General features: G+C 71.4%; 53 protein-coding genes (1 of these 53 running past the window's edge). 27 read left to right on the top strand and 26 right to left on the bottom strand.

Annotated features, from left to right (window positions below; genetic code table 11):
- The 3 genes from ACZ7CH_RS27050 to ACZ7CH_RS27040 form a co-directional block, all read left to right on the top strand.
- On the top strand, window positions 1–1393 hold the 3' portion of the coding sequence (locus ACZ7CH_RS27050) for a SpoIIE family protein phosphatase (RefSeq protein WP_470375224.1). 920 nt of this gene lie to the left of the window's left edge; only the last 1393 of its 2313 coding nucleotides appear in the window; its start codon lies off the left edge, out of view; it ends in the stop codon at window positions 1391–1393.
- Window positions 1377–1823 carry an ATP-binding protein gene (locus ACZ7CH_RS27045; protein ID WP_470375223.1) on the top strand — a complete coding sequence of 149 codons (447 nt, stop codon included), beginning with the start codon at window positions 1377–1379 and terminating at the stop codon, window positions 1821–1823. Before ACZ7CH_RS27050 ends, ACZ7CH_RS27045 begins: the two co-directional genes overlap by 17 nt.
- 71 nt (window positions 1824–1894) lie before the next feature.
- Complete coding sequence (locus ACZ7CH_RS27040) at window positions 1895–2299, top strand: ATP-binding protein (RefSeq protein WP_458432880.1); 405 nt, start codon at window positions 1895–1897, stop codon at window positions 2297–2299.
- On the opposite strand, the gene ACZ7CH_RS27035 is transcribed toward ACZ7CH_RS27040, so the two are convergent.
- Window positions 2300–3622, bottom strand: a complete 1323-nt coding sequence (locus ACZ7CH_RS27035; RefSeq protein WP_470375222.1) for a hypothetical protein — start codon at window positions 3620–3622, stop codon at window positions 2300–2302.
- Between the two features lie 153 nt (window positions 3623–3775).
- On the bottom strand, window positions 3776–4345 hold the full coding sequence (locus ACZ7CH_RS27030) for a TetR/AcrR family transcriptional regulator (RefSeq protein ID WP_458432888.1): 570 nt from the start codon (window positions 4343–4345) through the stop codon (window positions 3776–3778).
- A 127-nt stretch (window positions 4346–4472) separates the two neighbouring features.
- Here ACZ7CH_RS27030 and ACZ7CH_RS27025 point away from each other — a divergent pair, with 127 nt between their 5' ends.
- Window positions 4473–4613 carry a hypothetical protein gene (locus tag ACZ7CH_RS27025; protein WP_470375221.1) on the top strand — a complete coding sequence of 47 codons (141 nt, stop codon included), beginning with the start codon at window positions 4473–4475 and terminating at the stop codon, window positions 4611–4613.
- A gap of 8 nt (window positions 4614–4621) precedes the next feature.
- Here ACZ7CH_RS27025 and ACZ7CH_RS27020 read toward each other — a convergent pair whose 3' ends face one another.
- The 5 genes from ACZ7CH_RS27020 to ACZ7CH_RS27000 form a co-directional block, all read right to left on the bottom strand.
- Window positions 4622–5305 carry a hypothetical protein gene (locus ACZ7CH_RS27020; protein WP_360400443.1) on the bottom strand — a complete coding sequence of 228 codons (684 nt, stop codon included), beginning with the start codon at window positions 5303–5305 and terminating at the stop codon, window positions 4622–4624.
- A 17-nt stretch (window positions 5306–5322) separates the two neighbouring features.
- Entirely contained in the window at window positions 5323–6618 is a 1296-nt protein-coding gene (locus ACZ7CH_RS27015; RefSeq protein WP_470375220.1) for a GAF domain-containing protein, read from the bottom strand.
- A gap of 111 nt (window positions 6619–6729) precedes the next feature.
- Window positions 6730–7971, bottom strand: a complete 1242-nt coding sequence (locus ACZ7CH_RS27010) for a PP2C family protein-serine/threonine phosphatase (RefSeq protein ID WP_470375219.1) — start codon at window positions 7969–7971, stop codon at window positions 6730–6732.
- Window positions 7968–8477: an ATP-binding protein gene (locus ACZ7CH_RS27005; protein ID WP_458432894.1), complete on the bottom strand. Its 510-nt coding sequence runs from the start codon at window positions 8475–8477 to the stop codon at window positions 7968–7970. The genes ACZ7CH_RS27010 and ACZ7CH_RS27005 overlap by 4 nt, the downstream gene beginning before the upstream one ends.
- A 111-nt stretch (window positions 8478–8588) precedes the next feature.
- Window positions 8589–9083 (bottom strand): MarR family winged helix-turn-helix transcriptional regulator, encoded by a 495-nt coding sequence (locus tag ACZ7CH_RS27000; protein ID WP_458432896.1) that lies wholly within the window; start codon window positions 9081–9083, stop codon window positions 8589–8591.
- A gap of 107 nt (window positions 9084–9190) precedes the next feature.
- Here ACZ7CH_RS27000 and ACZ7CH_RS26995 point away from each other — a divergent pair, with 107 nt between their 5' ends.
- The 5 genes from ACZ7CH_RS26995 to ACZ7CH_RS26975 all read left to right on the top strand — a co-directional run bounded on the left by ACZ7CH_RS26995 (window position 9191) and on the right by ACZ7CH_RS26975 (window position 13221).
- The gene (locus ACZ7CH_RS26995) at window positions 9191–10357 is read left to right on the top strand and encodes a PP2C family protein-serine/threonine phosphatase (protein WP_470375218.1); all 1167 of its coding nucleotides are present in this window, start codon (window positions 9191–9193) and stop codon (window positions 10355–10357) included.
- 98 nt (window positions 10358–10455) lie between these two features.
- Window positions 10456–10890 (top strand): ATP-binding protein, encoded by a 435-nt coding sequence (locus tag ACZ7CH_RS26990; RefSeq protein ID WP_360400461.1) that lies wholly within the window; start codon window positions 10456–10458, stop codon window positions 10888–10890.
- A gap of 46 nt (window positions 10891–10936) precedes the next feature.
- A complete protein-coding gene (locus tag ACZ7CH_RS26985; protein ID WP_360400464.1) occupies window positions 10937–11323 on the top strand; it encodes a MerR family transcriptional regulator in 387 nt (128 codons plus the stop codon).
- A complete protein-coding gene (trxA, locus tag ACZ7CH_RS26980) occupies window positions 11314–11622 on the top strand; it encodes a thioredoxin (protein WP_470375217.1) in 309 nt (102 codons plus the stop codon). Before ACZ7CH_RS26985 ends, trxA begins: the two co-directional genes overlap by 10 nt.
- Before the next feature lie 18 nt (window positions 11623–11640).
- Complete coding sequence (locus ACZ7CH_RS26975) at window positions 11641–13221, top strand: Na+/H+ antiporter (protein ID WP_470375216.1); 1581 nt, start codon at window positions 11641–11643, stop codon at window positions 13219–13221.
- A gap of 37 nt (window positions 13222–13258) precedes the next feature.
- On the opposite strand, the gene ACZ7CH_RS26970 is transcribed toward ACZ7CH_RS26975, so the two are convergent.
- Complete coding sequence (locus ACZ7CH_RS26970) at window positions 13259–14551, bottom strand: hypothetical protein (protein WP_470375215.1); 1293 nt, start codon at window positions 14549–14551, stop codon at window positions 13259–13261.
- Between the two features lie 226 nt (window positions 14552–14777).
- Here ACZ7CH_RS26970 and ACZ7CH_RS26965 point away from each other — a divergent pair, with 226 nt between their 5' ends.
- A complete protein-coding gene (locus tag ACZ7CH_RS26965) occupies window positions 14778–15680 on the top strand; it encodes a DUF1996 domain-containing protein (RefSeq protein WP_470375214.1) in 903 nt (300 codons plus the stop codon).
- Between the two features lie 123 nt (window positions 15681–15803).
- Here the strand turns inward: ACZ7CH_RS26965 and ACZ7CH_RS26960 are convergent, their stop codons facing one another.
- The 5 genes from ACZ7CH_RS26960 to ACZ7CH_RS26940 form a co-directional block, all read right to left on the bottom strand.
- Window positions 15804–17996, bottom strand: coding sequence for a discoidin domain-containing protein (locus ACZ7CH_RS26960; RefSeq protein ID WP_470375213.1), 2193 nt, complete (start codon window positions 17994–17996; stop codon window positions 15804–15806).
- A 102-nt stretch (window positions 17997–18098) separates the two neighbouring features.
- Complete coding sequence (locus tag ACZ7CH_RS26955; protein WP_360400482.1) at window positions 18099–19112, bottom strand: LacI family DNA-binding transcriptional regulator; 1014 nt, start codon at window positions 19110–19112, stop codon at window positions 18099–18101.
- Window positions 19113–19152: 40 nt separating this feature from the next.
- Window positions 19153–22245 carry a PA14 domain-containing protein gene (locus ACZ7CH_RS26950; protein WP_470375212.1) on the bottom strand — a complete coding sequence of 1031 codons (3093 nt, stop codon included), beginning with the start codon at window positions 22243–22245 and terminating at the stop codon, window positions 19153–19155.
- Between the two features lie 157 nt (window positions 22246–22402).
- Window positions 22403–23227 carry a class I SAM-dependent methyltransferase gene (locus tag ACZ7CH_RS26945; RefSeq protein WP_470372414.1) on the bottom strand — a complete coding sequence of 275 codons (825 nt, stop codon included), beginning with the start codon at window positions 23225–23227 and terminating at the stop codon, window positions 22403–22405.
- Between the two features lie 91 nt (window positions 23228–23318).
- Window positions 23319–23888, bottom strand: coding sequence for a helix-turn-helix domain-containing protein (locus ACZ7CH_RS26940; protein ID WP_360400491.1), 570 nt, complete (start codon window positions 23886–23888; stop codon window positions 23319–23321).
- 48 nt (window positions 23889–23936) lie between these two features.
- Here ACZ7CH_RS26940 and ACZ7CH_RS26935 point away from each other — a divergent pair, with 48 nt between their 5' ends.
- Complete coding sequence (locus ACZ7CH_RS26935; protein WP_470375211.1) at window positions 23937–24839, top strand: NAD(P)/FAD-dependent oxidoreductase; 903 nt, start codon at window positions 23937–23939, stop codon at window positions 24837–24839.
- A 2-nt stretch (window positions 24840–24841) separates the two neighbouring features.
- Here ACZ7CH_RS26935 and ACZ7CH_RS26930 read toward each other — a convergent pair whose 3' ends face one another.
- A complete protein-coding gene (locus ACZ7CH_RS26930) occupies window positions 24842–26059 on the bottom strand; it encodes a GDSL-type esterase/lipase family protein (protein ID WP_470375210.1) in 1218 nt (405 codons plus the stop codon).
- Between the two features lie 58 nt (window positions 26060–26117).
- Window positions 26118–26978: an NYN domain-containing protein gene (locus tag ACZ7CH_RS26925; RefSeq protein ID WP_470375209.1), complete on the bottom strand. Its 861-nt coding sequence runs from the start codon at window positions 26976–26978 to the stop codon at window positions 26118–26120.
- Window positions 26979–27091: 113 nt separating this feature from the next.
- Here ACZ7CH_RS26925 and ACZ7CH_RS26920 point away from each other — a divergent pair, with 113 nt between their 5' ends.
- Window positions 27092–27682, top strand: coding sequence for a bifunctional 4-hydroxy-2-oxoglutarate aldolase/2-dehydro-3-deoxy-phosphogluconate aldolase (locus tag ACZ7CH_RS26920; protein WP_360400503.1), 591 nt, complete (start codon window positions 27092–27094; stop codon window positions 27680–27682).
- 13 nt (window positions 27683–27695) lie between these two features.
- On the opposite strand, the gene ACZ7CH_RS26915 is transcribed toward ACZ7CH_RS26920, so the two are convergent.
- Window positions 27696–28643, bottom strand: a complete 948-nt coding sequence (locus ACZ7CH_RS26915; RefSeq protein WP_470375208.1) for an NAD(P)-dependent alcohol dehydrogenase — start codon at window positions 28641–28643, stop codon at window positions 27696–27698.
- Window positions 28644–28701: 58 nt separating this feature from the next.
- On the opposite strand from ACZ7CH_RS26915, the gene ACZ7CH_RS26910 reads away from it, so the two are divergent.
- Window positions 28702–29325 (top strand): TetR/AcrR family transcriptional regulator, encoded by a 624-nt coding sequence (locus tag ACZ7CH_RS26910; protein ID WP_470375207.1) that lies wholly within the window; start codon window positions 28702–28704, stop codon window positions 29323–29325.
- 4 nt (window positions 29326–29329) lie between these two features.
- Here the strand turns inward: ACZ7CH_RS26910 and ACZ7CH_RS26905 are convergent, their stop codons facing one another.
- Window positions 29330–29791: a hypothetical protein gene (locus ACZ7CH_RS26905; RefSeq protein WP_470375206.1), complete on the bottom strand. Its 462-nt coding sequence runs from the start codon at window positions 29789–29791 to the stop codon at window positions 29330–29332.
- A gap of 113 nt (window positions 29792–29904) precedes the next feature.
- Here ACZ7CH_RS26905 and sph point away from each other — a divergent pair, with 113 nt between their 5' ends.
- Window positions 29905–30837, top strand: coding sequence for a sphingomyelin phosphodiesterase (sph, locus tag ACZ7CH_RS26900; RefSeq protein WP_470375205.1), 933 nt, complete (start codon window positions 29905–29907; stop codon window positions 30835–30837).
- Between the two features lie 131 nt (window positions 30838–30968).
- Here sph and lysA read toward each other — a convergent pair whose 3' ends face one another.
- The 4 genes from lysA to ACZ7CH_RS26880 all read right to left on the bottom strand — a co-directional run bounded on the left by lysA (window position 30969) and on the right by ACZ7CH_RS26880 (window position 37098).
- Window positions 30969–32282 carry a diaminopimelate decarboxylase gene (gene lysA / locus ACZ7CH_RS26895; protein WP_470375204.1) on the bottom strand — a complete coding sequence of 438 codons (1314 nt, stop codon included), beginning with the start codon at window positions 32280–32282 and terminating at the stop codon, window positions 30969–30971.
- A 179-nt stretch (window positions 32283–32461) separates the two neighbouring features.
- Window positions 32462–32917: a hypothetical protein gene (locus ACZ7CH_RS26890; RefSeq protein WP_470372406.1), complete on the bottom strand. Its 456-nt coding sequence runs from the start codon at window positions 32915–32917 to the stop codon at window positions 32462–32464.
- Window positions 32918–33174: 257 nt separating this feature from the next.
- Window positions 33175–34617, bottom strand: coding sequence for a flavin monoamine oxidase family protein (locus ACZ7CH_RS26885; RefSeq protein WP_470372405.1), 1443 nt, complete (start codon window positions 34615–34617; stop codon window positions 33175–33177).
- Between the two features lie 231 nt (window positions 34618–34848).
- Window positions 34849–37098, bottom strand: coding sequence for a collagenase (locus tag ACZ7CH_RS26880; RefSeq protein ID WP_470375203.1), 2250 nt, complete (start codon window positions 37096–37098; stop codon window positions 34849–34851).
- 1283 nt (window positions 37099–38381) lie between these two features.
- Between ACZ7CH_RS26880 and ACZ7CH_RS26875 the strand changes: the two genes are divergently transcribed.
- Window positions 38382–39470 (top strand): P-loop NTPase family protein, encoded by a 1089-nt coding sequence (locus ACZ7CH_RS26875; RefSeq protein ID WP_470375202.1) that lies wholly within the window; start codon window positions 38382–38384, stop codon window positions 39468–39470.
- Here the strand turns inward: ACZ7CH_RS26875 and ACZ7CH_RS26870 are convergent.
- On the bottom strand, window positions 39432–40670 hold the full coding sequence (locus ACZ7CH_RS26870) for a glycosyltransferase family 2 protein (protein ID WP_360400533.1): 1239 nt from the start codon (window positions 40668–40670) through the stop codon (window positions 39432–39434). The two genes, ACZ7CH_RS26875 and ACZ7CH_RS26870, sit on opposite strands and share 39 nt — an antisense overlap.
- Before the next feature lie 478 nt (window positions 40671–41148).
- On the opposite strand from ACZ7CH_RS26870, the gene ACZ7CH_RS26865 reads away from it, so the two are divergent.
- The 6 genes from ACZ7CH_RS26865 to ACZ7CH_RS26840 all read left to right on the top strand — a co-directional run bounded on the left by ACZ7CH_RS26865 (window position 41149) and on the right by ACZ7CH_RS26840 (window position 48081).
- Window positions 41149–42684, top strand: a complete 1536-nt coding sequence (locus ACZ7CH_RS26865) for an RICIN domain-containing protein (RefSeq protein WP_470372402.1) — start codon at window positions 41149–41151, stop codon at window positions 42682–42684.
- Window positions 42685–42903: 219 nt separating this feature from the next.
- On the top strand, window positions 42904–44424 hold the full coding sequence (locus tag ACZ7CH_RS26860) for an RICIN domain-containing protein (RefSeq protein ID WP_470375201.1): 1521 nt from the start codon (window positions 42904–42906) through the stop codon (window positions 44422–44424).
- A gap of 1 nt (window position 44425) precedes the next feature.
- Entirely contained in the window at window positions 44426–45622 is a 1197-nt protein-coding gene (locus tag ACZ7CH_RS26855) for an RICIN domain-containing protein (RefSeq protein ID WP_470375200.1), read from the top strand.
- 115 nt (window positions 45623–45737) lie between these two features.
- Complete coding sequence (locus tag ACZ7CH_RS26850; protein ID WP_360400545.1) at window positions 45738–46298, top strand: EF-hand domain-containing protein; 561 nt, start codon at window positions 45738–45740, stop codon at window positions 46296–46298.
- Window positions 46299–46447: 149 nt separating this feature from the next.
- The gene (locus ACZ7CH_RS26845) at window positions 46448–46843 is read left to right on the top strand and encodes a YciI family protein (RefSeq protein ID WP_360400548.1); all 396 of its coding nucleotides are present in this window, start codon (window positions 46448–46450) and stop codon (window positions 46841–46843) included.
- Window positions 46840–48081, top strand: coding sequence for an RNA polymerase sigma factor (locus ACZ7CH_RS26840; RefSeq protein ID WP_458432923.1), 1242 nt, complete (start codon window positions 46840–46842; stop codon window positions 48079–48081). Before ACZ7CH_RS26845 ends, ACZ7CH_RS26840 begins: the two co-directional genes overlap by 4 nt.
- 51 nt (window positions 48082–48132) lie before the next feature.
- Here ACZ7CH_RS26840 and ACZ7CH_RS26835 read toward each other — a convergent pair whose 3' ends face one another.
- Complete coding sequence (locus tag ACZ7CH_RS26835) at window positions 48133–48699, bottom strand: TetR/AcrR family transcriptional regulator (RefSeq protein ID WP_470372398.1); 567 nt, start codon at window positions 48697–48699, stop codon at window positions 48133–48135.
- An 88-nt stretch (window positions 48700–48787) separates the two neighbouring features.
- Here ACZ7CH_RS26835 and ACZ7CH_RS26830 point away from each other — a divergent pair, with 88 nt between their 5' ends.
- From ACZ7CH_RS26830 to ACZ7CH_RS26815, 4 genes are all read left to right on the top strand, one after another.
- A complete protein-coding gene (locus tag ACZ7CH_RS26830; protein ID WP_470375199.1) occupies window positions 48788–49732 on the top strand; it encodes a ketopantoate reductase family protein in 945 nt (314 codons plus the stop codon).
- 149 nt (window positions 49733–49881) lie between these two features.
- Window positions 49882–50178 carry a DUF3040 domain-containing protein gene (locus tag ACZ7CH_RS26825; RefSeq protein ID WP_360400560.1) on the top strand — a complete coding sequence of 99 codons (297 nt, stop codon included), beginning with the start codon at window positions 49882–49884 and terminating at the stop codon, window positions 50176–50178.
- A 57-nt stretch (window positions 50179–50235) separates the two neighbouring features.
- On the top strand, window positions 50236–51051 hold the full coding sequence (locus ACZ7CH_RS26820) for a VOC family protein (protein WP_360400563.1): 816 nt from the start codon (window positions 50236–50238) through the stop codon (window positions 51049–51051).
- A 222-nt stretch (window positions 51052–51273) separates the two neighbouring features.
- Entirely contained in the window at window positions 51274–51966 is a 693-nt protein-coding gene (locus ACZ7CH_RS26815) for a response regulator transcription factor (protein WP_360400585.1), read from the top strand.
- Here ACZ7CH_RS26815 and ACZ7CH_RS26810 read toward each other — a convergent pair.
- The 3 genes from ACZ7CH_RS26810 to ACZ7CH_RS26800 are packed head-to-tail and all read right to left on the bottom strand — an operon-like array spanning window position 51932 to window position 55113.
- On the bottom strand, window positions 51932–53332 hold the full coding sequence (locus ACZ7CH_RS26810) for a pyridoxal phosphate-dependent decarboxylase family protein (RefSeq protein ID WP_470375198.1): 1401 nt from the start codon (window positions 53330–53332) through the stop codon (window positions 51932–51934). The genes ACZ7CH_RS26815 and ACZ7CH_RS26810 overlap by 35 nt on opposite strands.
- Window positions 53325–54572: an ATP-grasp domain-containing protein gene (locus ACZ7CH_RS26805; RefSeq protein WP_470375197.1), complete on the bottom strand. Its 1248-nt coding sequence runs from the start codon at window positions 54570–54572 to the stop codon at window positions 53325–53327. The genes ACZ7CH_RS26810 and ACZ7CH_RS26805 overlap by 8 nt, the downstream gene beginning before the upstream one ends.
- Window positions 54573–54597: 25 nt before the next feature.
- Window positions 54598–55113, bottom strand: a complete 516-nt coding sequence (locus tag ACZ7CH_RS26800) for a hypothetical protein (RefSeq protein WP_470375196.1) — start codon at window positions 55111–55113, stop codon at window positions 54598–54600.
- Between the two features lie 127 nt (window positions 55114–55240).
- Here ACZ7CH_RS26800 and ACZ7CH_RS26795 point away from each other — a divergent pair, with 127 nt between their 5' ends.
- Entirely contained in the window at window positions 55241–55774 is a 534-nt protein-coding gene (locus tag ACZ7CH_RS26795; RefSeq protein ID WP_360400579.1) for a hypothetical protein, read from the top strand.
- Complete coding sequence (locus tag ACZ7CH_RS26790; RefSeq protein ID WP_458432933.1) at window positions 55771–56547, top strand: hypothetical protein; 777 nt, start codon at window positions 55771–55773, stop codon at window positions 56545–56547. Before ACZ7CH_RS26795 ends, ACZ7CH_RS26790 begins: the two co-directional genes overlap by 4 nt.
- The last annotated feature ends 326 nt before the right edge of the window (window positions 56548–56873 follow it).

The following is a 56873-nucleotide window of genomic DNA, read 5'->3' as shown; positions in this document are numbered from 1 at the left end:
GTTCGTGGACCTCGCCGGACGGCCGCGGGCCGCGGTGGCGGGCCGGTCGTTGCTGGAGGCCTACCCGCTGGCCGCGACCGAGGGCGGCCTGTTCGACAAGGTCGAGCACGTGCACGCCACCGGTGAGCCGTTCCGCGCAGAGCACATGAACCTCGCCGCGCTGATCGACGAGGTGCCGCTGACGGTGACCGCCGGGGTGAGCATCACCCGGCACGGGGTGCTGGTGCTGGTCGTGTGGCGGGTGCAGGACGAGACGACCCGCCTGGCGAACCTGCTGCAGCACGCCCAGCGCCTCGGCCGGGTCGGCGGCTTCGAGGAGGACCGGCTCACCGGCGCGATCGTGTGGAACAGCCAGCTGCACTCGCTCTACGGACACGCCCCCGGCGCCGATCCCGTGCCGCTGGCGCAGATCGCGGCGCACGCCCACCCGGACGACGTGCCGGCGCTCAACGGGTTCGTGCAGACCGTGCTGCACGACCACCGGCAAGCGTCCGCGGCGTTCCGCCTGCAGCGCACCGGCGGTGTCACCCGACACGTCCGCGTGATCGCCGAGCCCGTGCTCGACCCGCACGGCACGCTGCTCGCCGTCCGCGGCGCCTACCAGGACGTGTCCTCCCAGCACTGGACCGAGGTGGCGCTGTCGGCCACGCAGGACCAGCTGGCGATCACCGCGCAGGAGGCCGCGGAGCGCAACAGGCTGACGCTGCAGCTCCAGCAGGTGATCATGCCGCCGACGCACCCCACGCTGGAGGCGTTCGGACTGCGGGTCGCGGTGCGTTACCGGCCCGCCGCGCAGGAAGAGCTGGTCGGCGGCGACTGGTACGACGCCGTCGTGCTGCCGTCCAAGCAGATCCTGGTGTCGGTCGGCGACATCACCGGTCACGGCATCAAGGGCGCGACCGGGATGGTGGTGCTGCGCAACGCGTTGCGCGGGCTGGCCGCCACCGGCGCGGGACCGGGCCAGCTGCTCACCTGGCTGAACCTCGTGGCCCACCACCTCGCCGACAACATCTTCGCCACCGCGATCTGCGGCGTGTACGACCCGTTGACCCGCGTGCTGCGCTGGGCCCGCGCCGGTCACCTGCCGCCGGTGCTGATCAGGGACGGGGAGGGCGAGCTGCTGCCGATGCTGCCCGGCACGATGCTCGGTGCCCTGTCCGAGGCGACCTACGTGGAGGGCGAGGTCGTGCTCGAACCCCGTGACACGCTGCTGCTCTACACCGACGGCCTGGTCGAGCGCAGGGACCTGCCGCTGGACGAGTGCCTGGAGCAGCTGTGCGCCGCCGTGCGGGAACCGCGGGCCGACCTGGACGACCTGCTGGACCACCTGCTGACCCAGAGCCGGTCCGACACCGACGACGACACGTGCGTCGTCGGTGTCCAGCTGCCGTGACGAGGAGGTGCCGACCGTGTCGCTCAGCCACCCCGGCCACCAGGCCTTCTTCCGCAGCTTCGACCTGGAGGACTACCACGACGACGTCGCCGGAATCCGGGCCCGGGCGCGGCTCGCGCTCACCGGGTTCGGCGGCGACGACGTCGGGGACGTGCTGCTCGTGCTCAGCGAGCTGGTGTGCAACGCCTTCGACCACGGCCGGGGCCCGCGCCGGTTGCGCCTGCACGTGGCGCCGGACCCGTGCGTGGTGCGCTGCGAGGTCGACGACACCGCGCCTGAGCTGCCCGTTCTCGGCCGGTCGCGGCTCGGCGGCTGCCGCGGCCGCGGGATCGTGATGGTCGACCGGCTGGCCACGTCCTGGGGCACGAGCCCCGGTGACGGCTGCAAGACGGTGTGGGCGGAGCTGCGGTGTGAGCTGGGTCCGTCCTGACGGTGCCGGGTTTCGCCGCCCCCGGCCGAGGTACTCCAGTCGTGCAATGCCAACAAGGAGGAGGCCACGAAGTGGCTGCCGAGAGCTCTGTTGACGGATGGCACACGCTGGAGCTCGTCAGCGCCGTACCGGACACGGCGAAGATCCGCAGGTGGACCAGGTCGATCCTGGGCGACCTGGGCGAGGACGACCTCCTCGACGTGCTGATGGTGATCACCGAGCTTGCCGCCAACGTCTTCGACCACGCACGTCTGCCCGCCCGCCTGCGGTTGCGGCGGTCGGACGAGCCGTGCGTCGTCAACGTCGTGGCTGAGGACGCCTCGCCTGACTCGCCTCTGCTGCGGCCGTCCACGCCCGACTCGGTGCGCGGCCGCGGCATGGTGATCGTGAACCGGCTGGCCGAGCGCTGGGGCGTGGTGCACCGCACCGTCGGCAAGGCCGTGTGGGCGGTCATCCCCTGCGCGCCGGCGCGGTGATCAGCTGACCAACCGCAGGTCGCGCTGGTCCAGCAGCCGTTCCAGCGCACGCCGGCTGCGGCTCACCGGTTCGTCGATCAGCAGGCGTTCCGCACCGTAGGCGCGCACCAGCGGGTGCAGCTCGTAGAGCCCGTACCCCTTCTGCTCCACCAGGTGCGCCTCGATCAACGCGTCGAGCAGGCCGCGCGTCGGCCGCCCGCTCAGGTCCGCCAGCGCCGCCACCGCGTGCACGTCGAAGGTCGTGCAGGGGTGCAACGTCAGCAGGCGCAGCAACCGGCGCGCGTCCGGGGGCAACGCGCGGTCGGAGAGCGCCAGCGTCGCCCGCAGGCCGCCTTCGAGGGCCAGCGCGGTGAGCGGTTCCAGGTAGTCGGTCAGCGTCCAGCCGGGGTGCTCGTGCAGGTGGCGGCCGATGACCGACACGGCGAGCGGGTGGCAGCCGAGGAGCTCGACGATCGAGCCGACCGGGCCGGCGTCCGCGGTGCGCGGCGCTGCGCTGAGGCGCAGCAGTTCCAGCGCCTCCCCGGCGGTGAGCGGGGGCAGCGTGGTGGAGCCGAGGCCGGGTAGAGCGGTGCGGCTCGTGATGAGCGCGTGGCAGCCGGGTGGGGGCAGCAGCGGCCGCACCTGGGCCGCGTCGGCCGCGTTGTCGAGCACGACGAGCGCGGAGGTCTCCGCGACCTTGGTGCGGTACAACCGGATCCGGTCGTCGAGGCCGGGTGGGATCAGATCGCCCGGTACGCCGAGCACCCGCAGGAACGACTCCAGTGCGGCGGCGACGGCCACGGGCGGGCGCACGGGGTCAAGCCCGCACAGGTCCAGGAACAGCACCGGGCCGCGGACCAGACCGCGGCGAGCCCACGAGTGTCCCAGGTGGACGGCCAGCGCCGTCTTCCCGATGCCCGGCATCCCGGCGAGCGCCACGACACCGCCGGAGGCGAACCGCTGGAGCAGGTCCCGCCTGCCGACGAACGCGGGAAGGTCCTCCGGCAGCTCGGTGCGCACGCGGGCACAGCCGGTCGCGTCGGTCTCCCCCAGCACCCGGCGCAGCGCCTGCCGCCACTGCCCCAGCAGCGCGACGTCGCCGTCGACGAGCACCTCCACGACGGCAAGAACCAGGTCGACGTTCGGCCGCCGCCGCCCGGTCTGGAAGCAGTTGCCGACGGTCGAGCGGGCGGGCCACTCGCTGCGCGGGCGACCGGCCCTGTGCCACGACGCGTGGATGCGCCGGGTGATCTCGGTGATCGACGGACTGCCCGCGTCGACCTTCAACCCGCGCAGCTGCACGACGTACTCGTCGAGCGTGCGCGGTCTGCTCGGAGTGAACACCGAACGCCCCCTCAGCGAACTTGGAACACTCGTTTCAAGATAGTCGGGCTGTCAAGCACCTCCCGTGCACCGCACTCGGGAGCCAAGGGCTGGACCTTGGAGGGATCAGGGAGCTCCTGGACGACATCAAGGAGGTCGCCGTCCAGCAGGGGTTCACACGAGAGCGCTGAGCGCGGCCTTCACGGTCGCGTTCAGCGCTTTCCGGTCGGCACCGGCACGAGAACGCAGGTTCACCCCGTAGGCGAGCATGGCGAGCATGTCCGCCGCCTGCGCGGGAGCGAGCCGCAGCCCCGGCTCCCGTTCGAGCGCCGCGCGCAGCGCCTTGCTGAGCTGGTCGTGGTGCTCGTGCAGCACCGCACTGATCTCCGGGTCGTCGTTCTCGCCGTTGGCGTGCGCGTTCGCCACCATGCACCCCCACCGGGCGTGCGGACCCGTGCACCGGACCTGGACGAGCCGGGCGAAGAACACCTCGACCGCCGCGAGCCCTGCCTCCTCGCCGGCCAGCTGGTCGAAGACCGGCTGGGACCGCTCGCGGACGTACCGGCGCAGCGCCGCCAGGTAGAGGTCGTGCTTGCCGCCGAACGTCGAGTACAGGCTCGACCGGTTCAGGCCGGTGGCGGTCACGATGTCCTGGATGCCGGTCGACGCGGCACCTCGCTTCCAGAACAACGCCATGACCTCGTCGAGCACGGCGTCCGGGTCGAAGTGCTTCACGTCGGGCATCGTTGCCACCTCAGGACTAACTTGAACCAACCGTTCCAAGTTAGTCCTGCCGGCGGGCCCGCGCAACCGCCGTCCAGAGTCGTCCACGAACCCCGGCGCGCGACCGGTCCCGGCAGAGCATCGAACCATGATTCCTCAGCTCTGGACCTCGGCCTACGGTCGCCGAGGCAACGCCCTGACCAGGTTCGCCGCGCGGCTCGCGGTGCGCACGACCGAGTTGCTGCGCGCTCTGGCCCGCTACGACCGCGACACGTTCATGTCGCTGTAGGAGGCCGGTCAGCGTCCGAGGGGCTTGCGGAGCTCGGTCGCCTTCGCGGGCCCGTACATCGCGACCAGCGTCTGGTCGAGCAACTGCTCCGGGGTCAGGTTCCGCTGCTTCGCCACCTCGGCCAGCCCGGTGTCGGCCAGGTCCAGCAACGGGCGCAGGTCGATCTTCCAAGCCCCGTCCTCGCGCGCGAACTCGAACCGGTACGGCGCCTGCTGCCCGCGGGCGATCACCTCGGTCGACGCCTTGTCGCCGTCGACCTCGACCTCGCCGACGGCGAGGTTGGACACGCCCTGCTCCCCGACCAGCCCCCGGTCGACCGCCGCCTTCACCACGTCCTTCGACGACGCGGTACGCAGGACCGCGGGGTCCAGCGCGCCCCGCATCACGTAGACCGCGAGGCGCACGCTGAGCAGCGAGGTGGCGAGCTGCTGCTCGGTGGCGGTGAGCGCCAGCGTCCGGTAGTTCTCGTAGACGTCGAAGATCGGGCCGGCCAGCACCGACACCGCCGCGGCGCCGTCCTTGGCGAGCACGGCCTTCTGGTAGGTCTCGAAGGCGGCGCGGACCGCCGCCGACTCGTCGGCGGAGGGCCGGGTGCTGGTCGAGCCGGACGCCGCGGTGGGGGCAGTGGCCGGTGCTGGGGTGCCGCAGGCGGCCACGAGCAGGCACAGCGCGGCCAGCAGGAAACGCTTCACCCGAAGAGCCTAGTCGGTCAGCGGTGCACGTAGGCCGCCAGCCCGCCGAGCTCCTCGCTCGCGATGAACACCGACCGCACGTTGATCAGCGCCTCCTCGACGTGCGCGGCGCAGCCCCAGGCCGCGTCGCCCCACGAGTCGGCGACCTTGATCTCGGCCGGCGCGCCGCACCCGGCGGTGCCGCCGAGCTGGCACTGCTCCGGGCGCGGCGTGCGGGCCTGGTTCTCGGCGGCGGCGCGCATCCTGGCGTTCAGCTCCGCGGCGGCAGCGGCCCGCCGTTCGGCGTCGGCACGCAGCTCGCGTTCCGCCTCGACGGCCTTCGCCAGGTCCTCCAGTGCCGCTTCCGCGCGGGCCTCTGCGGCGCGTTTGGCCTGGTCGTCGTGGTGGCGTTCGATGGCGAGGGCCGCGGTGCCGGTGAAGACCTGGATGAGGGCGAGGTCGGTGTCCTGCGGCACCCTGGGCGTGCGGTGGTACAGGGCGAAGGTGCCCAGCAGGCCGCCGTCGCGGGCCAGGATCGGCGTCGACCAGCAGGCCCCCAGCCCGGCGCGCTCGGCCAGGTGGCGGAAGTCGTCCCAGAACGGGTCGGTGGCGATGTCGGCGACCACGACCGGTTCCCGCCGGTGGGCCGCGGTGCCGCAGGAACCGACGCCCTCACCGGTGGCGATGCCGTCGATGGCCTCGTTGTAGAAGCCGGGCAGGCTGGGCGCGGCACCGTGCCGCAGGTGCAGGCCGTCGGGATCGGCCAGCAGGACGGACACGAACAGCTCCTGCGGCACCAGCTCCTCGATGGAGCGGGCCATCCCGTCGAGCACCTCGGTCAGCGGCGCCTGCCGGGCGATCTGCTCCAGCAGGGCGCGGTGCTCGGCCATCAACCGCTGGGCGTGCTTGACCTGCGTGGTCTCCACCCCGATGACCCGCACGCCGACCACCTCGCCGGACCGGTCGCGGCGCGCCTCGCAGGTGACGTCGAAGAACGCCTCCCGCGCGTCCGGGCCGTCACCCAGCACGACCCGCACGTCACGACCGGTGCGCGCCTCGCCGGTGCGGTGGACCTCGTCCAGCAGCGCGCGCAGCCCCTGCTCGGCCGGCTCGGGCAGCACGTCCGCCAGCGGCTGCCCCGGACGGGCCCTGCCCTGGCCGATGGACGCCGTGAACGCGGGGTTCGCCGTCCCCAGCACGTGCTCCGGTCCCGAGAACGACGCGAAGATCGCCGTCGACTGCCCGAACAACGCGCGCAGGTCTTCCTCCGCGCCACCGCCACCCGCCGTCACCCGCGACACCTCGACCTGGTCCCGACCGTCCAAAGCGCTCACGCCCGCATTCCCACCCTCATGCGTCGCAGGCACGCTGCTGGACCTCGGACGCTGTTCCACTGTTACCGCACTCCTGTGAGCGGTGCGATCGTACGCACCGCCGGTGTCCCCTCAGGTCATCGCACCTCGGAACCGGACACCGAGGAGCACGGTGTCGTCGGTGTACAGGACGATGTCGTGCATGTCCGCCACGATCGTGGACAACGCCAGGTCGAGCGGCTGGTCCGCGTACGCCTTGGCGGCGGAGGAGAGCCGGAGCTCGCCCTCGTCCACGTCGCCGCGGCTCTCGACCAGCCCGTCGGTGTAGAGCAGCAGCAGGTCCCCCGGCGCCAGCACCGTCGTGTTGATGCCGGTGCTGCCGGGCACGGGGAACCCGACACCGCGGCCCTTCGCGGGCAGGTAGGCCGTGTCGCCGGCGCCGGGCACCAGCAACGCGGGCGGGTGGCCGCCGCCGGCCAGGCGCAGCGCGCCCGTGCGCGGGTCGAGCCGGGCGACCAGCAGGGTGGCCATCAGACCCTCGTTGATCTCGGCGGCCCGCCGGACCAGGTCTTCGAGCGGGTAGCCGTCGAGGGTCAGGGTGCGGATGGTGTGGGTGACGTTGAGGGCGTTGCGGGTGCAGGTGACGCCGTGGCCGACGGCGTCGACGACGGTGATCTGCAGGGTGCCGTCGGCGAGCACGAACCAGTCGTAGAGGTCGCCGCCGGTGGGGGCGTCGCGGTCGGCCGGCCGGTAGTGCACCCCGAGCTCGACGCCGGGCACGACCGGGGGCGGTGGGCGCAGGGCGTCCTCCAGCTCGCGGAAGATCACCGCGTGGGCCCTGCGGAGCTGTTCGTCCCGCTCCTCCAGCTCCACGTACATCGCCACGACGCCGCTGTTGGTCTCCGCCAGCTCGTGCTTGAGCTGCAGGTGCTCGCGCTCCAGCGAGTCGGTGCGGGCCAGGAGGGCGCGCAGTTCGAGGTCGGTCGCGGCCTGGTCGTCCGCCGGGTCCGCCCGCACGGCGACCTGCGGTTCCACCTGTGCGGGCAGGTGCCACACGGCGGCGGGCGCGTCGACCGGTTCGGGGAGCAGGGGCAGGTTCAGCGGCCGGGTGCGGTCGAGCGGCTCGACCAGCGGCAGGGTCACGACCAGGGTGGCCGTGCCGCCCGGCTCGGCCCTGAGCTGCCCGTCGACGGCGGCGCGGTCGGCGGGGTCGGCGGCCAGGTGGTGCTCGCGCGCCAGGATCGTCGCGCTCTGCACCAGGCGGGCGCGCAGCTCGATGGACACGCCGTGCTCGTCGCACAGCGAGCGGAGCCGCGCGCGCAACGCGAGGACGCCGTCGGTCGTGGCGGAGGTGACGGGCTGTTCTGCGGTCACGACGCCCATCCCACCACGGTCACGGTGGTGCCCTCGCCCACGGCGGTGTCGAGGGTGAACTCGTCGACGAGCAGGCGGATGCCACCGAGCCCGTGGCCGAGTCCCGCGGACGTGCTGAAGCCGTCGGCCAGCGCAGCCGTGACGTCGCTGATGCCGGGCCCGTGGTCGCGGACCTGCAACCGGAGCCCGCGCCGGCCGTCGAGACCGACGAGCCGGGTGATGGTCATCGCCCCACCACCGCCGTGGACGTAGGCGTTGCGCACGAGCTCACTCGCTGCCGTCACGACCTTCGTCTGACTGACGAGGTCGAACCCCGCCGCGAGGGCCGCGGCACGCACGGCGTGCCGGGCGGCGAGCAGGTCCGACTCGGAACGGATGGGGTGGACGGTCTCGCCGGTCGGCGCAGACCGGTCCCCGGCTGGGAGGTCGACGTGCACCTCACCTGGCCGCACGGGGCCGGTTCCGGTGCGGTCGCGCAACCTCGCCAGTCGCCACTGCAGCCCCAACCGCCGGATGTTCCCGTCACTAAACTATTGTCGCACGACAAAAGTTAGCAGAAGACGCCGACACGTGGGCGCGGTTGTGGCACGGGAGCACCGATGGGGGGACGACGGTGGTCAGGCGGTCTGCGTTCCCGGCTGGTCGTCGCCGTCGTCGACGCCTTGGACGGACGTGGCCGCGTCCCGCAGCTGCCGCAACCCGCTGACGAGCGTGGACCGGGCGGACGGCGGCAGCGTGTCCACGACGTCGCGCAGGTGCTCACGCCGCCGTTCACGCAGGTCGTGCAGGTACGCGCGGCCGCGGTCGCTCAGCGAGAGCTCGACCTCGCGGCGGCTGGTGGCGCTCAGGCCGCGTTCCAGGAAACCGACCGCCTCCAGCCGGTCGCACAGGCGGCTGACCGAAGACGGTGCGGCGTCCAGCGCCTCGCCGAGCGCGCGCAGGTTGGCGCCCTCGGACTTCTCGAGCACGAACATCACGCGCAGCTGGGACACCGACAGCGGAGCGGGCGACACGTCCTTGCTCCGTTCCCACATCACCTCGATCTGCTCGACCACCTGGGTGAGAACCCGGAGCACGTCGTCGACGGAGGCGTGTGGCCGAATCCGGTTCACGTCCCCCACTGTCGCATCCTTAGTGTTCCCGTGTCATGTCCGGCCGCGCCCGCGACACGGGATCGACACCCGGCGCAGAAGGCAGGCACCCCGTGACCGCACAAGCGGTGAACAGATACCTCGTCGTCGAGCAGGCCCTCCGGGCCGCGGCACCGCACGAGCTGCTCGACGTCACGCGCACCCAGCTGAGACAGCTGTACCAGGCCGAGGCGGTGCAGCTGCTGCTGGCCGACTACGCGCTGCTCATGCTGCAACCGGTCGCGGAGCTGCCGTACACGAGCAGCCCGATCCCGGTGAACGGCAGCACGCCCGGTCAGGCGTTCGGCGCCCAGCAGCCGTTCGTCGAGCACCGCGAGGGCACCGCCGTGACCACCTACCTGCCGGTCACCGTCCGCGGCGACCGGCTCGGCGTGCTCGCGGTCGACCTGGCGGACGTGCCCGGCCAGGACGACGTGGCGGAGCTGGGCCGGATCGCGCAGACGCTGGGCCACGAGATCGTGGTCGCCGAACGCGACACCGACCTGTACCTGCAGGCGCGGCGGGCGGCGCGGCTGACCCTCGCCGCGGAGATGCAGTGGCAGCTGTTGCCGGGCCGGTCCTGCCGCCGGTCCGAGTACGACCTCGGCGGCCAGCTGGAACCCGCCTACGCCATCTACGGCGACAACTTCGACTGGTCGACCAACGCCGAGCACCTCACGCTGACGGTCACCAACGGCATGGGCGAGGGCATCGACGCCGCCCTGCTGACCAACCTCGCGATCAACGCCCTGCGCAACGCCCGCCGCGCCGGCGTCTCCCTCGCCGACCAGGCGGCGCTGGCCGACCAGGCGATCTACGGCCAGCACGGCGGCCGGGTGCACGTCTCGGTCCTGCTGCTGCAGTTCGAGCTGAAGACCGGCAGGGTCGAGGTGATCGACGCGGGCTCGCCCAGCATGTGGCGCCTGCGCGGCAACACCGCCGAGCGCGTCACGTTCGAGGACCAGCTGCCGCTGGGCATGTTCGAGGACACCCAGTTCTCCCCGCAGGAGTTCCACGTGCGCCCCGGCGACCGGCTGATCTTCGCCAGCGACGGCGTCTACGACGTGGCCTCCCCCGCCGGCGAGCGCTACGGCGAACGCGCGCTGGCCCGCGCGATCAACCTGACCCGTCTGCTGCCCGCCGCGCAGGTCCCCAGGGAGGTCCTCCAGCAGCTCGCCGGGCACCGCAGCGGCCTGACCGTCGACGACGACGCGATGGTGCTGTGCCTGGACTGGCACGGCGCCGACCGTTCCTGACCGAAGGTCCCGCGCCGACGAGGACCTTGGCCTCCTGCCAAGATCGCGAACGGGCCCTAGCGTGATCAGGAGACCTGTCACCGGCACGAGGACCGAACTTGAGCGACGCCACGCCGGACGTCACCGCACCCGGTGGCCAGTGGGCCACCATGCGGCTGATCCACCCCGCCCCCAGCCTCGCGCAGGTGCGCTGGTGGGTGCGCCGCGCCCTCGCCGACGAGACGACCTCCAGCTCCGAGGCCGTCGTGCAGGTCGTCAACTCGCTGGTGAGCAACGCCTACCGGCACACCTCCGCGCCGCGCGCCACCACCCTGATCCGCCACCGCACCAGCCCGTACGTCCGCATCGAGGTGGAGGACGGTGAGCGCACGGCTGCCCTGGTGCCGACCGCCCCCGTCCGGTTCCACCTCGGGCTGCGGCTGGTCGCGGGGCTGAGCACCGCCTGGGGCGTGCGGGCCCGGCACAACGGCAAGGTCGTCTGGGCCGACGTGACCAGGACCGGACCGGTGCGCATCCCGGTGCAGCGCGGCTGACGCGGCCTTGCCTTGACGTGGGCGTCAAGGTTTAGCGTCTGCGGTCATGAGGATCGGCGAACTGGCCAGGCGAGCCGGCACCACGACGCGGGCGCTGCGGTTCTACGAGTCGCAGGGACTCCTGGAGGCGGACCGCAGCGCCAACGGCTACCGCGAGTACGACGAGCACGACCTCCGGCTGGTCGCGGAGATCCAGTCGCTGCAGTCGATCGGGCTGTCGCTGGAGGACACCCGGCCGTTCGTGGCGTGCCTGCGCGCCGGGCACTCCTCCGGCGACTCGTGCCCCGACTCGCGGGAGGTCTACCGGCGCAAGCTCGCCGAGCTGGACGCGTGCCTGGAGCGGCTGGGCGCGGTGCGCGCGTTCCTCGTGGACAAGATCGAGGCCTTCGACCCGTGCCGGGTGGACGAACCCAGGGAGTTCAAGTGCAGCTGACCGACGCCACGTTCGGCGAGAGCGTGCGGACGGGGACCGTGCTGGTCGAGTTCTGGGCGCAGTGGTGCGGACCGTGCCACATGCTGTCGCCGGTGCTCGACGAGATCGACCGGGAACGCGACGACGTGACCGTTCTGCGCATCAACGCCGACGAGAACACGGCGACCGCCCGCGACTACCAGGTGATGTCGCTGCCGACGATGCTGCTGTTCCGCGACGGGGTGCCGATCCGGTCGATCGTGGGAGCGCGACCCAAGTCGCGGCTGCTCGCGGAGCTGGATGCCGCTCTGACCGCTTGAGCGTCCTAGATTGGGCACATGCTCGGTCTGGAACTCGTGGTGGTGCTGGGCGTGTGCGTGCTCGTGAGCAGCGTCGCGTCCGGGCGGTTGCGCGTCGCCGCACCGGCCCTGCTGGTCGTGTGCGGCGCGGTGCTCGGGTTCGTGCCGGCCCTGGAGTCGGTGACCCTGCCGCCGGAGGCGATGCTGCTGATCTTCCTCCCCGCGCTGCTGTACTGGGAGAGCCTCACCACCTCGTTGCGCGAGGTCAGGTCGAACCTGCGGGTCATCGTGCTCACCAGCACCGTGCTGGTGATCGCCACGGCCGCGGCGATCGCGTGGGTGGGGCACGCGCTGGGGCTGCCCTGGGGACCCGCGTGGGTGCTCGGCGCGGCGCTGGCCCCGACCGACGCGACGGCGGTGGCGGCGATCGCACGTGGGCTGCCGCGGCGCACCACCACGATCATCAAGGCCGAGTCGCTGATCAACGACGGCACCGCGCTCGTCATCTACGGCATCGCGGTCGCCGTCACCGTCGGCGAGGCGCAGTACAGCGCAGGGCTGGTCGGGTGGCGGTTCCTGCTGTCCTACGCCGGTGGCGCGGCGGCGGGTCTGCTGTGCGCGTGGCTGGTGGTGCTGGTCCGGCGGCGGCTCGACAACCCGGTGCAGGAGAGCGTGGTCAGCGTGCTGACGCCGTTCGCGGCGTTCCTGGCGGCCGAGGTCGTGCACGGCTCCGGCGTGATCGCCGTGGTGGTCGCGGGGCTGACGCTGAGCCAGATCGGGCCGCGGCTGGTGCGGGCCGACGCGCGGCAGCAGTCCGAGGCGTTCTGGCGGTTGTCGACGTTCCTGTTGAACGGGTCGTTGTTCGTCCTGATCGGACTGCAGGCCCACGGTGCCGTGCGCGCGTTGGACGGCCCGGAGGTGTTGGCGGCGTTCGGCACCATCGGTCTGGTGGCGCTCACGGTCGTGGGCTCGCGGGTGGTGTGGAGCTACACCACGCCGTACATCATCCGTGCGCTCGACCGGCGCCCTCAGCAACGCGCGCGACGCGTCGGCGCACGGCAGCGCATGGTCACCACGGCAGCCGGTTTCCGCGGTGCCGTGTCGCTGGCGGCGGCGCTCGCGGTGCCGGAGACGACCGCGTCCGGCGCGCCCTTCCCGTTCCGCGGGGAGATCGTCCTCATCACGTCCGGTGTCGTCGTGCTGACGCTGGTCGTGCAGTCGCTGCTGCTGCCCGTGATCGTGCGGGCGTCGCACCTGCCCGAGGACACCGCGCTGGACGAGGAGCTCCGGCTCGCGCAGTCCACGGCGTCCGAGGAGGCCTACGAGGCGTTGCCCCGGCTCGCGGACGAGGTCGGCGTCAGCGACGTCGTCTACAAGCGGGTGCTCGCCGAGTACGACCACCACCTGGAGGTCATCCGATCCGCCGCGAACGGTGACGAGGAGGCCACCCAGGCCGAGGCCGAGTACGCGGCGCTGCGGCTGGAGCTGATCGCGCACAAGCGGGCCACCGTGGTGCGGCTGCGCGACGAACGGGCGATCGACGACATCGTGCTGCGCACGGTGCAGGCGCGGCTGGACGTCGAGGAGGTCCGGTTGTCCCGCCGCGAGGTCGAGGACTGACCAAAAACCCCCTGCTCTTCCGGCATCTGCAAGGGGGTTAGTTGAACAGGGTGCGGGACAAAGTGCGCACGGACGCCATGAGTGAGCGGTCCGGTGGGGACGGGGGTGGTGGCGGCAGCATCGCCAGCGCCTCCTCGTCGGTGGCGGAACGGGCGGCGAGCGCGGCCGTGCGCAGGACCTCGCGGTCAACGCCGGGACCGCCCCTGACCTCGAACTCACGGCCGCCCTCGGTGCGCACGTAGGTCTGGCCATCGGCGAAGCGCTCGTAGCGCAACGCCGGCGACTCGGTCTCGCACACCTGCGCGCCGAAGGTGCACTCGCCGAAGCCCGCGCCCAGCCGGGGTCCGACCGAGACGTACCGGGCGCCGGGCAGCAGTGAGCGGTCATCGGGGGTGAAGTGGGTGCCCTGCGGCGAAGCGGACCCGGCCGAGTAACCGGGCACCACGGCGGTCGCCACGCCGTCGGTGACCCGTGCGGTGAGCACCGCCTCGCGCAGTACGGCCCGGTCGAACGACGGCGGCGCGGTCAGCAGCAGGCGCGTGGTGCCGACGCGGTGGGCGTAGCCGATGCGGACCGGCGTGCCGTCCAGGAAGAACAGGCCGGGGCGCTCGACCTCGCAGCGGTCCGTGAACGGGTAACGGGAGTCGTGCGGCTCGAACCGGCAGTCCGGGCCGTCCGGCAGCGCGTGCAGGGAGACGTCGGGCGACGGCGCGTTCGGGTCGAGGTCGTCGGGCACGAGGTGCCACACCCCCTGGGCCGGCACCAGGTGGTAGCCGGGCACCGCGGTCACCATCATCGACGTGCGCGGCACCTGGCTCGCGGCCAGGCGTTGCTCCACATCGGACGGCAACGCGCCCGCGAGTGCGCGCAGCATCAGCAGCGCCACCGCGACGAGCACCGCGAACGAGGTGAGCGCCAGGTACCAGCGGCGCAGCAACACCCCCGCCACCAGCGCGAACAGCAGGGCCGTGGCGGGCCACCACAGCCACGGGGACTCGCTGAGGCCCAGGCGTGCCTCGTCGGACACGCTCCAGGCGAGCAGCCACGCACCGGTTCCGGCGCCGCCGACGAGCAGCGCCCAGCACACCCGCCCGCCGACGTTCCCGGTGAGCCACGACTCCCCCGGCGCCACGGACGCCGCGGCGGTCAGCGCGGCGACGAGCACCACGACCAGGACCCCGCCGACGACGACGGCCACCACCGGGCCGCCGAACAGCGACACGACCACGGGCCCGATCCCGCACGAGACGACCAGCGCGCCGGCCACCCCCGCCAGACTCACCTGGGCCAACGCCGGGCCCACTCCGTGCCGTTCCCCCATGTGCACCACGCGGTCACCCTGTCAGCTCCCCGGCGCGACGGGAACCGCAGAACTACTCAACCGGTGGAACCTGAGGCCGTGTCGGGGAGAGCGCTCTCACAGCCTTCCTGTCGCACGGTACGACGAGACGTCCGCGCTGTCAAAGAACCGGTCTTGACACCTCGCGGACCGGAGCGGGAACCTGAGTGGGAGAGCGCTCTCCAAGCCGGTACCCACCATCGGCAGGAGGACACAGTTGTCCAGAAAGCTCAGCGCACTGGCGGCAGCGGCCGCCCTCGTGGCGGCAGTTGTCGTCGTGCAGCAAGCCCAGGCCGACGACCTGGTCACGCACCACGAGTTCCAGGCGAACTGCTCGGTCACGCACCACCTCCCGGACGACCCGATCGTCTTCCCGGGGCTGGCGGGGGCGTCGCACCTCCACACGTTCCTCGGCAACCCGTCCACCAACGCCCGCACCACCACCGACTCGCTGCGGGCCGCCCAGACCAACTGCAGGACGCCCGACGACAGGTCCGCGTACTGGTTCCCGTCGGTCTACAACGGCGACCAGGTGGTGCCGCCGAACTTCCCGCAGGTCATCTACTACAAGTCCGGCATCCTGAGGTACCAGGACGTGGTGCCGTTCCCGCCGGGCATCCGGTTCGTGGTCGGCAGTCCCGGTGCCACCCAGGAGCAGTTCCGCACCGCGCCCGGCGCCGTGGAGGGCTGGGAGTGCGGTGACAGCTCCCACAACTGGGACATCCCGGCCTACTGCCCGCCCGGCACCCAGCTCAACATCCGCTACCAGGCACCGAGCTGCTGGAACGGCCGCGACCTCGACTCGGCTGACCACAGGTCGCACATGGCGTACCCGGACCGCGCGACGCTCGTCTGCCCGTCGTCGCACCCGGCGGCGGTGCCGATGATCGAGTTCAAGATGGCGTTCCCGGTGTCCGGTGACATGTCGCGCGTCCGGCTCTCCAGCGGCCGCGGCTACACCTGGCACTACGACTTCATGAACGCCTGGGACGCGCCCACCCAGGCCGCGCTGGTCCGCCACTGCATCAACGGTGGTCTCCAGTGCGACCCGCGTGGATATGACCTGTACAAGCCGCAGAGGGGTGCCGCCCTCGGCCCGGACTACCGGTTGCCGAGGTAGCGTTCTCCCCTTCCCCGCACCCCGGGGCGGCGCGTGCCCTGGGGTGCTCCCCTTCCACCGCGGAGCAGGACGGGCGCCGCGACCGGGGGTGGCCGCGGCGCCCGTCAGGCGCTCATCCCGCTGTCAGGGGTAGCTCACGACGTAGCGGACCTGGTTCGCGAGGTCCGCCTGCCCGCCGGTGCCGTTGATGACGTTGGCGATCGTGCCCACACCGCCCAGCGACACCGCGACCAGGTGCGTGAACCGCACACCCGTCCGGTTCGGCGCCTCGAACGCGTTGTCCGTGACCACGCTCGGGTTGGCCTGGTTGAAGCAGTACACGCCGACGCCGAACGCCTGGTGCGTGGTCACCGAGTCGGCGACCTTGTAGCCGGCCCAGCCGCGCTTGGAGCCGTTCATCCACGCCGCCTGGTTCGGCGGGTCGTACGGCAGCTCGTTCTGGTAGAGGTACACCCGGCCGCCGTTGCCGTTCCAGATCAGGTTGTGCTGCTGGTAGTGCTCGACGAACAGGCCGTAGGCGATGACGTTGTCGCCGTTGACGACCACGCCGTTCTGGCCGGGGTTGGCGGTCCAGCTGACGCCCTCGCCGTGGTCGGCGCGCCAGACCCAGGTGTGGTCGATGATCGTGTTGCGGCTGTTGACCCGCATGCTGACCGTCGCCTTGCCCGCCTGGGAACCGCCGACGCGCAGGTACACGTCGTGCAGCGAGGTCGGGTTCGCCGAGTGGTCCGCGGTGCCGGCGTCACCGATCTCCAGCAGCACCGGGGAGTTCTGCACGCCGGCGTCGACCAGGAAGCCGGCCAGCCGTACACCGTCCACATCGGACGTGGTGAGCGCGGCCTTCCCGGTGGTCGGCGTCAGCGTGGCGAGGCCCAGGCCGAGCACGACGGTGTTCGGGCGGGTGATGCGGATCGTGTCGTCGACCTGGTGCACACCGGGCGTGAGCAGGAGGTGCTTGCCCTGGGCCAGTGCGGCGTTGGTGGTCGCGACCGGGGTGCCGGGCTTGACGATGAAGAAGTCCGCCAGCGACACCGACGTGCCGGGGTTGCCGTTCTCCCAGCTGGTGCCGCGGGAGTTGGTGCGCAGCGCGGGCAGGAAGACCCGGTACTCACCGGAGCCGTCGAGGTACAGGTACGGCTTCTCGCGCGTCACCGGAGAGGTGTCCACGGTCGTGTGCGACGGGTTCGGGAAGTGGTCGGCGGGGGCGCCCTGCGTACCGGCGAACACCATGTTCCACACCGAGCCGGACCAGCCGCCCGCGAGGTTGCTGTTGCGGGTCAGGAACTGCTGCTGCGAACCGGAGACGACCACGCCGTCGATCTTGCTGTCGACGATCAGGCCACCGCTGGCCCAGCCGTCGTAGCCGTTCCACAGGTGCGCCTGGCCACGCAGGTGCATCCGCCGGTACGCCGTGGCCTGCGACACCGCCCAGCGTTCGATCTGGTTGGCCGGCAGCGTCACCGACAGGTTCTCCGCGCCACGCCAGAAGTTCTGCGTCGCGTTGCCGAGGTTGTTCGGGTCGTCGCCCTGCTGCAACCAGTCGGCCTCGACGCGGATGTGGCCGTTGATGTTCACGTCGTCCGGGTTCAGCCCCAGACCCGCGACCTGCGTGTAGAACCGCAGGTTCACATCGGCGTTGTAGCTGCCCGGCTTGAACAACACGGCGTAGCGCTGCGGCCCGAACTGGTTGGTCTTCATCTGCGCGGAGATCGCGTCCAGCCGCGACTGCATCTCCGACTGCGACGACCCCGGCCCGTACACGAACACGTTCGGCCCGAAGTCCGGGTTCCGCGGGTCCGTCGGCGGCACCCCGGTGGAGTCGGTCACCGCGTTGACGCTCAGCTCCCACAACGAGTAGCCGTACCCGGTGCCGCGCTGGGTGCCCAGCACCCGCACGTACCGGCCAGAACCGTTGACGTCGAGCGCCTGCGTGCCCCCGGTACCGGTCGTGGTCGAGTACAGGGTGCTCCAGGAGCTCGCGTTGTTGCTCACCTGCACCTGGAACGCCTTGCCGTACGCCCCCTCCCAGGCCAGGGTCACCCGGCAGACCTGCTGCGTGGAGCCGAGGTCGACCTGCACCCACTGCGGGTCGGAGAACTGCGACGACCACCGCGAACCCGCGTTGCCGTCGACGGCGGCGGACGCGGGGGTGCCACCGTTCTCGGTCGAGGACGCCGTGGCGGTCTTGTTGAGGGCGACGTTGGCGGTACCGCACGCGGCGGCACCGGCGGAGGTCGAGGTCGTGGCGCTGACGGTGGTCACGAGACACAGGGCGGCGGCGGAGAGCGCGGCCACCCTGGACAGGGGTATGCCCATGATCCTGCCTGACACGAAGGGGCGTGGAGCCCGGGACGGGTGGCGACCGGTCGCCGTGAGAGCGCTCTCCCGAACGTTAACCCCGCGTGTCGGACAGGTCAATCAAGCAGAGGCGCGGACGACGAGTTCCGGTTCGAAGATGACGGATCTCGGGCGTTGTCCCGGTTTTTCCAGGTCGGTGAGCAGCAGCTCGGCCATCGCGGCGGCCATCTGCTCGACCGGCTGCCGCACGGTCGTGAGCTGCGGGCGGCACGCGAGCGCGGGCGTGCTGTCGTCGAAGCCCACGACCGCCACGTCGTCGGGGACGCGCAGCCCGTGCTCCTGGATGACGAACACCGCCGCCTGCGCCATCAGGTCGTTGGCGGCGAAGACGCCGTCGAGGTCGGGGTGCTCGGTGAGCAGCCGGGTCATCGCGGCCCCGCCGCTCTCCGCCGTGAACCCGCCCTCCGCGCTCGGCACGTACGGGAAACCGTGGCGGGCCATGGCATCGCGGAACCCGGCAAGCCGGTCCTGGCTCGCCAGCACGTCGAGCGGGCCGGAGATGGTGACGACGTCCGTGCGCCCGGACGCCACCAGGTGGTCGGCCGCGAGCCGCCCGCCCGCGCGGTGGTCCATGTCGACGTAGCTGACGGGCGTGGGCGCGCCGGGCCGGGCGTAGAGCACCGAGGGCACCCCGGCGGCCAGCAGCCGGGCCGGCAACGGGTCGGCGGGGTGGGTGGTGACGAGCAGCGCGCCGTCGGCACTGCCCTGCCGCAGGAACTCGACCACCTCGGTCCTGGCCGGTTCGGAGTCGGCGAGCATGAGCACCGGGTGCACGCTGTGCGGGCGCAGGAAGTCGACCACGCCCGCCGCGACTCGGCCGAAGAACGGGTCGGTGAACACGTCCGACCCGCCGCCGGCACCGGAGATCACCAGCGCGACCGTGCCGGTCCTGCGGGTCACGAGGGACCGGGCCGCCCGGTTGGGCGAGTACCCGGTCTGCTCGATCGCGCTGCGCACCGTCTCCTGGAGCTGAGGGTCGACGTTGCGGGTGCCGTTGACCACGCGCGACACGGTCGCGCGCGAGACACCCGCAACTCTGGCGACGTCCTCCAACGTGGGTGCGCTCTTGCTCATGCCACCGGTTGTACCACGCAGGGAGAGCGTTCTCCCAACATCAGGACGTGACGCGCACGTCCTTGATCGCACCAGGCCAGAAGTCGACGTTCTGGCCGTTGTACTTGGCTCGTCCCACCGTGAACGCGCCGGTGCTCACGACCGCCGGACCCGCCGCCGCGGTGGCGACCAGCGCGCCGTCCACGTAGAGCCGGATCTCGCCGCCCCTGCGCTCGCCCTTCAGCTCGTACCAGCGGCCGATCTCCGGCGTGGTCTCGAACCGGGCCCGGTTGCCGCCCGGCGTGCTGAACGCGAACGCGCCCTGCCCGTACTGCAGGTAGAAGGGGTTCTCCCGCTCGCGGCCGTCCTGGCTGACGGCGGTGGCGTAGTTGCCGGGCACCTCGTCGAGCCGCACCTTCGCGGACACCGCGTAGTCGCCGGTCGTGTCGACCACCGGGCCGTAGGTGTCCGCCGAGCCGTTGTGGAACTGCAGCGCGCCGTCCTTCCAGGTGGCGCCGGTCGGGCTGAGCGTGAGCGGGTTCTTGCCGGTCGAGTCCTCGGCGACGGCTCCCCTGGTCTCGTCGAGCTTCCACTCGCCGCTGCCCGCGTACGGGTACGGCTTGCCCGCGTTCGCCCCGGCCTCGATGACGCGCCGGTTGATCTCGCGGACGGGACCGGGGTCGACCTTGATGCGCTTGCGGTCGTAGGTCCACAGGCCGTTGAGCTCGCCCTCCAGGTCCGTGACCTGGGTGTAGACCGACGCGGACAGCTCGGCGCGGGCCTGGCCGAGGTAGAACGTGCGGGTGTTGTCGACGTACTTCGCCGTCAGCGCCGCCTTGTCCGCCACACCGCTGTAGATCGCGATCGGCGCGCCCGGCCACTGGTGCCCCGGCGTGCGCAGCGTGAAGCCACCGTGCTCGCCGTCCACCACGACGCGCTTGCCGTCCGGGCGGGCCGGGTCGGTGTTGTTGTAGTCGTGGTGGTCGAGCACGTCACCCCTGCCGCTGTCGCCCTTGGACGCGCAGCAGTTCACGCCGCTGTGGGCGTTGACGATCCGGCTCGGGTCGGCGGCCTTGACCTGGTCGGTGATCTGACCGGTGACCGTGCGGTCCCACTCGCCCCAGCCCTCGTTGAACACGATCCAGGCGTAGATGGACGGGTAGTTGTGCAGCTGCTCCATCAGCTCGCGGCCCTGGCTGACGAAGGCCTGCTGCGCGCCGGGGTCGTTGCCGTCCTCCAGCGACACGAAGTCCTGCCACACCAGCAGTCCGAGCCGGTCCGCGTGGTAGTACCAGCGGGCGGGCTCCGCCTTGATGTGCTTGCGCACCGCGTTGAAGCCGAGGTCCTTCTGCGCCTTCAGGTCGAAGACCAGCGCCTCGTCACTGGGCGCGGTGTTCAGGCCGTCCGGGTAGAAGCCCTGGTCGAGCTGCATGAGGTTGAAGACCGGCTGGCCGTTGAGGGTCAGCTTGGGCGTGCCGCCGACGTTCGCGATGCCGGTCGAGCGCATGCCGAAGTAGCTCTTGACCTTGTCCTTGCCGAGCGTGACGTCGAGCTTGTAGAGGTACGGGTCGTCCGGCGTCCACAGGTGCGCGTTCGGCACGGGCAGCGCCAGGTCCGCGTTCGCCGGCCCGGTGACGGTGCCGACCTGCTTGCCCCTGGCGTCGCGGGCGACGGCCGTGACGGTCCCGGTGCCGGCGGACCGCACGTTGACCGTGAGCGTGCCGGTGGCCAGGTCCGGGGTCGTCTTGATCCCGTCGATGCCCTTGTCCGCGACCGGTTCCAGCCACACGGTCTGCCAGATGCCCGACGACGGCGTGTAGAAGATGCCACTGGGGTTGGGCGACTGCTTGCCCTTGGGCTGGTGCGGGCCGGTGGTGTCGGTGACGGCGACGACGATCTCCTGCTCACCGCGCTTGAGGGCGTCGGTGATGTCCGCGCTGAACGCCGTGTAGCCGCCGGTGTGCTCGGCGACCAGCGTGCCGTTCACCCAGACCTTGGCCTGGTAGTCGACGGCGCCGAAGTTGAGCTTGAGCCGCTGCCCGCTGCCGATCCGCCAGTCGTGCGGCACGGTGACGGTCCTGCGATAGAACATGTGGTCCTCGTGCCGTTCGAGGCCGGAGAGCTGCGACTCGACCGGGTACGGCACGATGATCTTCTCCGGCAGCTTCTTGCCGAACCGCGGCTGCTCACCGGCCTTGGCACCCGCGAACTCCCACGGCCCGTTGAGGTTGAGCCACCGGTCGCGCTCGAGCTGCGGCCGCGGGTACTCCGGCAACGGGTTGCGCGCGTCGAAGTTCTCGCCCCACGGCGTCCTGAGCCGCTCGGCCGAGGTGTTCTTCACCGTGCGGGCCGTCTTCTCGACCTTCCGCCCGTCCACGGCGAGCGCACCGGCACCGTCGTAGTAGATCTTCACCCGCTGGCTCTTGAGCACTTCCTCCGCGAGCCGCACGGTCACCCTGCCGCGGCTGGCCGTGACGACCGAGACCGGCATCGGCGTGGCGTCGACCTCGACCCGCAGGTGCTCCCTGAGGTCGGACGTCCCCGTGACGCGCCCGTCGAAGTCCGCGGTGAGCGTCCGCCCGTCCTTCGAGACCTGCGCGCTGCGCGGCACGACCCGGAAGTCCGCGGGCGGCGTGAACGCGGACTCCGGCACGATCTGCTTCGGCGTGGTCGCGCTCGACCAGCGCAGGTACATGTTGGCGCCGCCGACGTCCTGGAACATCTCCAGCCGGAAGTCGTACTGGCGCCCCGCGGTGAGCGCGACCGGCGCACTGGTCTGCTCGCGGTCCCAGTCCCCCACCCAGTGGTCGATGACCGGCTGCCCGTCCACGAAGAGCCGGAACCCGTTGTCCCCGATGGCGTGGAACGTGTAGTCACCGGTCTGCGGCACCGCGATCTGCCCGGTCCACCGCGCCGTCGTGTGCTCGGTGCGCCCGGCCAGGAACCCGAACGTCGAGGTGAGGTCCGAGTGGTTGACCTCGGCGTCGAGCACCGTGCCGGCGAGGTTCGCGAAGTCCCTGGCCCCCGGCGCCGACATGCTGAAGTACTCGCCCTTCAGCCCGTGCACGGGCTCGGCGGCGCCGGCCGGTGGTGTTCCTGGCATGACGCCCAGTGTGAGCAGCAGGGCGAGGAGTGCGGGGGCGGCTTTCCTCATCGGCGAGATTCCCCTTCGAATTTACAACGTTGTAAGAGCGCTCCCATACATCCACGCACAGGGTTCGGAGTCCCTGCTACGGCCGTTCGGAGGTATCAGGCATGTCAAACCGGACAAGTTGCCGGACAGGCAGCGGCGCCGATCGTCACCCCGTGAGCTATGCCTTCCGTGCGGCCCATACGGAACGTTCGGTGCGCACGGCCAGATCGGTGCGGTGCAGCAGACCGGTGGGGCTGTGCGGGTCGAGGAGGTCGTCGAACGCGGCCAGGTCCTCCGCGGACAGCACGTCGTCGACGGTGCCGCGCATGCGCCGCAGGCCGGCCAGTGCGTAGCGACCGACCACTTCGGACTGCGGGAGGTGGATGGCGAGGGTGCGCTCGGCCTCCACGGTGAAGCCGGCGGCGGTCAGCTTCGGGCCCCAGTCGGCGCCGCGGTGCGGGACGAGGTCGGCGTGGCGGCGGTCGCTGGCGGCGTGGATGCGGTCTTCGAGGTCGGTGCCGAGGAAGCGGGGGAAGCCGGCGAGCTCGACGACCGCGAACAGGCCGCCCGGAGCGAGGACGTCGTGGACCTGGCGCAGGGCGCGTGCGGGGTCGGCCATGTGGTGCATCGAGGCCGATGCCCACACCAGGTCCGGGGTGCCGAGGTCGGGCCAGGTGGTGTCCAGGTCGGCCTGGACGGTGGTCACGCGGTCGGCGAGGCCGAGCTCGCAGGCCTTCTCGCGCAGACGCCGCAGGTGGTCGACGTCCGTGTCGACTGCGGTGACGTGCGCCTCCGGGAACTCGGCCAGCAGCGCGAACGTGCCGGCGCCGGTGCCGCAGCCCAGGTCCACGACCTGGCGGGGGCGGTCGACGGGCAGCCACCGGATGAGGTCGGCGGTGTGCTCGGCGACCACCTCGGCGTCGAGGTCGAGGATGTCCGCCATCCCGTGGTCGTGGCTGTGGCCGTGACCAGCGCCGTGTCCGTGTCCGTGCTCGTGGTTCATGCAACCCAAACTAGGACCGCCGTGCGCCAGATGCACGGCGTCTTGCGCAGGAAGCAAACAGGTCGTCCTCAGCCCTGCCGGAAGCGCAAGATCAGCCCGTTTTCCGCTCGTTGTGCCCCCGCCGCGCCTCGCGGTCGAAGATGCCCATGACCTCGCACGGCCCGCCCGCGGTGCCGATGGCGTGCGGCAGCATCGTCGGGAACTCGGCGGCCTGGTTGGTCTCCACGCGGTACCGGCGGTTGCCCAGCAGCAGGATCGCGGTCCCGGACAGCACGACGAGCCACTCGTGCCCGGAGTGCGCGCGCAGGCCCGAGGGGCTGTCCGGCGGCGGGGTGGTCATGCGCTGGCGGATCACGGTGATGCCGGGCTCGGCCCTGATCGGCCAGCGCATCTGGCCGTGCGCGCCGTCGATCAGCGGGCTGACGATCACGTCCTCGGTGTCGGTCTCGACGAGCTGGTCCAGCGAGGTGTCCAGCGCCCGCGCGAGCACGACGAGCTGGTCGAGGGCGAGGCGGCGCTGACCGTTCTCGATGCGGCTGAGCGAGGACGGGCTCAGCCGCGCGCGGGTCGCCAGCTCCTCCAGCGACCAGCCCTGCGCGAGCCGCAGCGCGCGGATCCGTTTGCGCACGAGGCTGTCCAGCTCGCCATCTTCTTGCGTCATGCGCACGATCGTATGCTCGATCCGCAAGGCGCACCTACCGTCGGTGCCATGACGAAGAACTTCGACGCCGTGGTGATCGGCGGTGGTGCCGCCGGACTGAGCGGCGCCCTCGTGCTGGCCCGTTCCCGCCGCACCGTTGCCGTGGTCGACAGCGGCACGCCCCGCAACGCGCCCGCCCACGGCGTGCACGGCCTCCTCGGCCACGACGGCATCCCGCCCGCCGACCTGCTCAAACGCGGCCGCGAGGAGGTCGAGGGCTATGGCGGGCAGATCATCGCCGGCGAGGTCGCGGCGACCGCACGGGCGCAGGACGGCTTCACCGTCACGCTGAGGGACGGCCGGGTCCTGCACGCCCGCCGGCTGCTCATCGCCACCGGGCTGCGCGACGTGCTCCCCGACGTGCCCGGCCTGGCCCGCCACTGGGGCCGCGGCCTGGTGCACTGCCCGTACTGCCACGGCTGGGAGGTGCGCGACGAACCGATCGGCGTGCTCGCGGTCGGGCCGGCGTCGGTGCACCACGCGCTGCTGTTCCGGCAGCTCACCGACGACCTCGTCTACTTCGCGAACGGCACGGGGCTCGACGCCGAGACCCGCGCGAGCTTCGCCGCGAAGGGCATCCGGGTCGTGGACACGCCCGTCGCGGAGGTCGAGTCCGACGGCGACGACATCAGCGGCATCCGGCTCACCGACGGCGAGGTCGTGCCGCGCCGGGTGATCGCCGTCGTCACCAGGATGCTCGCCCGCACCGAGGGCGTCGAGGGGCTCGGCCTGCCGGTGGAGGACCTGCCCAACGGGCTGGGCCGCCGGTTCGTCAGCGGCGCGGCGGGCACCACCGACGTGCCGGGCGTGTGGGTCGCGGGCAACGCCACCGACCCCACCGCGCAGGTCGGCGCGTCCGCCGCGGCCGGAGCGCTCGCGGGCGCGCACATCAACGCCGACCTGCTGCACTGAGGTCAGCGGAACGACTTCAGCGCCACGTAGTCGGCGATCGCCTGCTGTCCCCTGATGTTCGCGTGCACGCCGTCGCCGGTGTCGTAGAGCGGGTTGATGCTGTTGGGCCGCAGCGGGTCTTCCAGCACCTGGTCGAGGTCCACGACCTCGGTGCAGGTGCCGGAGCAGTCGCCGCCGCGCTTCACGAAGTCGTTGACGGTGTGCCGGTCCACGTTGTTCTGGTCGCTGTAACCGGGTCGCGGCGTGATCGGCGTGACGTGCACGTCGATACCGGCCTTGCGCAGACGGTCGAACACGGCGCGATAGCTGGTGACGATGTCGTTGGCCGTGCAGCCGTTCGCGATGTCGTTCGTGCCGTAGTAGTAAATGACGTCGGTGACGCCGTGCAGCGCGAGAACGTCCCTTTCCAGCCGCGACAACGCATCGAGTCCGACGAACGCATCCGGTGTCCTCGGGCAGACGGCGCTCGTCGTGCCACTGACGCCCGCGTTGGCCACGGCCAACTGCTGGTCGGCGGGCAGTTCGGCCACGATCCGCCGTGCGAGCACGTCCGTCCAGCGCTTGTTCGTGCCGGGCTCGGTGCAGCCCGGACCGCAGTTCGTGCTGCCGACGCCGTCGACCACCGAGCTGCCGAACGGCACGATCGTCCCCCGCAGCCGCGGGTTGAACACGTCCACGGCGCTGACGAGGTACGTCGACTGGACGCGTTCGGTGTAGGCGGCGGCGCCGGTGTCGGCCGTGTGGTCACCCGAGCCCGCCGGGGTGAGGTAGTTGTCGCGGAACGCCGACTCGTGCCGGCCGGGGACGACGTCGCCGCTGACGTACGTGCTGACCGCGAGGTCGGTGCCCGGCGCCGTGTCGAGCGGGGTCCGGTCGCTCCACACCTCGCCACCGGCCGGGATGGTCACGCTCCGGCGCCCGCCGAACGTGACGTCCACCGGCCGGGAGACCGCCGCGTCACCGGTGCTGAGCCCCGCGGTGGTGCGGTCGACGGTCAGCGGCTGCCGCCCGAACGTGTTCTGCAGCCTGACCCGCACGGCGCTGCCGCCCTGGCTGAGGTGCGTGATCATCCGCAGCGACTGGTCGCGCACGGCGACCGGGGCGAGGTTTTGCTGCGACTGCGCCCACGAGGTGAACCAGCCGGGCCGACCGGCCTCGGGGGCGGCGGGCGCGAGGACAGCGGCGAGCACGACGGCGATCACCTGGATGGGTAAATCCATGCGCCGTAGAGTGCCCACTCACGCACGTGCTGTAACCATGTGCTGTGTCACAGCCGTCTCACTTGGCGGGTGGCGGCACGTCGCCGAGCTGTACGAACTGCGCCCGCGGGTACTTGCGGCCCGCCATCGGCACCGGTGACCCGGTGAACGACACCGGTGTTCCCGCCAGCAGCAGCGTCAGCCCCTCCGGCAGGTCGTCGCGCGAGACGAACCACGACCCGCCCTTGGAGTCGGTGATGAAGCCGTGCGACTGCCCGGACTTCCAGGTCGCGACCGTGCCCCTGCGGCGGCCGCGCGGTGCGCCGACCGGTGACGCCACCGCCTCCGACGAGCGCACGAACGCCCGGCGCAGCGGGTAGTCCGGCTGGTCACCGGGCGCGAACAGCTCGTCGAACCCCGGCGTGAACGGCGTCGCGGCCCGCAACGGCGCGGCGGTGCGCGGGGTCCACGAGGGCATGTCCTCCCCCGACCGCACGTCCACCACCGGCAGCACCACGTGCACGCCGCGCGCGGTCAGCCTGGTCACCAGCGGCGCGAAGTCCGCGTCACCGGTGAGCAGGACGACCCAGTCCAGCGGCGCGGTGGTCGCCCGGTCCCAGGCCTCCAGCGCGAGGTGGACGTCGACGCCCTTCTCCTTGCCGCCGTGCAAGGGCATGTCGTGCCGCGTGATCCCGGCGGCGTTCAGCACCGCGTCGAACGACGCCGCCGGGGTCTCGATGCGGCCGCGCACGTAGTGGGCCTCCGCGACCACGCACTCGTCGAGCGGCCGGCCGGTCTCGGCGTGGACGAACCAGCGCACGGCGTCGTGCAGCCCGTCCACCGAGATCCGCGCCGCCCGCCGGTGCGCGGTGGCGTAGAAGTCGCTGAGGTAGGCGAACCACGTGCCGTCGTAGAACACGCCGATGCGGACGATCCCCATCGGACAGACATTACCGACCCGGTCAGGGCCTGCGGATCGCCCGACCCCGGCAGCGCGCGTCCCGGCTCCGCGCCGGGAACAGTCCACAGTTTATGGTCAGTAGGGTGGCGAGCGTGAGCTACCGCTACGAGATCACGCAGGCGGTCGTGCGGCAGGGCATCATCGCGATCGTCCGCACCACCGACGCCGAGTCCGCGGTGAAGGCCGCCGTCCCGTTGCTGGACGCGGGCCTCACGTCGCTGGAGCTCCCGCTGACCAACCCCGGCGCGCTGGACGCCATCCGCGAGCTGCGCGCGAGCCACCCGGACGCCACCATCGGCGCCGGTTCCGTGCTGGACGAGACCTCCGCCGTCGCCGCCGTCCGCGCGGGCGCCCGGTTCCTGGTGGCGCCCAACCTCGAACCGGCCGTGATCCGCGCCGGTCACCGCTACGGCGCCGCCGTGCTGCCCGGTGCCGCCACCGTCACCGAGGTGGTCCAGGCGCTGGAGGCGGGCGCGGACGCCGTGAAGGTGTTCCCGGCGCCCACCCCGCGGTGGGTCGAGGACGTGCTCGCCGTGCTGCCGCACGCACCACTGGTGCCGACGGGCGGTGTCGCACCGGCCGACGTGCCCGCGTGGCTCGCGGCGGGTGCGGTGGCGTGCGGGGTCGGGTCGGCTCTCACCCGCACGCCGTTGGCCGAGCTCCAGGCGCTGCTGCGGCCGTAGCACCACGGGTGGTTCAGTCGATCTGCACGACCACCTTGCCCCGCACACCGCCGTGCTCCAGCGCACCGTGCGCGGCAGCGATGTCGGCCAGCGGGAACACCCGGTCGACCTGCGGGCGGATCGCCCCGGTCGCGACCAGGCGGCCGAGCTCGGCGATCAGCGGGGCGGTCGGGTTGCCGCTGAAGAAGCGGGTCCAGCGGGTGCGGTGCAGCGCGTGCGCCGCGATGTAACCCAGTGAGCGGACCGGGCGGTCGAGGTCGAACGCGATCGCCACCAGCCGCCCGCGCGGGGTGAGCAACCGGCGGAAGGCGGGCAGGTCGGTGCCGACGGTGTCGAGCACGACGTCGAAACGCCCCAGATCGCCGGGCGCGCGGTAGTCGACCGCCTCGTCCGCTCCGAGCCCGGTCACCAGGTCCAGGTTCTTGGCACTGGCCAACCCGGTGACGTGCGCCCCCATCGCCTTCCCGAGCTGCACGGCGATGTAGCCGACGCCGCCCGTCGCTCCCCGGACGAGCAGCCGCTCACCGGGCGCGAGCGCGGCCAGGTCGCGCAACGCGGTGATCGCCGTGGTCCCGACGGGCAACGCGGCGGCCTGCACGGCGTCGAGCCCGGCGGGAACGTGGTCGAGCCGCTCGGCCGGTACGGCCACGTACTCCGCGGCCGAGCCCATCCGCCGCCCCAGCACGCCCCAGACCAGGTCACCCGCCGCGAACCTGCTGTTCTCCGGCGCGACGACCTCGCCGACCAGGTCGATGCCCACCCGCTTGGGAAAGTTCTTGCCGCTGAACGGGCGCAGCCGCCCGGCACGCATCGCCAGCTCGCCGCCGTTGACCGACACGGCCCGCACCCGGACCAGGACCTCACCGGGGCGTGGCCGCGGGACGGGCCCGGTGGTCACGGACAGGACCTCAGCGGGCCCGTACCGGTCGTAGGTCGCGAGCCGCATCGAAGTGGAAACCATGCTCCAGTTCTACGACCGGAACCGGACGGTGTCATCCACTTCGCCTAAAGTGAGAGGGGTGTCGACGACATCGCCTCGCTTGCGCACGGACGCGGCCGCCAACCGGACCAGGATCCTCGACACGGCACGGGAGGTCTTCGCGGCGGAAGGCCTGGCGGTCCCGATGAGCGAGATCGCACGCCGCGCCGGCCTCGGCGTCGCGACCCTCTACCGCCGGTTCCCGACCAAGGAGGACCTGGTCGCGGAGGCGTTCTCCGAGCAGATGCACGAGTGCGTCGGCCTGCTCGACACCGCCCTCGCCGACCCCGACCCGTGGCGCGCGTTCTGCCGGGTGATCACCCAGGTGTGCGCGATGCAGGCCAGGGACCAGGGGTTCTCCAAGGCGTTCATCACGGCCTTCCCGCACGCGGTGGAGTTCAGGACGCTGCGCGAGCAGGCCGAGCGGGGCTTCGCAGAGCTGGTGCGCCGCGCCCAGGCGGCCGGTGCGCTGCGCCGCGACTTCGACCCGGCCGACCTCGCCCTCGTCCTGCAGGCGAACGGCGGAATCCGGGCCAGTACGCCCGAGGCGACCGCGGACGCCTCCCGCCGGCTCGTGGCCTACCTGCTGCAGGCGTTCCGCGCAGAAGGGGCCGGCCCGCTCCCCCGTCCCGTCACCATCTCGCTCGACGCGGCGTTGAGCTGAGCCGTTATCGGGCCGAGTACCGCACGCCGGACCAGTACACCGGCGTGAGGCCGGCGAGCCGCCCGTCACCGGACCGCACCACGGCGAAGTCGCTCTCGACGACCGACCGGTCGGCGCTGGTCGCCCGCAGGCGCAGAACCGCTACCCGGGAGCCACCGGTGGACCCGGCGTCAGGTTCGAACGACACGACGACAGGCCGATCACCGCCCGGCGCCTGCCCCGACGAGCGCGCGTCGTCCACCAGCCCTCTGCAGATGCCGGGCACCTGCGCGACCGACTCGCAGAACCGGCCGTGGTCACCCGCCGGGGCCAGCCGCACCGCCTCGTCGAGCAACGCCTCCGCCTCAACCCGTTCGATCGCGGGCCCGTCGGACGGCATGGCCGCGACCACTCCGGCCAGCACGGACGCGAACACCACCGCCCCGACCACCACACCGGCTCGCCTGCGTGCCTGCAACTCCCCCATCGCACCAGCGTAGTGACCACGCGCAGCGGTCGGCAGGACTTAATCGATACGACACCATCGGGCCATGCATCAGCAGTTGTGAAGGAGTTTCACGTACTGCACCATCGGCCCTCATGCGCCTGATCACGCTCGCCGCCGCCGTCGCGCTCGCGATCACCGCGGCACCGGCGACCGCCGCCCCTGCCGCGGCTGCCCCGAAGATCGCCACCTACAACGTCTTCATGCTGTCGCGGAACCTCTACCCCAACTGGGGCCAGGTCGCCCGCGCCGACCTTATCGACAGCACCGGCACGCTGAACGGCCAGGACGTCGTAGTGCTGCAGGAGGCCTTCGACAACGCCGCCTCCGATCGGCTGCTGGGCAACCTGCGCGACACCTACCCGCACCAGACGCCGGTGCTGGGCCGCAGCCGGGCCGGCTGGGACGTCACGAGCGGCGCCTACCGCGACGAGACGCCCGAGGACGGCGGTGTGGCGGTGCTGAGCCGGTGGCCGATCACGACACGGGTCCAGCACGTCTACCGCGACGCGTGCGGCGCGGACTGGTTCTCCAACAAGGGGTTCGCGTACGTGCGCATCGAGTCGCCGAGCGGGCCGCTGCACGTGATCGGCACCCACCTGCAGGCGGAGGACTCGGCCTGCACCAGCGCGCCGGGCGGGTACCGGGCCAAGCAGCGGGCCGAGATCAGGGCGTTCCTCACCGCACGTGCCATCCCCGCCACCGAACCCGTTTACGTCGCGGGTGACCTCAACGTCGTCCGGGCGAGCGCCGAGTTCGCGAGCATGGTCACCGAACTGGGCGCGCGGACGCCGACGATCACCGGGCACCCGTACTCGTGGGACTGCGCCGACAACAGCGTCTGCCGCGACCAGTACGGGCCCGAGTACGCCTCGGAGCACCTCGACTACGTGCTCACGGTCCAGGGACCTCCACTGGTCAACGAGACCCGGCGGGTGAAGAGTCTGGAGTGGACGGTCTGGTCGTGGGGCCGCAAGCACACCTACACCGACCTGTCCGACCACTACCCCGTCTTCGCCACGGGCTGAGCGCCCGCCGCAACACAGCCGCTTCGCTCACGCAGGTTGCCAGCTGTTGTGCCTTCGCCGCCCCAAGTCCCCCGCCCCTTGCTCTGCTGGCGTCTGCAAGCAGGGAGCGGGCAAGGCTTCTGGCCAGGTGCTCAGACGTACCGGCGCAGCAAGTCTTCTTCGGTCTCCCGCCGCACGACCGGCCGCGCCACACCGTCGCGGACCGCGACGACCGGCGGCCGGCCGACCTGGTTGTAGTTCGACGCCAGCGCGTGGTGGTACGCACCCGTCACGGGCACCGCCAGCAGGTCACCGGCGTGCACGTCCGCGGGCAGCGGCACGTCCTGCGCGAGCACGTCGCCGGCCTCGCAGTGCCGCCCGACCACGGTCACCGGCGCCCGGCGGCCGCCCCGCCCGACGAGCCGCACCGCGTACTTCGCCCCGTACAACGCGGGCCGCGGGTTGTCGCTCATCCCGCCGTCCACCGCCACGAACGTCCTCGCCGCCGACCGCTTCACCGCGCACACCCGGTACAGCGTCACCCCGGCGTTCGCGACGATCGACCGGCCCGGCTCGATGAGCACCCGCGGCACCGGCACCCGGTGCACCCCGCACTCGTAGCTCAGCGCCACCCGCACCCGGTGCGCGAACCCGGCCAGGTCGAACGCCGGCTCCCCCGGCAGGTACGGCGCGCAGAACCCGCCACCCAGGTCCAGCTGCTCGATCCGCACCCCGCACGACGCGATCAACCCGACCATCCGCCGCACCGCCTCCTCGTACGCCGCCACGTGCCGCACCTGCGACCCGAGGTGGCAGTGCACCCCGACCAGCCGCAACGACGGCTGCTCCGCCACCCGCCGCACCGCCTCCAGTGCCGCACCGGACGCCAGCGAGAACCCGAACTTCTGGTCCTCCACCCCGGTGGCGATGGCGGCGTGGGTCTGCGCGTCCACACCGGGCGTCACCCGCACCATCACCTCCTGCCCGTGCCGGGCGAGGGAGCCGAGCTGGGCGATCTCGTCGAACGAGTCGACCACGACCCGCGACACCCCGTACGCGAGCGCGGCTTTGAGGTCCTCACCGGTCTTCACGTTGCCGTGCAGGACGATCCGCGCGGCCGGAAACCCCGCGACCCGCGCCAGCGCCAGCTCCCCCGCGGACGACACGTCCAGCGAAAGCCCTTCGGCGGCCATCCACCGGTACACCTCGGGACACGGCAGTGACTTCCCCGCGAACACCACCTCCGCCTCGGGCAGCGTGCTGACGAACGCCCGTGCCCGCGCACGCACCGTCGCCTCGTCCAGCACCTGGCACGGCGTGCCGAACTGGGCCGCCAGCCGCGAGACGGGCACTCCACCGATGACGAGGTCAGCGCCGTCGAGCCGGGTTCCGTCCGGCCACAGGCCCTGTTCCAGCACCGGTCCGGTGGAGCATCCGGTGCTGGGCAACAACTCAGCGAGTGTCATGCCGGTGATTGCACGCCGGTCACCGGTGCGGTGTCAGGGCCCGCGACGAGTCCCTGACACGGTGGGGGCCCGCTTTGACGCGATCCTGACGGGCCGGGTGGCCCGGACCACATCGGCGATCGGTTGCGCAGGTGGTACCGCACGGCTCGGCGCCCAGGTGCTCCCGCCCGCCGTGCAGTTCACCGAGCCGCGGCGACCGGAGCGAGCACCGGACGCGGTACCCGCACCACGCGGTGTGCGCAGGCCTCCAACCTGGCAGCGACCGGCTGGCCCTCCCAGATCAGGACGTCGAACTCCCCGTAGTCGGCCAGCGCGGTGAACGCACGATCAGCCGACGCCACGGCGAAGCTGCGGCAGCCCTGCTGGTGGGCATACCGCGCGTGGCACAGCAAGGCGTGTTCGGCGGCGTTGGCGTGCTGCGGCACCCGGCACGCGGCGATCCCGAGCTCCGCCAGCACGCTGAGCGTGAGGTCCTCGTGCGTGCCCGGATGGCTGTAGCCGGCCATCACGTGATGAACCGGCCCGGCCGCCGCCACCAGCGCACCTACCCTCGCGCGCAGCAGGCGAGGACGCGGCTGGTTCGGTCCGACCACGTTCTCCAGGTCGATCAGCAGTACCTTGTCCGTTGCCTCCACGAGTCCGATTCTGCGGCCGTAGACGCGCTCCGGCTCGTTGCCGTCCCCGACCGGGTGACACCAGTCCACACGCAACACCGCGTCGCACAGCGTGCCCGCCCGCCGAAAGGGCTCCTGCCCACACCGGTTCACCGGCATCCTGCACGCTGAAGCCCTTGGCAGCGATCTTCCTCCCTCGACAGGAAGAACGATCGTCCAAGGGCTTCATCCGTGATCAACCAAGGCCCGCACTTCGCCGCCCCGGGCTGAAACTCGGGCTAGTCCTTCCAGGGCACCTCGTCGCGCAGCCCCTCGTTGATGGCGAAGGCGTTCTTCACCGCGGCCTTGAGCGCGCCCTCCACCCAGCGGCGGTGACGGCGGTCGCACGCGTCGTTGGCGAACCACACCCGGCCCACCGGCCGGATCACGTCCTCGTAGAAGCCCTCGCTCATCTCGAACGCGCGGAACAGCGGGCCGATGCCGCACGCGTACCAGTCCAGCGCCCAGTCCTTGTAGACGCCGAACTCGAAGGTGTCCCGCGCCTCCGGGTGGATCTTGACCAGGTCCTCCAGCGCCTGCTGCACGCTCTCCTCGCCGGCCAGCGGCGTGTAGGGCATGCTGTCCTGCTCCCAGCAGTAGGACGCGATCATCACACCCTTGCGGTAGCGGGGGTCCTGACCGGCTGGCGGGTAGACGATGTTGCGGATGGCCAGGTCGGTCACCGTGAGCCCGTGCGTGATGCCGTACGCGCTCTCCCACCACCGCTCGCTGAACTGCATGAACAGCTTGTGCGCGCGGCCGTAGTAGGTGTTGCGGATCGCGTACCACTTGTCCGGGTCGAGGCCCTGGATCTCCATGTGCCGCAGGGCCGCGAACGGCACGGTCACCACCACCTCGTCCGCGACGACGGTGTGCGATCGGCGGCCCGAGCGGTAGTGCACGCGCACCCCGCTCTCGTCCTGGTCGATGCCGTGCACCTGCGCGCCGAGCCGGATGTCGTCCATCAGGTACGGCTCGAACGCGCGGGGCAGCGACTCTGCTCCGTCCACTATGTACGTGAGATCGCCGAAGACGTCCTCGTAGTAGTGGGAGAACCACTCGACGAGCGAGAAGTGGTAGCGACCCTCCAGGTTGAACAGCGGGCCGAGCATGGACAGCGCGCCGTCACCGAGCCCGCGCTCCTTGAGGTAGCCCAGCAGCGTGTACTTGTCGTAGTCGACGAGGATCTTCTGCCAGGCCTTGTCCGGCCCCTCGCTCTCCATCAGGTCGATCAACGGCTGCACGGTGTGCCGCAGCAGTTCGTGCGGTGCCTTGTCGGCCTCTGCCGTGGACAGGTCGAAGTTGAACGAGGTCGCGTCGAAGTCGCGCCGCCGCACGCCTTTGCCCTGCAGGTAGATGAACGTGTCCTCGTCGTACATCGGGAAGGGCTTGGTCGCGAGGCCGAACTTGTCCTTGATGAGCCACTGCACCAAGGGGTGCTGCTCCGGGAAGCGCATCGCGCCGAACTCGCCGTACATGTCACCCGCGAACCCGCGGTGGGTGAGGATGCGCCCACCCAACCGGTTCTGTCCCTCCAGGACGGTGACCTCGTGCCCGGCTTCCTTGAGCAGCAAGGCGGCCGTCAAGCCCGCCATCCCGGCACCGACCACCGCGACCCGGCGCTTCGGCGCCGAACTCTCCGGCAACCCGTCCTTCAACAGGTCGAGCACGTCCAAAGCCATGACCGAACCCCTCACTCACCGTCTTCGTCCTGAGCTGGTAGGAGAGGCGGCCGTCCTCGGTTCGACCGTACTGCCGAATCAAACACCGGACTACGACACGATGGGGTGGTGTTGTCCAGGAACCACTCGACTTCGCCGTTCTTCCCAGGTGGTGGAGGTGCGGCTCGACGGAACGTGGCCCCGCCGAGCCGCAGCCTCAACCGGTGAAGATGTCGGGCAGGTGGTGATCGGTCAGTACTGGGTTGCCACGGTGACGCCCGAGCAGCCGGTCTCGCCCTTCAGGCTGATGTAGACGTAGCCGGAGGACGGGTTGCTCACGGTGATCGCTTCGGTGTTGTCGCCACCGGCCGAGCGCTGAGTGGCGTTCGCGGTGGTCGCCCACGAGCTGGGGCTGAAGAACAGGTCGCAGTTGCCGGTTCCGCCCGAGGCCGTGATCCGCAGCTGCGGCGTGCCCGCGGGCAGGGACAGGAAGAGGTAGTCGTAGTCGCCGTTGCTGACCGACCTGTTGGAACGCTGGCAGTTCTTGCCGAGCGCACGCAGGTCGCTGCCCGTGCATTCGGCCGTGCCGCCGCCGTTGCCGGTGGCGACCTGCCTGGAGGTCGTCGCCGTCGAACCGCTGTTGTCGGTGACGGTGAGGGCGATGGTGTAGGTGCCGTCGGCGGTGTAGGTCTTGGTCGGGTTGGTGGCGGTGGAGGTGGTTCCGTCGCCGAAGTCCCACCGGTGGGAGGCGATGGTGCCGTCGGCGTCGGTGGAGCGGTCGGTGAGGGTGACCGTGCGACCGGTGACGGTGCTGGTGAACTCCGCCACGGGGGCCCGGTTTCCGCCGCCGCCTCCGCCGCAGTTGCCGGCCGCGCAGGCCGACAGCCAGGTGTACCAGTCGGTGTCGTACCGGGTGCCGATGGTGTTCTTGAGCAGGGTGCGCGCGGCGTTCCAGTTGCCGGCGCGGTAGTGGTTGAGCACCGCGGTCATGTCGGCGGGGTGGGACTGGAGCATGTAGCGCACGGCGAGGTAGCCCCACCGGTACACGCGTGTGGTGTCGTGGGAGTAGGTCGTGTCGAACAGCGTGCTCAGCGCGTAGGTGCGCCGCCCGGCCTCGGTGATCGCGGCGTCGTAGTTGATGTTGCGGTAGTGGTAGGAGATGTACTCGGCGAACCCTTCGATCCACCAGATCGTCGGCGTGGTCGTTCCGGCGCCGAAGTCGCCGTACATGTTGAACCGGCCGTCGAGGTAGTGGGTGTACTCGTGGTTGAGGTTCCAGATCGCGAACTGCGGGCGCAGCCACTCCGCCTCGTAGGCGATGAACCGCGGCTGGTTGCCCGACGCGGCCGGATTGCCTTCCAGGTACATGCCACCGTTGTTGGTGTCGATGCCGAACTGCGCACCCGCGTAGGTCTGGTAGTCCGTGCTGGAGTCGTACACCACGACCTCAAGCGTCGTGTTGTAGTCGTTGGCCACCGGACCTGGGTCCCTGACCACGTTGTGGAAGTAGGCGTCCTGGTTCGCCAGACTCACACAGGTGTCACGCAGTTGCGCGCTGGTCATCTCCTGGGCCCGGATGTTCAGCGACGCACTGCACCGGTGGGTGATCGGCAACACCGCGGCCATCAACCGGGCCTGCAGATCGCAGGTGTCGTAGTAAGCGCAGTTCGGCTTGTCGTAGGCATCGGTCATCTCCGCCACCCCGACCCACAGCGGCGCGGTCGGACCCGTGATCGACGACATGCCGAGCAAGCCCTTGACCTTGGGCTGCACGGTCACGCGCAGCGAGGAGTACTGCGAGAACCGCCCGAGCTCCCGGCCCGCGTTGGACGTGAGGTAGCCCTGCTGCCCGGAGAGCAGCCCCAGGTGGCTCGACGCGAAGTTGTACAACGTGTCCAGAACGCTGGTGTCGCGCTGCACCGCCGACACGAACTCCGGAACCTGATGCCCCCGGAAGAGGACGGTGTACACGTTGTTGACCGCGTTCAGCATCCACCAGGAGGCGTCGTACGAGGTGTTGTAGCCCGTCAACATCCGTTTGACGACGTTCAGGTAGCGCGCGTTCTGCTCGGCGCTGTCGATCAGCGTGATCGCCTCGGCCAACACCTCACCGTTGGCGTCGCTGACCTCGAAAGCCCGCGAACTGCCGAAGAAACCGTCCAGACCGGCCTGGATGGCCGTCTGCAGGGCCGGGCCGTACGTCCCGACCGTGGACTGGTTGTACCAGTGCACGTAGTACCCGGCCCGCAAGTACAGGACCAGTTGCGCCGTGCCCGTGGAGTTGTTCCCGGGATACGTCGTTCCGTTGTCGCGCAACCCATGGGCAACGCTGGCCATCTGTGCTTCACGGAACGCGTGGTAGGCATCCGACCCGGTGAGGTTGAACAGGGAGTTCACGCAGTCGGTCGTCGAGCTCCGGATCTTGTCGACCAGCGCCACGCCGGTTCGGCTGGTGAAGTCGGCGACGCTGCACACGGCCGCCGCGGATCGGCGATCGCGCATCGAGGGCGGCTCAGGAGCGCGGACTTCCTCCGGCGCGTTGTAGTCGCGCCGTGACTCGGCCTCGAACGCCGGCCTCGGTGCCCGTCCATCGACCGGCAGCGGGGTCTTCGCGACATGTCGATCACCGGCCGCCAGCGGGCGGCCGACAGGGGCAGGCGCTTGCGCTCGGTTGCTGCTTTCCGCAGTGCCGGAAGCCGGCGCCGCACCGGCAGATCCGGCACTGGTGCTGCAACCCAGCGTGACGATGACGACGAGCAGGGTCGTCCACACGCATCGTCGAATTCTCAATGATGTCATGGCTTGTCCTTCAACATCGGTCGCTCGAGCACGACCGTGACGGCTATGGCAGGGACCGTTCCGTGTGCGCAGCGTCACACAGCGCGATGGCCAACGTTCATGCCGAACACCGATAGGACCGTGCTATGAGGACTGCTTCCAGGGCAGACCTGGCAGCCGTTGGAGCCGGAGCAGGTGCAGCGGTTGGTGCCTGGGGACACGCTGTGGACAGTTACAGGACAAATTCGGCGTTTCGTCCAGTTCGTGCCTGACGAGGGGCAGACTTGCTTCCGGTCCGCTAAGAGGCGGGACGACAAGGCGACGAGATGGGGCTGACGTGGGTGTACGGAAGTGGTTGAGCGCAGCGGCCGTCACGGTCGTGGTCACGTCAGGATTGGCCGGCATGGCTCCGTCGGCGTCGGCGGCCACTCGCCTCGGCGGCATCGACCTGGGCGCCTACTGTCAGAGAACAGTCAATCCGGGGGACGCCAGCATCGCCTACCTGGTGGAGAACCACGCGAGGGGATGGCGCTGCGTGGACTCGATGTGGGTGGGCCCGCCCTTCGGCTGGGCGACCTACGCCGTGCGGGACATGGATCTCAACCACGCCTGCAGGTTGCAGTACGGCGGAGAGGCGTATGCGGTACTTGAGCAGAACCACGCGCAAGGCTGGGCGTGTTACCGATAGCGTACACATCGACTGGCTGAGGCCGACCGACTTGACCGCCTTCTGAAAGCTCCCTCGCTGCCGCACTTTCCGCAGAGGGAATTCAGCTTGAGACGCCCACGCAGGGCGGATCGCCCGCTCAAGCAAGGCTTCCGCCTCTCGGGTGATCGGCCACGCGCCGGAAGTCGCCACCCGGCGGCAGCGGCATGCCTGTTCGGTGTCGTCTTCGCCGTCTTGCCCACCGATCGAACCCGGTTGGCGTGTAGGCGAAAGCGGAGGGTGAGCGGTGCGGTGGCGCCGAGGGCTGCCGGAGCCGGCCGGAGTCGTTACGGTGCCGATCGTGCCGTTCATCGACATCGTTCCGATCGGTCCGGCCGGCTCCGGCAAGACATGTCTGCTGGCCGCGATGAAGCAAGGGCTCGACACGCACTCGTCTGACGCGGTCCCCGTGCTCAGCGCGGATCCGACCACCACCTTGAGGCTGGACCAGACGTGGGGCTTGGTGCGGGCCGACGGGTCGGGGTGGCCCGCGGCCACCGACCGCGACGTGTGGGTGGACCTGTGCTTCGAGGCGTGGTGTGACGACGGGGAGCCGTTGTACGAGGTGGGACTGGTCGACTACGACGGCTCGTGCGTCACGGTGGACGGGCATCCGGTGAGCCGGACGTTGGCCGCGCGTGTCCGCAGGGCTGATGCGGTGCTGTGCGTCCTGGACGGCGCGCGGGTCGCGGCCCTGCTCGGCGGTGAGCGCGCGTTCTTCGAGCACACCATGTCCGGGGTGTGGAAGCTGGCCGCCGGCCGGGGCAAGGTCGTGCGGTTCGTGGTGACCAAGTGGGACCTGCTGGAGGGGCGTGCCACGTTGGAGCAGGTTCGTGACGCGCTGGCCGGGGTGCCCGGTTTCGCGGCGGCGGCACGGCGGTCATCGGGGTGGCGCAACGCGCCCGGCTCGGTTGGGCTGATCCCGGTCAGCGTCGTCGGCGAGGAACCAGGGCGGCAGGCGGTGGTGCCGTTGTGGTCGGCGCTGGCGCCGGTGCTGCAGGTGGCCGCCGAACGGGCCCGGCGCACGGGGCGGGGTGGTTCGGCGGCGGCCGAGGTCGGGGTGAACTGGTTGGCGCAGGCGGTGACGGCGGAGGCGGTGCGGCGGGTGCTGCACCGCGTGGTGGGCGAGGTGCCGGAGGGACGTGGCGCGCGGCGGTACGCGGGATTCGCGGCGGCGGGGGCATCGATGCTGGCGGAGGCCGCGGTCAGGACCTGGTCCGACCGGGCCACGCGCCCTGCTCACGGACAGGCGGGGCGGGCGAGGTTGCTGCGGCGTGCGGCCGAGGCGTGCCAGTGGGAGCTGGACGGCTTCCGCCACAGGTTCCCGGCCTCCGCCCTGCACGGTGTCGTCTCATCGCTGCCGACGCCGTTGCGGCGCCGGGTCGGTTGAGCGCCGCCAGGACCGCACGCCGAGCAGCGCGCCGGCGACGGCGGCCGCGATCAGCACTGCCTTCCGACGTGTGGTGACCGGGGTCAGCGCGGGTCGTCGGCCGTGGCGGCCGGTCCAGGTGGTCAGGCTGCGGCCCAGGACCCACTCGCGGAACAGCCACCAGGCGTTCAGCGGTCCGGTGAGGTTTTGCAGGACGATCCAGCTGGGCAGGCACTTCACCGTGGTGCGCCATCCGAGCTGCCGGACCGCGACCGCGACCGAGGCGACGGTGACCACGATCCACAGTGGACTCCACCAGCTGCGCAGCCCGCGCACCACGCCGTGGCGGGCCACGTAGAGGGGCAGGGTGCAGATGGCCATGCCGCCGACGAGGGAGTCGACGACCTGGGAGGCGACGATGATGAACGCTCCGCCGTCCATGACGGGAGCACGGTGCTTGACCATGGTCTGGGCGAACCCGGCGGTCCAGCGGTGCATCTGGGAGAGCAGCTCGGACAGTGAGGTGGGTTCGCCGGTGTAGACGAACGCTTCGGGGGTGAAGGCGACGCGGTGACCGAGGCGGTGCAGGGTCCAGGTGAGGTTGAAGTCCTCGGTGATGTTGTCGTCGGGGTAGCCGCCGACCTCGCGCAGCACGTCGGTGCGGTGGCAGTTGGCCATGCCGCTCAGGACCAACTGCCGGTGGAACACGTCTTGGAGTGGCCGGATCCAGCCGTTGGCGATGGCGTGGTAGAGCGTGCGGTAGCGGCTGTAGGGGGTGTCGGTGTCGCGGGGCATGGCCGAGGGGCAGGTTCCGGCGTAGCCGCGGCGCAGGGTGGCCATCATCTGCTCCACCGCGCGAGGGGACAGGGTGGCGTCGGCGTCGAGCGCGACGACGGCGTCGCTGGTGATCCTGGGCAGGGCCATGTTCTGCGCCGCCGCCTTCGACCCGCCTTTGCCTTCTATGACGACCACGCCCAGACCGCGGGCGATGTCGGCGGTGCGGTCGGAACAGTTGTCCGCGACCACGATGATCTGGTCAATCGGATGGCTCTGTGCGCGGCAGGATTTGATTGTCCCCGCGATTGACGCCTCCTCGTTGTGTGCCGGGATCACCAACGACACGCTGCTCGGGAAGTGCGACCACGCCCTTTCCCCGAAATGGCCCGTGACCGTCTTCCGTTCGCCTTCGGTCAGCTTCAGGTGTGCGTCTTCCGCCCTCATTCGAGGGTGTCCCCAATCCGATTCGAACCAATGCCGACACCGTCAACAGGACCGCACCGATGCCGGTGCTGGCCAGCAAGGACATAACCCTCCCCACGTCGCGTCCTACTACACAGCATTGCTGGTTCAGCCGCTGGGTAGCGATACCTCGATCAGGTAGGACCGCGATCGGAAAGCGCCGTCACCAACCGTGACCGCGAAGCGGGACGCCGCAGCTCAGGCTCACCGAATGCGACACCGAATCACCTGCCCGGCCGAGGGAGATCAGACCACCGGCGTGTTCCCGGGAGCGTCCGGAGCGTTGTCGATGCCCTGCACAGGTGATTCCCGCGGCAGGGTGTTGCAGATGACGGAAACGCACACCTTCGGGTTGACCGGCCGGTTTGCCTATTCCTTTGTGAGATCGACGTTGTAATCCTCGGTCAGAGGTCCGCAGTCACGAAGCGGTCTCAAGGCCTGGTCGAGGAGGCACTACGCCATGCCCGTCACCACACCGGTTTCCCCGTCCGACGTCGAACTGTCGACCAACCCCGACTCACCGGACAGCCACCGTGAGCAGGTGCTGGTGCAGCTGCCCGGCTCCGGGGTGGTCCCGAAGATCGACGTGTACTTCCTGACCGACAGCACCGGCAGCATGGGCGGCATCATCGGCGCGGTCAGCGCGCGGGTGGAGGACATCCTGAACAGGCTGATCACCGCCGCGAACGCGGTCGGCGCGGACGTGAACTTCGGTGTCGGGAACTACAAGGACATGGAGGACCCGCAACCCGATCGCTTCCGCAGTCAGGTCCCCCTGGGCACGAGCACCGCGGCTGCGGCCAACGGCATCCGGGCCTGGAGCGCCGCCGGTGGTGGTTGGAGCCACGCGGAGGGCCAGTTCTACGCGCTGGACCAGCTCGCGCAGCCCCCCGGCGGGTCGATCGGTTGGCGTGCCGGCACCAAGCGGATCGTCGTCTGGATCGGCGACATGCCAGGGCACGACCCGATCTGCCAGGGGTTGTCCGGCCTGACCTACGACATCACCGAGGCGTCGGTCACCGCCAAGCTCCAGGCGCAGGGCATCTTCGTGCTCGCGATCAGCACCGGCCCCAGCGGGCCGGGTTCGGGGTTGAACGCGGATCCGGTTCCCCTGTCCTCTGGTGGAGGCGTGTACGAGAGCTTCTGCGGCGCTTTCGGCGGTCTGGCGGGCCAGGGCTCCCGCATCGCCGCCGCGACCGGCGGCACGTACACCGAGGGGATCACCCCTGACACCGTGGTGCAGACGATCATCAACCTCGGCACCGCGGGCATCTCCACGCTGGGCAACGTCAGCCTCGTGCCGGGCACGGCGATCGCGCCTTTCGTGCGCGTCCACCCCGCCGGCGGTCACGGTCCCTTCACCGGTGCCCATCCCGGCACGCTGGACTTCGAATTGGAGTTCCCCGCCGTGACACCCGTCTCCGGTACGCCGGTGACCCAGGAGGTCGCGGTGGAAGGCGATGTCGACGTGGTCGTGGACGGGGTGCGGACCGGCTCGACCCGGGTGAAGATCACCGTGCCCGACCTGGCCGGGCAGTACAAGATCCAGAGCACGCTCAGCGGCCTGTACCTCCAACTCGACGACCCCGGCTGGACCGGTGACGGTGCCAACGTCGACCAGAACACCTACACCGGCCTGGCCGCTCAGCACTGGGAGCTGATGCCGGTCTCCGGCGGCGGTTACCGGATCAAGAACTGCGACCCGGCCCGCGACCGCTACCTGGAAGTGGTCGGCATGTCCTTCGACGACGGCGCCGAGGTCCTCACTCGGTCCGACCCCAGCGGCCCGCACAAGGAATGGCTGCTCATACCGGCGGGTTCCTCCGGTGCGGGCGGCCTGGTGTTCCGCATCCAGAACCTGCACACCGGCAAGGTCCTCGACATCCAGGGCGGCAGCACGCAGCAGGACGCGCCGGTGTTCCAGTACTTCTACTGGGGCGACTACCCCGCCTACCACGAGAACCACAACCAGCACTGGCGGCTGGAACGCCTCTGACACAGCGCCTCCCGCGCACCACGCGCCGGACCGGTGCGGCCGCGGACCGTGATGCCCACCGGCTCCGGCCGCCCTCCGGAGAAGGACCGCCGACGGTCGACACGCCGACATCCGGGTTGGCCGACCGAACTCACGGTCCCCCTCAACCGAGACCGCGCCGCCGATCACGGATCTGCGACCACCTGACGACCCGACAGCGGAAGAAGGAGCAGCCCCAGCATGCCCATCACCACACCGCCGACCCCGTCCGACATCGAGCTCTCGATCAACCCGAACTCGTCGGACAGCCATCACGAACAGGTCCAGGTGCAGCTGCCCGCCACCGGCGCGATCCCCAAGATCGACGTGTACTTCCTCGCCGACAGCACCGGCAGCATGACCGGCATCATCGACGCGGTCCGCGCCAGGGTGGAGGAAATCCTCACCAGGCTGGTCACCGCGGCCGGCCAGGTCGGCGCGGACGTGCAGTTCGGTGTGGGCAACTACCGGGACCTGGACTACCCCGTCACCCAGCGCTTCCACCACCAGGTCTCGCTGACCTCCAGCTCCCCGGCCGCCGCCGGCGCCATCCACGCCTGGACCGTGGCCGGCGGCACCACCGTCGCCGAAGGTCAGTTCTTCGCCCTGGACCACCTCGCCCAGCCTCCCGGCGGCACGATCGGCTGGCGTGCCGACGCCAAGCGGATCATCCTCTGGGTCGGCGACGCCCCGGGGCACGACCCGATCTGCCAGGCCGTGTCCGGTCTGACCCACACCATCACCGAGCACTCGGTGATCTCCAAGCTGCAGGCCGAGGGCATCGCCGTGCTGGTGATCAGCACCCCCTCCGGGTCGAGCGGACCAGGGCTCGACGTCGACCCGGTGCCGCTGTCCAACGGCGCCCCTTACCAGGGCAACTGCGGCATCGGCGGCACCGCCGGGCAGGGCAGCCGGGTCGCCGCCGCCACCGGCGGCACCTACACCGACGGCATCACCCCCGCCACGATCGTCGACACGATCATCACCCTGGGCACCACGGGCATCACCACCATCGGCAGCGTCAGCTTCGTTCCCGACACCACGATCGCGCCGTTCGTGCACGTCTCGCCCGCCGGCTACGGCCCCTTCCCCGGCACACAGCCGCAGACCCTGGACTTCGCGCTGGAGTTCCCCAGGGCCACGGCAACTGCCGCCGCCCCGGTGACCCGGGCGATCACGGTGCAGGGCGCGGTCGACGTGGTCGTGGACGGCGTGCGGACCGGCTCCACCCAGGTGAAGATCACCGTGCCGGACCTGACCGGCAGCTACAAGATCCGCTGCACCCTGAGCGGCCTGTACCTGCAGCTGGACGATCCGAACTGGACCGGTGACGGCGCCAACGTCGACCAGAACGTCGACAGCGGCATCCCGGCCGTGGGATGGCAGCTGGTGCCCGTCCCCGGCGGCGGTTACCACATGAAGAACTGCGACCCGGCCCGTGACCGCTACCTGGAGGTGGTCGGCATGTCGATGGACAACGGCGCCGAGGTGCTCACCCGGTCCGATCCCAGCGGCGCGCACAAGCAGTGGCTGTTCATCCCCGCCGGGGCGTCCCAGGGCGGGTCGGTGTTCCGCATCCAGAACCTGCACTCCGGCAAGGTCCTCGACGTCCGCAACCAGAGCCTGGACCCCGACGCACGGGTGACCCAGCAGAGCTACTGGGGCGACTACCCCACCTACCACGAGCACCACAACCAGCACTGGGTCCTGGAGCGCATCTGAGATGACTCCGCAGGACGACGCCCACCTCGCGCTGGTCAACGGCGCCAGCGGCAAGGCCCTGACGGCCGATGGCCCGCGGATCCGGCAGACCTGGCCCGACAACACCGCACCGGCGCAGCGGTGGAGGCTGCGCCGCACGGCGGAAAGCCGTCACACCGTCGTGGTGGAGAACACCGCGAGCGGGCTGGTGCTGTCCGTGGCCGGCGCCGCCGGGCACAACGGCGCCGAGGTGGTGCTGGAGGAACGACGGGAGAACGGTCAGCACCAGTTGTGGCGGCTGGTGCCGCTGCGCTCGGGCTGCCACGCCCTGGCGAACCTGGCCAGCGGCAAGTACCTGGACCTGTGGGACGCCGACTCCGGTCACGAGCCCCGGCTGGCCCAGTTCGACTTCTGGCACGGACCACAGCAGCGCTGGTGCCTGCGCCCAGTCGCACACCGCCGCAACAGCCGGGCCGTGGTCACCCTGGTCCGCGACGAACCGGACTTCTTCCCGATCTGGCTCGACTACTACTCCCGGTTCTTCGCACCGCAGGACATCCACGTCCTGGAACACCAGCCCGCACCCGGCCTGCCGCCCGACGACCGGTTCACGCGCATCCCGATCCACCACGACGAGTTCAGCAGCGACTGGCACCGCGACATCGTCCAGCAACACCAGCACGACCTCGTCGACCGCTACGACGTCGTGCTCAGCACCGACGTCGACGAGATCGTCACCCCCGACCCGCGCTACGGCGACCTGAGCCGCTACATCGACCAGTTCGACCAGGACTTCGTCAACTGCACCGGCTGGGAGGTCCTGCACCAGCACGACAGCGAAGCACCCTTCGACGCCGGACGCGGTGTGCTGGAGCAGCGCTCGACCTGGTTCTCCAACCCCCTGTACTCCAAGCCCCTGCTGGCGCGGATACCGATGACCTGGCTGGGCGGCTTCCACGAACGCACCGACCAGGCCACCAACCCCGACCCGAACCTGTACCTGATCCACCTGCACCGCATGGACTACCAGCTCTGCCTCCGCCGTCACCAGCTGCGCACCACCCACAGGACCGCGCAGGACGACATCGACAACCACCGCGGCTACCAGAACCGCATCGTCGAGCCCGACGAGTTCCACCGCTGGTTCTACCGGGACAGGGTCTGCGGCGAGCCGATCCACCCCGAACCCATACCCGAGCACTGGCGCGGCACCGTGTGACCGCGCCGGCACGGGCAGTGACCCGACCCGACCCGATCGGGGCTATCCGGCTGTGCCCGACTTTCCGATGTTCTGAGCGAGCTCAAGTACCCACCACACCAGTCCGGAGGATGCAGTGCCTCTCACCGACCTGCTCAAAGCCAAGATCGACCACGGCTTCGCCCAGCTGGACGTGGACGGCGACGGTCTGTTGACCGAGCAGGACCACGTCCTGATGGGCCGCCGCACCGCCGAGTCCCTGGGCCACGCGTCCGGCTCGGCGGAGGAGCAGCGCATCGTGGACGCCTACCTGGGCATTTGGCGCGAGCTGCACGCACCCCACATCCCCGGCGGCGGCCAGGCCATCAGCCGCGAGCAGTTCCTCGCCTCCACCGGCAGTCTCGCCGATGACCCGCAGGCCGCCTCCGCGACCGTGGGAGCGCTTGCCAAGGCGTTCCTGGCGATCGCCGACACCGACGCGGACGGCAACGTCAGCCCGGAAGAGTTCCGGAAGTTCCAGCACGGGCACTTCCCGGACCTGACCGACGAGGAGTCGGCGCAGGCGTTCCACCACCTCGACCTCGACAGCGACGGGGTGCTGACGGCGGAGGAGTTCGTCCGGGCGTGCGTGGACTACTGGACCAGCACGGACCCCGACTCGCCCGGGAACTGGTGGGCGGGCCGCGCCCTGGGCTGAGGATTCGCGACGAGTGAGGTCGACGGGCAGGTCCTCCGTCATCCCGGAAGATTTTCTCCGACGGGATGTCGACACAGCGCGCACGGCTCCGACGTCCCAGGCGAGGATGGGGCCGACCGGCTGCGTCCACGACGAAGACCAAGGGGCCGATGGTGAAGTACGTGATCATGATCCACTCCAACCCGCAGCCGTGGGGGCACCCGACCTCCGACCACCTGCCCGAGTACCGGGTCATGCCGGACGAGCAGCGGGAACGGATGAACGCCGACTTCGCGGCCATGCTCGCGGACCTGCAGGAGAGGGGCGAGCTGCTGGGCGGTGAGGCGCTGGGAGCGCCCGAGTCGTCACGGCTCTACCGCTGGAGCGACGGCAAGCCCCTGGTCACCGACGGCCCGTACTCGGAGGCCAAGGAGCACCTGGCCGGGTTCTTCCTCGTCGACGTGGAGAGCCAGGAGCGCGCGGAGGAGATCGCGGCGCGGTTCAGCGGTCCTGGTGAGACCGTCGAGCTGCGTCCCGCGATGGGGCCAGGGGGTTCCGACCAGTGACCGCACAGGTGGTCGAGGACGTGTGGCGGCAGGAGTCCGCGCACGTCCTCGCCGCCCTGCTGCACCGGTACGGCGACCTGGGCGACTGCGAGGACGCGGCGCAGGAGGCAGCCGAGGCGGCGGCGCGGCAGTGGGACCGGGACGGCGTGCCCGGCAACCCCCGCGGCTGGCTCATCAGGGTCGCGTCCCGGCGGCTGATCGACCGGATGCGCACCGACGACGCGCGGACAGCGCGGGAGAACGCCCTCAGCGCCGCACTTCCCGCCGACGCCCGCCTCTCCCCCGCCGCCGACCGGTCACCGCACGACGAAGCCGACGACACCCTGCGGTTGTTGCTGCTGTGCTGTCACCCGGGCCTGAGCCGGTCCTCGCAGGTCGCGTTGACGTTGCACGCCGTCGGCGGGCTGAGCACGGCGCAGATTGCCGCCGCGTACCTGGTTCCCGAGCGCACGATGACGCAACGCCTCACCAGGGCGCGCTCCACGCTGCGGGCGGCAGGTGCGGTGTTCCGGCTCCCGGCCCCAGCCGACCTGCCCGCGCGCGTCGCCGCCGTGCTCGACGTCTGCCACCTGATGTTCACCGAAGGGCACACGCGATCCACCGGTGACGCACTGGTCGACTCGCCGCTGGCCGAGGAAGCCATCCGCCTCACCCGGCAACTGCACGCGGTCGTACCCGACCACGACGAGGTCGCCGGCGCACTGGCGTTGATGCTCCTGACGCACGCCCGCGCGGCTGCCCGGACCGAGAACGGGAACCTCGTGCCGCTCGCGGAGCAGGACCGGTCCCGGTGGGACCGCCGGCGGATCGCCGAAGGCGTGCGAATCCTGGAACGGGTGCTGCCGCGCGGGCACGTCGGCAGGTTCCAGCTGCAGGCCGCGATCGCCGCCGTCCACGCGGAGGCCGAGAGCTGGGAGGACACCGACTGGCGGCAGATCACCCTGCTCTACGCCATGCTGGCGCAGGTGGCACCCAGTCCGGCCGTGACGCTCAACCAGGCGGTCGCGGTCGGGATGGCGTTCGGCCCCGAGGACGGCTTGGCCCTCCTCGGTCCGTTGCTCGACGATCCCGTGACGAGGCGGCACCACCGCACTCACGCCGTACGCGCGCACTTGGTGGAGATGACCGGCGACCTGCCCGGTGCGCTCGACAGCTACCGCCAGGCGGCCCGTCTCACGGCGAGCCAACCCGAGCAGCGCTACCTCAACGCGCGGATCGGCCGTCTCGACGCGAAGTGAAGCCGGACGTCCACAAGGGAAAATGACACACGGCAGCCACCCGGCACAGCACTACCGGGGCTTCAGGCCGGCGAGCACGACGGTGACCACGCTGTCGGCCTCGGCACGCCATTGAGGACGGTCGTGCGCCGCGGTGATGCCGTGCAACGCCATCATGACGGCACTGGGCTCGACGTCGTCCCGCACGGTGCCCTCCGCCACCCCGGCCCGCACCAGCTCGACGACGGCCTGTTCCAGCGCGAGGCCACCTTCCGCCAGTGCGCCGGAACGGGTGGCCATGAGCGTGGCCAGCGTGCGGGCCAGGCCCCGGTGGGCGTCCACGTACTCGACCATGCCGCGCAGGAACGCCGCCAGCGCGTCCGCCGCGGGGAGCTGGGCCCGCAGGTCGCGGACGCGGTCGCAGAGCGCGGCGACCTCGCCGCGGTAGACGGCCTCGGCCAGTGCCTCCCTGGTCGGGAAGTGGCGGTACAGCGTGCCGGTGCCGACGCCGGCGAGGCGGGCGAAGTCGTCGAAGCGCAGGTCGAAGAAGCTGCCGTCGGCGAAGAGCTCCCTGGCCTTGGCGACCAGGGCGTCCCGGTTGCGCCGGGCGTCGGCGCGCAGCGGCTTGGCGGTGTTCACGCGGTGCCTCTCGTTGACAAGTGGAGACCATCTCCATATCGTCGAAGTGGAGATCGTCTCCGTTTTATCGTACTCCACGGGGTGTGCAGTGAAGATCCTCATGTTCGGTCGTGGCGCGATCAGCACCGGCTGCGGCTGGGCGCTGGAGCAGGCGGGCCACGACGTGGAGTTCTACGTGCGGCCGGGGCGCGCGGCGCAGTACGGGGACGCGGTGCGGCTGGAGCTCGTCGACGCGCGGCGGCGGCCGTGGGGGCGGCGGGTCGAGCAGCGGTGGCCGGTGCGCCTGCGGGAGGAGCTGGCGGCCGATCACGACTACGACCTCGTCGTGCTGAGCGTGCCCCACCACCGGCTGGCGGAGGCCGCCGAGTTCCTGGCGCCACGTGTCGGCGGCGCGACCGTGCTGGTGCTCGGCAACGTCTGGGAGGAACCGGAGGAGGCGGTCGAGCCGCTTCCCCTCGACCGGCTCGCGTGGGGCTTTCCCGGCTTCGGCGGCGCGTTCGGCGCGGACGGCGTGCTGCGCGGGGTGCTCCTGCCGCCGGTCGTCTTCGGCACGGTCGGTGCGCCGCCCACCGAGCGTGAACTGGTTGTGCGCCAGGTGTTCCGCGCGGCCGGGTTCCGCCCGCGGGAACGGCAGGACCTCCGCGGCTGGCTGTGGTTGCACTTCGCGGTGGACGCCGGTCTGCACGCGCAGGCGCTGCGCAGGGGTGCGCTCGCCGACCTGGTCGGCGTGCCGGGTGCCTTCCGCGAGGCGCTGCGCACCGGTCGCGAGCTGCTGCCGGTGCTGGAGGCGCGCGGGATCGACCTGCGCCGGCACCGGGCCGCCGTGCTGGGGCTCCGCGCGCCCGCCTGGCTGACGGGAAGCGTCCTCGCGTGGCTGGTCGCCCACTTCCCGCCGGCCCGTGCCAGCTTCCGGACCCATTGGGACGCGAGCGCCGCCGAGCCGCGGGAGATCGTCCGCGACGCCGTGGCGGAGGCCCGGCGGTGGGGTGTCGCGGTGCCCCGGCTGGAGGCGGCCCTGCTCGGAACTTCGTGAGCCCGCACGGGCCGTGCCCGCCCTGACCAGCGCACGAGCCGACTCGTGTACACAGGAGGGTGGTTGCCGGAACAAGTTCCACCGCGAGCGGTCGGCACGGACCCGGCCGCCGAGCGCGCACAGCACCTGCGAGAACAGGAGGTGTCCCGGTGGAACTCCCCGAGAAGGAGAGGCTCCAGCTCAAGGAGATCGAGAGGCAGCTCGCCGAGGAGGACCCGCGGTTCGCCGCCAGGCTGACCCGCAAGCCCCCGCCGCACCAGCGGCTGTCCCGCAAGGCGATGTTCGCCGTCCTGCTCGTGCTGGCCGACGTCGTGGGCCTGGCGGTGCTGGTGGGTGGTGTCACGCTCGGGTCGGTCGTGCTCATCGTGCTCGGCGTCGCCGTTCTCGCCGTCTTCCCCGTGCTGGTCGTCGTCCGCGCCTGGCAGGGCACGCGCGGGAAGCGGTGACCCCGCCCGCACCGCAGTCCGGTAGCCGCTGACGCCCCACAGGAGCCGACAACTTCCATGATCATCCGACCGGGACACCCGTGCTGGGTGGAGCTGGCCACGACCGACACCGAGCGCAGCACGGCCTTCTACGGGTCCGTGTTCGGCTGGCGGTACCACTGGATCAAGGACGGCGCGGGCGAGGACTACGCGATCGCCCTCCTGGACGGCGAACCGGTGGGCGGCGTCCGGCCGCTGGAGCGCGCGACGCTGGACTGGACGCCCTACCTGGCCGTCGCGGACCTGGCCGCCGCGGGCGAACGGGTGCGGCGGCTCGGTGGCACGGCGCTGGAGACCCGGCAGCACGTCCTGCCCGGTCTCGTGGCCAAGGTCCTGGCCGACGACCCGAGCGGGGCGACGGTGGGGCTCGCCCAGCCCGTCGCCGACGGCTGGGGGTTCACCGCAGGGGTGCCGGGAGCGCTCGTGTGGCTGGAGTTCGTCACGCGCGCGCCCCGCCAGGCCGATCCGTTCTACGGCGCGCTCTTCGACTTCCGGCAGCGGCAGGTCGGGGACGGCACGGCCGTCGACCACGTCGTGTACTCCACCGGCGGGGACACGGTGATCGGCCGGGTGCGGATGGCGCCGGACACCCCGGCGACCGTGCCGCCGCGGTGGATCGCGCACTTCGCCGTGCCGCCCGGTCTGGACTTCGCCGAGACGCTGCACCGGGCCCGCACGGCCGGGGCGCGGCTGCGGTTCCAGCCCTACCCCTCGCCGCTGGGTCAGGTCGCGGTGCTGGCCGACCCGCTCGGCACCCGCTTCGCGATCATCGACCCGGAGCTGGCCTCGGACTGGGACGACCACTCACCGGCCGACGACCCCTACGACGACTGACGTCCGAGCACGGGCCGCAGGTGTCGACCGGGCAGATCACCGACCCGGACGTGTCACTTCTTCACCTGAACGACTGAACGCACAGGTCAACGCAGCGAGAACGCGACTCGGTCACCACTACAGTCGTGTGGTCCCCTACTTCTTGATTCACCCTCACGGCCTAGGCGGAACCACACTGAACGGCCTACCGACGCGTGCGCTCGGCGAGCTCACGTGACGTCGATGCACACCACCGCCGCCATCTGCCGGGTCCTGGCCGCCGATGCGACCCCGGTGTTCCGCGAAGGCCTGCGCACGGTCGTGCAGCGCACGATCGGCCTGGAGTGGGCCGGCGGCACGGACCACCCCGACGTCATCCGCGACAGCGTGCGCACCACGCTCCCGCACGTGGTCCTGCTGGACAGCGCGATCGACCCGCAGGGGCGGCTGACCGAGGAGCTCGTCACGACCAACCCGAGGCTGCGGGTGGCGGTCCTGCTCCGCGAACGCGACCACACCCCCGCCTCCGTGCGCATCGCCAGGGCGGCCGGGGCGCACTGCCTGCTCAGCAGGGAGACCGACGCGTCGAGGATGGTCCGCGCGATCCTCCAGCCGGCGCCGGCCGGCCACTACATCGACCCCGGGCTGCTGCTGGCCCTCAACGCGCCGGGCCCGCACCCGTCCGGCAGCGGGCACGACGTGCTCACCTCACGGCAGTGCCAGACCCTCGCACTGGTCGCCGAGGGGAAGGTGGACGAGGACATCGCCCACGTCCTGGACATCGCCGTGACCACGGTGCGCACCCACGTCCGGGAGATCCGGCGGCGGCTCGGCGCCCACGACCGCGCCCACGCGGTCGCACTGGCCTACCACGTGGGCATCCTGCCGCTGCAACCGTCGCTCAGGACCTCCGTCCGGCGGCCTCGATCGCGGTGAGCACGGCGTCGAGGTCGGCCCGGGTGGTGCGCGGGTTGATCGTGCACAGCCGCACCGCGAGCCGGCCGTCCACAGTGGTCGTCGTGACGAACGCGCTGCCGGACTCGTTGACGGCGGCGCAGATCGCCGCCTGGAGCTCGTCGGAACCGCCGCGGTGGCGCAGGCAGACGATCCCCAGGCTCGGGCCCGCCACCAGTTCGAGGTCCCTGCTGGCGGTGACGCGGCGGGCGACGTGCTCGGCCTGGTCGAGGCCGTGGTCGACGGCGGCGCGGAAGGCGGCCACGCCGAAACCCTTGAGGGACAACCACAGCTTCAGCGCGCGGGCGGCGGTGGTGAACTGCACGCCGTGGTCGGACAGGTTCGTCTCGGCGGCTGCGGGCCGGGAGACGCTGAGGTAGTCGGCACCGGCGCGGTAGCGGTCGACGGTGAACGCCCTGCGCAGCACCTCGGGGTCGCGCACCAGCACGCAGCCGATCTCGTAGGGCTGGAACAGCCACTTGTGCGGGTCGACCACGACCGAGTCGGCCTCGTCCAGGCCGCGCAGGGCGGCGCGGCCGCGGTCGGTCAGTGCCGCGGCGGCACCGTGGGCGCCGTCCACGTGCAGCCACAGGTCTTCCGCCCGGCACAGCGCGGCGAGCTCGGGCAGCGGGTCGATCGCGCCGGTCGCGGTCGTGCCCGCCGTCGCCAGCACCAGGAACGGGCGCAGTCCGGCGGCGCGGTCGGCGTGGACCGCGTGCCGCACGGGCTCCGCGCGCAGCGCCGGCAGCAGCCGCACCTGGTCCCGCCGCAGCCCGAGGACGTGGCAGGCGCGCAGCACCGCGGGGTGGGTCTGGTCTGAGCAGTAGAGGACGCCGCCCGTCGCGTTCGTGCCGAGGCGGTCGTCGCGCGCGGCGGCGATCGCCGTCAGGTTGGCGAGCGCACCACCGGGGGTGAACACGCCGCCCGCACCCGCCGGCAGTCCGAGCAGGCTCGCGAGCCACCGTGCGGTCACCAGCTCGACGGCCGCGGGTCCGGCGCCGACCGGCCACGCACCGGGCGAGGTGTTGAAGCCGGAGGCGAGCAGGTCGCCGAGCACGCTGAGGAAGTTGCCGGCGCTGGGGATGAACGCCAGGCAGCCGGGGTGCCCGAGCCGCAGCGAACGCGGCAGGACCTCGTGGGCGAGGAACTCGACGAGCAGGCCGGGGTCGGACGGGTGCTCCGGCACGGGGTCGTCCAGCACGTGCCGCAGCTCGTGCGGTGCCGCCGGTGTTCTGACCGGCTGGGCGCGCAGGCCGGTCAGGTGGTCGACGACGAGGTCGACCACCCGGTGCCCGAGCTCGCGCATGCGCTCCGGTGGCAGGTCGAGCCAGCCCGCCTCGTCAGCCATCGTCGACCACCACCGCGCGGCGCACGGCCCTGACCCAGTCCCGCGCCTCGGCCGTGAGCTCCGGAGCCGGCCGCACGGCGGCGGCCGGTCCGCGCCACTGCAGCAGGACGAGCTCCTCCCCCGGCCGGACCCGGTCACCGGGACGGGCGTGCGGCCACAGCAGCGCCTCGCCGGGCCGCAGGCCGACGAGGTCGCCGTCGCCCTGGTGGTGCGGCACGCCGCCGTCGAGCCGGTGCACCCCCGCCTCGACCCCCTCCCGCAGCACACCGCTGCGGTCGGCGGTGACGACGAGCTGGCTGAGCTCCAGGTGCGGCACCTGCACCTCCTCGACGGGCAGTGACGGCGCCACCGCGGCGAGCACGTGCGTGCCGAGGGTGGGCAGCAGTCCTGCGGCGCGTTCCTGGGCCTGCACCAGCGACACGACCGTCTGGAACCTCGGGTTGATCTCGATGGCCAGCACGGCCGCAGCGGGTGTGACGAGCAGGTCGAGCCCGAACGCGCCGAGGAACCCCAGCCCGCCGAGCTGGTCGCCCACCAGTGCGCCCACCTCGCGGCACCGCGCCGCGGCACCGGGTGGGAGGTCGTCGTCGGCGATCAGCTGGTTGCCGCAGTGCGCGCCCCAGTACGGCGTCAGCTCGGGGATGCCCACCAGCTGGTGGGACAACGCGGACACCACCGTGCCGTGCCGCGTCACGCATCCGCTCACCGTCACCGGGACTCCGTCGACGTGGGCCGACACCCGCAGCGCCTCACCGGCCCACTCGCGCAGCACGTCGGCGCGCTGCCGCGGTGTGGTGACCAGGCGCGTGCCCTTGCCGGTGAGGTTGTTCGCCCGGCGCTGCACGACGAGCGGACCCGTTGCGGCGTCGGGGATCTCGCCCTCGACGATCCATGTGCGCGGTGTGTCCGCACCGGCCGCCGCGAACAGCTCCAGCGAGGTGATCTTGTCGGCCGCGGTGGCCACGGCGGCCGGGTCGGCGGCCAGCAGCCGCAGGCCCGCCGCAGCCGCCCAGGCGTGCGCGCCGATCCCGTCCTCGGGTGCGAAGCTCACCGCGAGCCCGTGCGGTTCAGCCGGTCGCGCGGGCGGCGGGAGGTCCGCCTCGCGCCGGTGGTCCCGGTGGGCGATGCGCAGCCACGGGATCACGGGCGTGGCCACCGCACCGAGGAACGGCGACCGGTCGTGCCACGTCAGGTGCGGCGCGTGCGCGCGTAACAGCCGCACGCCCTCGTCGAGGGGCACGCCACTGATGGTCGGCACGGCGTGCTCAGAGGACGGTGAAGGTGCCGGCCGACGACTGCCGGGTGATGCCCTGCTCGGTGAGGCACCGCGCGAGGTCGATCGCGGGGGCCACCTGCACGGCCTGGGCGGACCGCCCGGCGAACACGCCGCCGGTGATCGTGCCGGTCTTGGTGACCACGTCGGCGCCGGGGGCGGACGTGACGGTCACGGTGTAGGTGAACGTGCTGGTCCGCCCGTCCGCCCACCTGATCACGCGGCTCTCCTGCACGGCGGCGAGCGGTTCCAGGCACCCGGCGGTGCGGTCCACGGTGAACTCGCTGGTGCCGCCCGTGACCACACCGGTGCACGAGGTGTACTCGTCCCGCACCGACGTGCGCAGCGGTCGCGGCACCAGCACGACACCGGGCGAGTACGTCCAGGTCGACGTCGTCGTGCACGCCACGACGGGCGTGTCCGCGACCGCGGCCGCACCGGGAACGGCGGGCACGAGCGCCGCGACGACGACGCCGAGGGCGCGGCAGGACTTGGCGAGGTGGCTCATTCGGTCACGCATCCTGATCTCGAAGCACCGGGGGGTGAGCGGATCGTATTGATCACGAGTCGATCCGGGTGATCACCGGATCGGGTACACCGTGCGACACTGCGGTCCCCCTACGAGAGGTGCGCAGATGGTTCCCGAAGACCTCGTCGTGTGGCGCCGCCGGCAGGACGCGGGTCAGCCCAACCCCTGGTCGGAGGGCCTGCGGCTGCTCGCGGACGACGAGCGGCCCGCGGCGCTGGACACCGGTTACCTGACCGCCGCGGACCTCGCGAACCCCGACGTCGCCGCCAACACCAGGGCGATCGAGGAGACGGCCGCGCTGGTCACCTGGGTCGCCGAGGACGAAGACGAGGGCAGGGCGTTCGGTTACTGGCGCGGACCGGGCCACCTCCCGCTCACCGCGGCGCCCGTCGTCGTCCTCGACAACGAGGGCCAGTTCGAGCTCCTCCGCGGCAGCAGCCTCAGCGAGGCCCTCAGCGACGAGTACGGCCAGTGGGCCGACGACGGCTACGCCGGTGTGGTCGCGCGGTGCCGGGCGGAGGGCGTCCCGATCAGCGCCGACGACCCCGACGACCTGCCGGAGCCGGCCGTGTCGCCGACCCCTGACGAGCACCACGGCGCCCGGTACCGCGCGCTGCTCGCCGAAGGCGCGGCTGGATGACCGGTGTCACCGCCGGGCAGCTGGTGGCCGCGGTCGAGCAGATGACCGGGCTGCCGTGGCCGGACGACGGGCGGCTCGACTGGGAGGTCGACGGGCTCGCCGGGCACACGGACGTCCACCGGCACGTGCTGCCCCTTGCGGCCGTGCCGTCGTCCTTCCTCGACCTGGCCGACCGGAGCTGGGGCACGCGCCACCGCGCCGGTGCGAGCCGCTTCATCGACTCCGAGGTGGTGTGGTGGCGGTCCGGGGACGACGCCGTCGCCCTGGTCGGCACCCCCGCCGCCGTGGTGGTGCTGCCGGCGCGGTGGCTGGCAGAGCCACCCGCCGGAAGTGACGTGTCGCCGGTCGTCGCGGACTTCCTCTCCGGTGACGGCGAACGCGTCCTGTCCTCGGTGTGGGCGGTCTTCGGGACCCGTGACCCCGAGGTCCTGGCCCCGCTGGTCCCCGCGCTGCGCGCCGTCGAGGAGGCGACCGCGGACGTCGAGCTCGGCGGCCTGCTCGTGTCCAACCACTCCAACCTGGAGCACGCGCTCGACCGGGTCCGGCTCTTCGCCGCCGGGACGTGCCTGTGCGCGGCGTACCCCGCGCACCAGTTCTACGACCCGGCGAAGGAGAGCGGGCGCCGGCACGTCCGGGTCGTGCGGACGGTTCCCAATGACCGGCAGTGGGTGCCCGACCGCGTCTGCGAGTGCCTCGACTGCGGCCGGCGGTTCCAGGTCGAGCAGGGCGAGTACCACTACCCCTGGTGGAAGTGGACCCCGGTCGCCGGGTGACCGGGCAGACACGAACCGCTCCCGGGCCCCGCTCCGAACACCAGGTGGAGCGTGCGGCCGAAGCTGAGAGCCGGGGTCTGCGATGAGCGGCTGTTCTCAGCGGCGACCGCGTGCTGCGGACCCACCGTTGAGCGTTCGGCGGGGTGCCCGCTTACGGTGGGTCGAGGAACGAGAGGTCCAACGCCCGCAGCGTCGTCGTGGCTGCTGCGGGTTCGGCGTTCTGGGAGCGTGAGTCATGAGTGCCATCACCACGCCGACGAAGCCGGCCAACGCGGCCGCGCGCGTCGCAGGGGCGGCGGCCAACGCTGCCGATGAGCGGTTCCACG

The sequence above is a fragment of the Lentzea sp. NPDC037011 genome, from assembly GCF_055607425.1.
The sequence above is the reverse complement of the archived record's forward strand: the minus strand, read 5'-3'. Positions and strand labels throughout refer to the sequence as shown.

Excerpts from the sequence above, each read along its gene's own strand:
- ACZ7CH_RS26925 (WP_470375209.1), bottom strand. The coding sequence starts at position 26,978 with ATGGGGATCGTCCGCATCGGCGTGTTCTACGACGGCACGTGGTTCGCC.
- ACZ7CH_RS26985 (WP_360400464.1), top strand. The coding sequence starts at position 10,937 with ATGAGGATCGGCGAACTGGCCAGGCGAGCCGGCACCACGACGCGGGCG.
- ACZ7CH_RS26880 (WP_470375203.1), bottom strand. The coding sequence starts at position 37,098 with ATGCGCGATCGCCGATCCGCGGCGGCCGTGTGCAGCGTCGCCGACTTC.
- ACZ7CH_RS26940 (WP_360400491.1), bottom strand. The coding sequence starts at position 23,888 with ATGACGCAAGAAGATGGCGAGCTGGACAGCCTCGTGCGCAAACGGATC.
- ACZ7CH_RS26820 (WP_360400563.1), top strand. The coding sequence starts at position 50,236 with ATGATCATCCGACCGGGACACCCGTGCTGGGTGGAGCTGGCCACGACC.
- ACZ7CH_RS27025 (WP_470375221.1), top strand. The coding sequence starts at position 4,473 with ATGATTCCTCAGCTCTGGACCTCGGCCTACGGTCGCCGAGGCAACGCC.
- ACZ7CH_RS26790 (WP_458432933.1), top strand. The coding sequence starts at position 55,771 with ATGACCGGTGTCACCGCCGGGCAGCTGGTGGCCGCGGTCGAGCAGATG.
- sph (WP_470375205.1), top strand. The coding sequence starts at position 29,905 with ATGCGCCTGATCACGCTCGCCGCCGCCGTCGCGCTCGCGATCACCGCG.
- ACZ7CH_RS26845 (WP_360400548.1), top strand. The coding sequence starts at position 46,448 with ATGGTGAAGTACGTGATCATGATCCACTCCAACCCGCAGCCGTGGGGG.
- ACZ7CH_RS26905 (WP_470375206.1), bottom strand. The coding sequence starts at position 29,791 with ATGGGGGAGTTGCAGGCACGCAGGCGAGCCGGTGTGGTGGTCGGGGCG.
- ACZ7CH_RS26935 (WP_470375211.1), top strand. The coding sequence starts at position 23,937 with ATGACGAAGAACTTCGACGCCGTGGTGATCGGCGGTGGTGCCGCCGGA.
- ACZ7CH_RS26865 (WP_470372402.1), top strand. The coding sequence starts at position 41,149 with ATGCCCGTCACCACACCGGTTTCCCCGTCCGACGTCGAACTGTCGACC.
- ACZ7CH_RS26815 (WP_360400585.1), top strand. The coding sequence starts at position 51,274 with ATGCACACCACCGCCGCCATCTGCCGGGTCCTGGCCGCCGATGCGACC.
- ACZ7CH_RS26915 (WP_470375208.1), bottom strand. The coding sequence starts at position 28,643 with ATGGTTTCCACTTCGATGCGGCTCGCGACCTACGACCGGTACGGGCCC.
- ACZ7CH_RS26800 (WP_470375196.1), bottom strand. The coding sequence starts at position 55,113 with ATGAGCCACCTCGCCAAGTCCTGCCGCGCCCTCGGCGTCGTCGTCGCG.
- ACZ7CH_RS26855 (WP_470375200.1), top strand. The coding sequence starts at position 44,426 with ATGACTCCGCAGGACGACGCCCACCTCGCGCTGGTCAACGGCGCCAGC.
- ACZ7CH_RS26795 (WP_360400579.1), top strand. The coding sequence starts at position 55,241 with ATGGTTCCCGAAGACCTCGTCGTGTGGCGCCGCCGGCAGGACGCGGGT.
- lysA (WP_470375204.1), bottom strand. The coding sequence starts at position 32,282 with ATGACACTCGCTGAGTTGTTGCCCAGCACCGGATGCTCCACCGGACCG.
- ACZ7CH_RS27030 (WP_458432888.1), bottom strand. The coding sequence starts at position 4,345 with ATGCCCGACGTGAAGCACTTCGACCCGGACGCCGTGCTCGACGAGGTC.
- ACZ7CH_RS26930 (WP_470375210.1), bottom strand. The coding sequence starts at position 26,059 with ATGGATTTACCCATCCAGGTGATCGCCGTCGTGCTCGCCGCTGTCCTC.
- ACZ7CH_RS26945 (WP_470372414.1), bottom strand. The coding sequence starts at position 23,227 with ATGAACCACGAGCACGGACACGGACACGGCGCTGGTCACGGCCACAGC.
- ACZ7CH_RS26810 (WP_470375198.1), bottom strand. The coding sequence starts at position 53,332 with ATGGCTGACGAGGCGGGCTGGCTCGACCTGCCACCGGAGCGCATGCGC.
- ACZ7CH_RS26975 (WP_470375216.1), top strand. The coding sequence starts at position 11,641 with ATGCTCGGTCTGGAACTCGTGGTGGTGCTGGGCGTGTGCGTGCTCGTG.
- ACZ7CH_RS26950 (WP_470375212.1), bottom strand. The coding sequence starts at position 22,245 with ATGAGGAAAGCCGCCCCCGCACTCCTCGCCCTGCTGCTCACACTGGGC.
- ACZ7CH_RS26885 (WP_470372405.1), bottom strand. The coding sequence starts at position 34,617 with ATGGCTTTGGACGTGCTCGACCTGTTGAAGGACGGGTTGCCGGAGAGT.
- ACZ7CH_RS26870 (WP_360400533.1), bottom strand. The coding sequence starts at position 40,670 with ATGAGGGCGGAAGACGCACACCTGAAGCTGACCGAAGGCGAACGGAAG.
- ACZ7CH_RS26860 (WP_470375201.1), top strand. The coding sequence starts at position 42,904 with ATGCCCATCACCACACCGCCGACCCCGTCCGACATCGAGCTCTCGATC.
- ACZ7CH_RS26955 (WP_360400482.1), bottom strand. The coding sequence starts at position 19,112 with ATGAGCAAGAGCGCACCCACGTTGGAGGACGTCGCCAGAGTTGCGGGT.
- ACZ7CH_RS26960 (WP_470375213.1), bottom strand. The coding sequence starts at position 17,996 with ATGGGCATACCCCTGTCCAGGGTGGCCGCGCTCTCCGCCGCCGCCCTG.